The 57671-nt window shown below is 43.0% G+C and carries 51 protein-coding genes (2 of these 51 cut by a window edge); 20 read left to right on the plus strand and 31 right to left on the minus strand.

Features of this window, described 5'->3' with window-relative positions; all coding sequences use genetic code 11:
- Positions 1-1615: the 3' end of a family 78 glycoside hydrolase catalytic domain gene (locus PQG45_RS09190; protein WP_316070729.1), read on the plus strand. Its footprint begins 1880 nt before the window's first position; the window shows 1615 of its 3495 coding nt (coding positions 1881-3495); its start codon lies off the left edge, out of view; the stop codon is at positions 1613-1615.
- A gap of 82 nt (positions 1616-1697) precedes the next feature.
- Here PQG45_RS09190 and PQG45_RS09195 read toward each other — a convergent pair whose 3' ends face one another.
- Both PQG45_RS09195 and PQG45_RS09200 read right to left on the minus strand, forming a co-directional pair.
- On the minus strand, positions 1698-2144 hold the full coding sequence (locus PQG45_RS09195; RefSeq protein WP_316070730.1) for a hypothetical protein: 447 nt from the start codon (positions 2142-2144) through the stop codon (positions 1698-1700).
- Positions 2145-2151: 7 nt separating this feature from the next.
- Complete coding sequence (locus PQG45_RS09200) at positions 2152-2514, minus strand: Dabb family protein (protein ID WP_315574360.1); 363 nt, start codon at positions 2512-2514, stop codon at positions 2152-2154.
- Positions 2515-2556: 42 nt separating this feature from the next.
- Between PQG45_RS09200 and PQG45_RS09205 the strand changes: the two genes are divergently transcribed.
- Positions 2557-4410, plus strand: coding sequence for a sialate O-acetylesterase (locus tag PQG45_RS09205; RefSeq protein ID WP_315574362.1), 1854 nt, complete (start codon positions 2557-2559; stop codon positions 4408-4410).
- Here the strand turns inward: PQG45_RS09205 and PQG45_RS09210 are convergent.
- Complete coding sequence (locus PQG45_RS09210) at positions 4403-5257, minus strand: AraC family transcriptional regulator (RefSeq protein ID WP_315574364.1); 855 nt, start codon at positions 5255-5257, stop codon at positions 4403-4405. The two genes, PQG45_RS09205 and PQG45_RS09210, sit on opposite strands and share 8 nt — an antisense overlap.
- A 122-nt stretch (positions 5258-5379) precedes the next feature.
- On the opposite strand from PQG45_RS09210, the gene PQG45_RS09215 reads away from it, so the two are divergent.
- Positions 5380-6336: a phytanoyl-CoA dioxygenase family protein gene (locus PQG45_RS09215; protein WP_315574366.1), complete on the plus strand. Its 957-nt coding sequence runs from the start codon at positions 5380-5382 to the stop codon at positions 6334-6336.
- Positions 6337-6501: 165 nt separating this feature from the next.
- Complete coding sequence (locus PQG45_RS09220) at positions 6502-7263, plus strand: hypothetical protein (protein ID WP_315574368.1); 762 nt, start codon at positions 6502-6504, stop codon at positions 7261-7263.
- Positions 7264-7293: 30 nt separating this feature from the next.
- Here the strand turns inward: PQG45_RS09220 and PQG45_RS09225 are convergent, their stop codons facing one another.
- Together PQG45_RS09225 and PQG45_RS09230 are read right to left on the minus strand one after the other, a co-directional pair.
- Positions 7294-8931 (minus strand): carboxylesterase/lipase family protein, encoded by a 1638-nt coding sequence (locus PQG45_RS09225; protein WP_315574370.1) that lies wholly within the window; start codon positions 8929-8931, stop codon positions 7294-7296.
- A 14-nt stretch (positions 8932-8945) separates the two neighbouring features.
- A complete protein-coding gene (locus tag PQG45_RS09230) occupies positions 8946-11684 on the minus strand; it encodes a DUF7133 domain-containing protein (protein WP_316070731.1) in 2739 nt (912 codons plus the stop codon).
- A gap of 181 nt (positions 11685-11865) precedes the next feature.
- Between PQG45_RS09230 and PQG45_RS09235 the strand changes: the two genes are divergently transcribed.
- Together PQG45_RS09235 and PQG45_RS09240 are read left to right on the plus strand one after the other, a co-directional pair.
- Positions 11866-13062 carry a multidrug effflux MFS transporter gene (locus PQG45_RS09235; RefSeq protein ID WP_316070732.1) on the plus strand — a complete coding sequence of 399 codons (1197 nt, stop codon included), beginning with the start codon at positions 11866-11868 and terminating at the stop codon, positions 13060-13062.
- Between the two features lie 206 nt (positions 13063-13268).
- Complete coding sequence (locus tag PQG45_RS09240; RefSeq protein WP_316070733.1) at positions 13269-15878, plus strand: TonB-dependent receptor domain-containing protein; 2610 nt, start codon at positions 13269-13271, stop codon at positions 15876-15878.
- Between the two features lie 53 nt (positions 15879-15931).
- Here PQG45_RS09240 and PQG45_RS09245 read toward each other — a convergent pair whose 3' ends face one another.
- A complete protein-coding gene (locus tag PQG45_RS09245) occupies positions 15932-16603 on the minus strand; it encodes a TetR/AcrR family transcriptional regulator (protein ID WP_316070734.1) in 672 nt (223 codons plus the stop codon).
- A gap of 130 nt (positions 16604-16733) precedes the next feature.
- Between PQG45_RS09245 and PQG45_RS09250 the strand changes: the two genes are divergently transcribed.
- Genes PQG45_RS09250 through PQG45_RS09260 form a run of 3 tightly spaced genes read left to right on the plus strand, consistent with a single transcriptional unit; the run spans position 16734 to position 21055 of the window.
- Positions 16734-18377 carry a peptidase domain-containing ABC transporter gene (locus tag PQG45_RS09250; protein ID WP_315574379.1) on the plus strand — a complete coding sequence of 548 codons (1644 nt, stop codon included), beginning with the start codon at positions 16734-16736 and terminating at the stop codon, positions 18375-18377.
- Complete coding sequence (locus tag PQG45_RS09255; RefSeq protein ID WP_316070735.1) at positions 18364-19677, plus strand: HlyD family secretion protein; 1314 nt, start codon at positions 18364-18366, stop codon at positions 19675-19677. The genes PQG45_RS09250 and PQG45_RS09255 overlap by 14 nt, the downstream gene beginning before the upstream one ends.
- Positions 19667-21055, plus strand: a complete 1389-nt coding sequence (locus tag PQG45_RS09260; RefSeq protein WP_316070736.1) for a TolC family protein — start codon at positions 19667-19669, stop codon at positions 21053-21055. Before PQG45_RS09255 ends, PQG45_RS09260 begins: the two co-directional genes overlap by 11 nt.
- On the opposite strand, the gene PQG45_RS09265 is transcribed toward PQG45_RS09260, so the two are convergent.
- Positions 21052-21816 carry a sterol desaturase family protein gene (locus PQG45_RS09265; RefSeq protein WP_316070737.1) on the minus strand — a complete coding sequence of 255 codons (765 nt, stop codon included), beginning with the start codon at positions 21814-21816 and terminating at the stop codon, positions 21052-21054. The two genes, PQG45_RS09260 and PQG45_RS09265, sit on opposite strands and share 4 nt — an antisense overlap.
- Before the next feature lie 22 nt (positions 21817-21838).
- On the minus strand, positions 21839-22906 hold the full coding sequence (locus PQG45_RS09270) for a bile acid:sodium symporter family protein (protein ID WP_315574387.1): 1068 nt from the start codon (positions 22904-22906) through the stop codon (positions 21839-21841).
- Positions 22907-23109: 203 nt separating this feature from the next.
- On the opposite strand from PQG45_RS09270, the gene PQG45_RS09275 reads away from it, so the two are divergent.
- On the plus strand, positions 23110-24180 hold the full coding sequence (locus PQG45_RS09275; RefSeq protein ID WP_315574388.1) for a carboxypeptidase-like regulatory domain-containing protein: 1071 nt from the start codon (positions 23110-23112) through the stop codon (positions 24178-24180).
- A 51-nt stretch (positions 24181-24231) separates the two neighbouring features.
- On the opposite strand, the gene PQG45_RS09280 is transcribed toward PQG45_RS09275, so the two are convergent.
- The 8 genes from PQG45_RS09280 to PQG45_RS09315 form a co-directional block, all read right to left on the minus strand.
- Positions 24232-25518, minus strand: coding sequence for a fibrobacter succinogenes major paralogous domain-containing protein (locus PQG45_RS09280; protein WP_315574390.1), 1287 nt, complete (start codon positions 25516-25518; stop codon positions 24232-24234).
- A 115-nt stretch (positions 25519-25633) separates the two neighbouring features.
- Entirely contained in the window at positions 25634-26740 is a 1107-nt protein-coding gene (locus tag PQG45_RS09285; protein ID WP_315574391.1) for a helix-turn-helix domain-containing protein, read from the minus strand.
- A gap of 63 nt (positions 26741-26803) precedes the next feature.
- Positions 26804-28204, minus strand: a complete 1401-nt coding sequence (locus PQG45_RS09290) for a Gfo/Idh/MocA family protein (protein ID WP_315574392.1) — start codon at positions 28202-28204, stop codon at positions 26804-26806.
- A 26-nt stretch (positions 28205-28230) separates the two neighbouring features.
- On the minus strand, positions 28231-29145 hold the full coding sequence (locus tag PQG45_RS09295) for a TolB family protein (RefSeq protein WP_315574394.1): 915 nt from the start codon (positions 29143-29145) through the stop codon (positions 28231-28233).
- A 162-nt stretch (positions 29146-29307) separates the two neighbouring features.
- A complete protein-coding gene (locus tag PQG45_RS09300) occupies positions 29308-30552 on the minus strand; it encodes a hypothetical protein (RefSeq protein WP_316070738.1) in 1245 nt (414 codons plus the stop codon).
- Positions 30553-30555: 3 nt separating this feature from the next.
- Complete coding sequence (locus tag PQG45_RS09305) at positions 30556-30873, minus strand: winged helix-turn-helix domain-containing protein (protein ID WP_315574397.1); 318 nt, start codon at positions 30871-30873, stop codon at positions 30556-30558.
- Positions 30851-31474 carry a hypothetical protein gene (locus PQG45_RS09310; protein ID WP_315574399.1) on the minus strand — a complete coding sequence of 208 codons (624 nt, stop codon included), beginning with the start codon at positions 31472-31474 and terminating at the stop codon, positions 30851-30853. The genes PQG45_RS09305 and PQG45_RS09310 overlap by 23 nt, the downstream gene beginning before the upstream one ends.
- Positions 31475-31528: 54 nt before the next feature.
- Positions 31529-32425, minus strand: a complete 897-nt coding sequence (locus PQG45_RS09315) for a LysR family transcriptional regulator (protein WP_316070739.1) — start codon at positions 32423-32425, stop codon at positions 31529-31531.
- Between the two features lie 267 nt (positions 32426-32692).
- On the opposite strand from PQG45_RS09315, the gene katG reads away from it, so the two are divergent.
- Positions 32693-34858, plus strand: coding sequence for a catalase/peroxidase HPI (gene katG / locus PQG45_RS09320; protein ID WP_316070783.1), 2166 nt, complete (start codon positions 32693-32695; stop codon positions 34856-34858).
- Between the two features lie 44 nt (positions 34859-34902).
- Here the strand turns inward: katG and PQG45_RS09325 are convergent, their stop codons facing one another.
- The gene (locus PQG45_RS09325; RefSeq protein ID WP_315574403.1) at positions 34903-35394 is read right to left on the minus strand and encodes a helix-turn-helix domain-containing protein; all 492 of its coding nucleotides are present in this window, start codon (positions 35392-35394) and stop codon (positions 34903-34905) included.
- Positions 35395-35453: 59 nt separating this feature from the next.
- A complete protein-coding gene (locus tag PQG45_RS09330) occupies positions 35454-36101 on the minus strand; it encodes a DUF1801 domain-containing protein (protein WP_316070740.1) in 648 nt (215 codons plus the stop codon).
- Positions 36102-36163: 62 nt separating this feature from the next.
- Here PQG45_RS09330 and PQG45_RS09335 point away from each other — a divergent pair, with 62 nt between their 5' ends.
- The 3 genes from PQG45_RS09335 (at position 36164) to PQG45_RS09345 (ending at position 39237) form a co-directional block, all read left to right on the plus strand.
- Positions 36164-38167, plus strand: coding sequence for a glycoside hydrolase family 3 protein (locus PQG45_RS09335; RefSeq protein WP_316070741.1), 2004 nt, complete (start codon positions 36164-36166; stop codon positions 38165-38167).
- 66 nt (positions 38168-38233) lie between these two features.
- Positions 38234-38686, plus strand: a complete 453-nt coding sequence (locus PQG45_RS09340; RefSeq protein ID WP_315574408.1) for a helix-turn-helix domain-containing protein — start codon at positions 38234-38236, stop codon at positions 38684-38686.
- Entirely contained in the window at positions 38686-39237 is a 552-nt protein-coding gene (locus PQG45_RS09345) for a PIN domain-containing protein (RefSeq protein WP_315574410.1), read from the plus strand. Before PQG45_RS09340 ends, PQG45_RS09345 begins: the two co-directional genes overlap by 1 nt.
- Here the strand turns inward: PQG45_RS09345 and PQG45_RS09350 are convergent.
- Positions 39232-39861 carry a hypothetical protein gene (locus PQG45_RS09350; RefSeq protein ID WP_315574412.1) on the minus strand — a complete coding sequence of 210 codons (630 nt, stop codon included), beginning with the start codon at positions 39859-39861 and terminating at the stop codon, positions 39232-39234. The genes PQG45_RS09345 and PQG45_RS09350 overlap by 6 nt on opposite strands.
- A gap of 85 nt (positions 39862-39946) precedes the next feature.
- On the opposite strand from PQG45_RS09350, the gene PQG45_RS09355 reads away from it, so the two are divergent.
- Together PQG45_RS09355 and PQG45_RS09360 are read left to right on the plus strand one after the other, a co-directional pair.
- A complete protein-coding gene (locus PQG45_RS09355; RefSeq protein WP_316070742.1) occupies positions 39947-41410 on the plus strand; it encodes a cryptochrome/deoxyribodipyrimidine photo-lyase family protein in 1464 nt (487 codons plus the stop codon).
- On the plus strand, positions 41407-42843 hold the full coding sequence (locus PQG45_RS09360; protein ID WP_316070743.1) for a cryptochrome/photolyase family protein: 1437 nt from the start codon (positions 41407-41409) through the stop codon (positions 42841-42843). Before PQG45_RS09355 ends, PQG45_RS09360 begins: the two co-directional genes overlap by 4 nt.
- Here the strand turns inward: PQG45_RS09360 and PQG45_RS09365 are convergent.
- The 4 genes from PQG45_RS09365 to PQG45_RS09375 are packed head-to-tail and all read right to left on the minus strand — an operon-like array spanning position 42823 to position 44875.
- On the minus strand, positions 42823-43899 hold the full coding sequence (locus PQG45_RS09365; protein ID WP_316070744.1) for an FAD-binding domain-containing protein: 1077 nt from the start codon (positions 43897-43899) through the stop codon (positions 42823-42825). The genes PQG45_RS09360 and PQG45_RS09365 overlap by 21 nt on opposite strands.
- The gene (locus PQG45_RS09370) at positions 43899-44192 is read right to left on the minus strand and encodes a TIGR03643 family protein (RefSeq protein ID WP_316070745.1); all 294 of its coding nucleotides are present in this window, start codon (positions 44190-44192) and stop codon (positions 43899-43901) included. Before PQG45_RS09370 ends, PQG45_RS09365 begins: the two co-directional genes overlap by 1 nt.
- Positions 44167-44304, minus strand: a complete 138-nt coding sequence (locus PQG45_RS11850) for a DUF2256 domain-containing protein (protein WP_252624661.1) — start codon at positions 44302-44304, stop codon at positions 44167-44169. Before PQG45_RS11850 ends, PQG45_RS09370 begins: the two co-directional genes overlap by 26 nt.
- 55 nt (positions 44305-44359) lie before the next feature.
- A complete protein-coding gene (locus PQG45_RS09375; protein WP_316070746.1) occupies positions 44360-44875 on the minus strand; it encodes a DinB family protein in 516 nt (171 codons plus the stop codon).
- A gap of 87 nt (positions 44876-44962) precedes the next feature.
- Between PQG45_RS09375 and PQG45_RS09380 the strand changes: the two genes are divergently transcribed.
- Positions 44963-45295, plus strand: coding sequence for a winged helix-turn-helix transcriptional regulator (locus PQG45_RS09380; protein WP_316070747.1), 333 nt, complete (start codon positions 44963-44965; stop codon positions 45293-45295).
- A gap of 396 nt (positions 45296-45691) precedes the next feature.
- Here the strand turns inward: PQG45_RS09380 and PQG45_RS09385 are convergent, their stop codons facing one another.
- The 4 genes from PQG45_RS09385 to PQG45_RS09400 form a co-directional block, all read right to left on the minus strand.
- Positions 45692-46477 (minus strand): PhzF family phenazine biosynthesis protein, encoded by a 786-nt coding sequence (locus PQG45_RS09385; protein WP_316070748.1) that lies wholly within the window; start codon positions 46475-46477, stop codon positions 45692-45694.
- A 4-nt stretch (positions 46478-46481) separates the two neighbouring features.
- Positions 46482-46775, minus strand: a complete 294-nt coding sequence (locus PQG45_RS09390; RefSeq protein ID WP_316070750.1) for a helix-turn-helix domain-containing protein — start codon at positions 46773-46775, stop codon at positions 46482-46484.
- A 4-nt stretch (positions 46776-46779) separates the two neighbouring features.
- A complete protein-coding gene (locus tag PQG45_RS09395) occupies positions 46780-47115 on the minus strand; it encodes a type II toxin-antitoxin system RelE/ParE family toxin (RefSeq protein ID WP_316070751.1) in 336 nt (111 codons plus the stop codon).
- 69 nt (positions 47116-47184) lie between these two features.
- A complete protein-coding gene (locus tag PQG45_RS09400) occupies positions 47185-47829 on the minus strand; it encodes a DUF4386 domain-containing protein (RefSeq protein ID WP_316070752.1) in 645 nt (214 codons plus the stop codon).
- Between the two features lie 100 nt (positions 47830-47929).
- Between PQG45_RS09400 and PQG45_RS09405 the strand changes: the two genes are divergently transcribed.
- Positions 47930-49060 (plus strand): Fic family protein, encoded by a 1131-nt coding sequence (locus PQG45_RS09405; RefSeq protein WP_316070753.1) that lies wholly within the window; start codon positions 47930-47932, stop codon positions 49058-49060.
- Between the two features lie 206 nt (positions 49061-49266).
- On the opposite strand, the gene PQG45_RS09410 is transcribed toward PQG45_RS09405, so the two are convergent.
- On the minus strand, positions 49267-50961 hold the full coding sequence (locus PQG45_RS09410; protein ID WP_316070754.1) for an alpha/beta hydrolase-fold protein: 1695 nt from the start codon (positions 50959-50961) through the stop codon (positions 49267-49269).
- Between the two features lie 514 nt (positions 50962-51475).
- On the opposite strand from PQG45_RS09410, the gene PQG45_RS09415 reads away from it, so the two are divergent.
- The gene (locus PQG45_RS09415) at positions 51476-51655 is read left to right on the plus strand and encodes a hypothetical protein (protein WP_315574436.1); all 180 of its coding nucleotides are present in this window, start codon (positions 51476-51478) and stop codon (positions 51653-51655) included.
- A 22-nt stretch (positions 51656-51677) separates the two neighbouring features.
- Here the strand turns inward: PQG45_RS09415 and PQG45_RS09420 are convergent, their stop codons facing one another.
- A complete protein-coding gene (locus tag PQG45_RS09420; RefSeq protein ID WP_316070755.1) occupies positions 51678-52580 on the minus strand; it encodes a magnesium transporter CorA family protein in 903 nt (300 codons plus the stop codon).
- Positions 52581-52739: 159 nt separating this feature from the next.
- Here PQG45_RS09420 and PQG45_RS09425 point away from each other — a divergent pair, with 159 nt between their 5' ends.
- On the plus strand, positions 52740-54962 hold the full coding sequence (locus PQG45_RS09425; protein ID WP_316070756.1) for a xanthine dehydrogenase family protein molybdopterin-binding subunit: 2223 nt from the start codon (positions 52740-52742) through the stop codon (positions 54960-54962).
- Here the strand turns inward: PQG45_RS09425 and PQG45_RS09430 are convergent.
- Positions 54957-55802, minus strand: a complete 846-nt coding sequence (locus PQG45_RS09430; protein WP_315574445.1) for an aldo/keto reductase — start codon at positions 55800-55802, stop codon at positions 54957-54959. The genes PQG45_RS09425 and PQG45_RS09430 overlap by 6 nt on opposite strands.
- Positions 55803-57671: the 3' portion of a xanthine dehydrogenase family protein molybdopterin-binding subunit gene (locus PQG45_RS09435; protein ID WP_316070757.1), read on the minus strand. 372 nt of this gene lie beyond the right edge of the window; 1869 of the gene's 2241 nt are visible here — the last part of the coding sequence; the start codon falls outside the window, past its right edge — the gene reads right to left on this strand; it ends in the stop codon at positions 55803-55805.

Genomic DNA, 57671 nt, shown 5'->3' on the forward strand with positions numbered 1-57671 from the left:
GATCATGTTAGAGAATATTCGCGCCGCATTAGCTCAAGACATCTATGTATTGAAAGGCGGAGATGAATACATTCAGCCGCGTTTTACGTTTCATGGCTATCGCTATTTGGAAATTACGGGTGTTGATCAGGCGCCGGCATTGCCCCAAGTGGCAGGAATCGTGTTATCATCGATTAGCGAAATCAGTTCGTCCTATGAGACTTCGGACCCGATGGTGAATAAATTATGGACCAATATAACCTGGTCGATGCGCGGGAATTTCCTGTCTATCCCAACGGATACTCCAGCTCGAAATGAGCGGATGGGCTGGTCGGGGGACATCAATGTCTTCTCGAAAACCGCTACCTATTTAGCACCTGTCAACAATTTCTTACGTCGGCATTTGCAAGGTATGCGCGATGTGCAGCGGGCCGATGGACGCTTCACGGATGTCGCGCCGATGGGCGGAGGATTTGGGGGAACGCTTTGGGGAAGTGCGGGCATCGTGATTCCCTGGGAGACCTATCAGCAATATGGCGACAAGGCACTATTGTCTGAGCACTACGATGCGATGAAGCGTTATGTGGCTTTTTTAGCGTCCAAACAAACCCCAGAGGGCATTTTGAATGAGGGGCCTTTAGGGGATTGGTTGAGTCCAGAGGGAAATAAGAATGATAATACCGCTTTTTGGATGAGCTACCAGGCCTATAATTATGATATTATGTCAAAGGTGGCGCGCATTTTAGGATTCCCGTCAGATGCCATGAATTTTGATAAAAAATCCGCAGAACGCAAGGCCCTATTTAACTCCATTTACATGGATGCCACGACGCATAAATCGGTGAAGTCGGGCGTAAAAGCTGCAACGATGGGACCCCCAAATGCCGCTGCGGTTGCCGGGAAAACAGACAAAGGGCAGTTGGTCGACACCCAAGCCTCCTATGCCATACCATTAGCCTTGGGCATTTTCAATGCAGCAAATAAACCTTATGCCGTAACAGGATTAGTGGAAACGGTGAAGCGTTCGAACACAGATGATGGCGGTGTGGCCCGACCTGCCTACTCCTTAATGACAGGATTTATCGGCACGGCATCCATTAGTGAGGCCTTGTCGGCAAATGGCCAACATGCCGAAGCCTATCGTTTATTGACGCAAAAGACTTATCCATCCTGGTTGTATTCCGTGGCGAATGGGGCAACAACGATTTGGGAACGCTTGAATTCGTATACGGTGGAGAATGGTTTTGGGGGAAATAATAGTATGAATTCGTTCAACCATTATTCGTTTGGGGCCGTTGCCGGCTGGATGTACAATCATTCGTTGGGGATCCAGCGCGATGTGAACTCCCCAGGATTCAAGCATTTCTATTTACGTCCGATTCCGGACCCAACAGGCGTATTGACCCATGCCAAAGGACATATTTCCAGTATGTATGGAAAAATTTCGAGTGGGTGGTCGGTGAAAGGCGGGCGTGTGACCTATCGATTTGAGGTGCCAGCAAATACTTCGGCACAATTGACATTGCCGGTGAAAGATGGCGCGCGCATCACAGAAGGAACACGAAAGTGGAAAGCGAATGGCGATACGTTTGTGCAAGAATTAGCGAGCGGGAAATATGTATTTGTTGTAGAATAACATCCCCCTTACCTTTGGCAAACCTTGGAGGATTGCCAAAGGTAGTGCGGAGGAGACCAAATTTCGAACAGGAAACTGATAATTACAATTGCTTACCGTAAGGAATATTATTAATGAATAACGAAAGCTCTTTGGCAACCTCTTTCGTGAGAATCCAGCGCTCTTGATTATTCGTTAAAAGGATATGGATATTATCATCGTCTAGATGCTTTCCAATGTAATATTCCTTTCGAACAACGGAATTATACTGCGATTTGTCCGTCAGCGTAGTTTCCAAGGTTTTATTGATTAGATCGTTTTTAAACCGATAAAACTTTGTCTCATCATCTAGAATCAAATGATGCCACAAGTTTCGCGTGCTAATAAATGCCAAATCGACTACATATAGAACAGAATCTGGGGCAATTTGGACTTTGGCATAAGTAACCCGACAATTCGAGTTGATTACCTTCGTTTGAATGATTTCGGGAGTTTGTGCAAAAGAGTGTAAAGCAATAACTACGAAAAGGGCTGTAATAATTTGTTTCATATGATGTTTAGTCGTTCAGTAAATAATCAATCGCACTCACCCCAGCGGTAATGTTGGCACCAACTTTGATATGCGCTTGATGTTCTTTGGACTTCGCATATATCTCTAAGTCGGAAGCCTGATCAAAAGTAAACGCATAAACATGTTGGCGCAATGTCGCGTCTTTTTGATTCACTGCGGTCCCCCACTCATAACCTTTCACAACCGGAATTTTAGTTAAGCCCTGAAAAGAATCGTCGATTTCTTTGATTTGAGCGTCTGATGCATTAGCCGAAAAAGTAATCGTAACTACGTGCTTGAGGCGTTGGGGTTTTGCACCAACTACTAGATTAATTCCAAATAAGAATAGAATGGACAAGTAGAATTTCATAAATTTCCTTTTTAGTTAACGGAGCAAATAAATAACATTTTTATGAAAAATGGGTACATCCTCATTTTAATTCTCACAACGCAACTAGCGTTCGGCCAAATCAAACTCCCTGCTTTAGTTGGCGACAACATGGTCTTGCAACGCGATAAGCCCACGAAAATCTGGGGTTGGGCAAGTCCAGGTGAAAAAATTCGTATTGAATCCCGAAGCAAAGTCATTAAAACGCAAAGTGACAAAACAGGAAAATGGACAGCACAATTACCGGCATTCGCTGCAGGAGGGCCATACGATATTCGCATAAATGATGTCGTGATACACAATGTACTTTGGGGCGATGTGTGGTTGTGCGCGGGGCAGTCCAACATGGTTTTGCCCATGGAGCGCGTCAAAGAATTATACGCCGAGGAAATCGAAAAGGCTCAATATCCACAGATTCGCAATTTTTTCATCCCCACCATTTCAAGCAAGATGCTTGAGAAAACCGATTTACCTAAAAGTGTTTGGCAGGAAACCAACCCCAAAAACGTCCTTAGCATGGGCGCAGTTAGCTATTTCTTTGCCAAAAAACTGTTCGAAAAAAACCACATCCCCATCGGCATCATCAACGCCAGCGTGGGTGGTTCGCCTATTGAATCGTGGTTGAGCCTGGACCAATTAAAACAATTCCCGGCCTACCAACAAGACACCGCGGCTGCACAGCAACCCGCAGCGCTTAGTAAAGCATTGCCCGACAAGGGTTTAACAGAAACCACAAAATGGTATGAAGTAAATTACCAACCGCAGGGCTGGAAGAACTATTTTATTCCAGGGTTTTGGGAAGATCAGGGGCTGCGCGACCTAAATGGTGTCGTTTGGTTTCGGAAGGAAATTGAGCTGACAGCAGAGCAAGTCAATCAATCCGCGAAAATCTTCATGGGTCGGATTGTGGATGCCGATGAAATGTATGTCAACGGAACTCGAATCGGGAATATCACCTATCAATATCCCCCGCGACGCTACGAAGTTAAACCTGGAATCCTCCACGCCGGAAAGAACATTTTAGTCATCCGTGTTACCAACCAAGCCAGTAAAGGTGGATTTGTTCCCGACAAACGCTATGAACTGCAGTTGGGAAATGAGTCTATTACCCTTATCGGACAATGGCAATACAAAGTGGGTTCGGTTTGGAACCCCAATCCCATTGTTTCCACAGCACAAATGTATAGCCCCACGGCCTTATATAATGGCATGATTGCTCCCTTGATTCCGTATGGTTTAAAAGGAATCTTGTGGTATCAAGGGGAGTCAAATACGGGAAAACCCGATGACTACAAAGATCTATTAAAAGCATTGGCCGCGAATTGGCGCGCAAAGTTTCAGCAGGAAGAATTACCCTTTCTTTATGCGCAATTGCCAGGTTTTGGCGACCGACAATTTCTTCCAGTGGAAAGCAACTGGGCGCAATTACGCGAGGCCCAACGAAAGGCCGAAACCGAAATACCAAACAGTCGGATGGTCGTGGCAATTGATTTAGGCGAATGGAATGACATCCACCCCTTGCGTAAAAAACCCTTGGGTGAACGCTTTGCTGATGCGGTGACGAAGGAACCCGCGGGGCCGCAAATTAAAAAAGCAATACGAAAGGAAAACAAAATTGAATTGGAATTTAAGCCCGAAGGTGGTCCCTTGAAAATCGACAAAAGTGATGAAAACGAATTGCAGTATTTCGCCATCGCAGGCAAGGATCGAAAATTTGTTTGGGCCAAAGCCCACATCGAAAATAACAAGCTTATCGTTTCTTCAGAAGAAGTAAAAGAACCCGTTTATGTTCGATATGCCTGGTCGGAAAATCCGGAAGGGAACTTAACGAACGAAACAGGTCTACCTGCTGGACCCTTCGAAATAGAAGCTAACTAATGCGGTGAATTTTTTGATACGCGGACGGCGAAATCCCTTCCTGTTTTTTGAAAACCCGATTAAAATAAGACAAGTTTTCAAAGCCCGATTCGTAGCAACAAGCCGTGATGCTCGTGTCTTGAAGCAACAGTTGTTTCGAATAATTAATTCGATATTGATTCACGAAATCCGTGTAGGTCAACTTGGTCGTTTTCTTGATGTAACGACAAAACGCCGGAACCGACAAACTCAACTCATCAGCAATTTGAGCCGTATTAATTTTGTCAAGAAAATGTTTTTCGACGTATTGGTACACCCGCGCCATGCGCTCTTGTTGTTTCAAAACTTGTTGGCTCGCAATCGGTCGGGCGCGTAATGATACAGCAGATTCGCTTGAAGCTAAGATTTGAAAAATTTGCAATAATTCGATGAATTGATCAAAGTGGTTCAAGGTCGGAATCAATTTCATTCGCTCCCCCACCAGTCGTTTCGTTTCGCCATCAAATGCCAAACCTGAATTAGCCCGTTCCATGAGCGCCTGCACTTCCCCCATTTCAGGAACCTGTGCCATGCGGACTTGAAAATAATCAGGCGGGAACTGTATAACGACCGTTTCCACGCGCGTTTTTGCACCGTAATCAAAATTCAAATGGGGAATATTAGATCCAATCAAAGCTAAATCCGACCCATAATAGGTCGAAACATGATCGCCAATGTGCCGAATTCCCTGTTCCGCTTCGACATAAACCAATTCGATTTCAGGATGAAAATGCCAATAAAAAACCTCGTTGAGCTGCGGCGTCAACAACAAGCGAAACGAACTCTCGGAATCGGGTTGAATCTGCTCTAATTTTAATTTCATTGACATAAAAGTATATATTACTAAAACAATTTAACCAAAAATATCAATACAGTACAAATATTCGTCAATAAGGAATTCATTGGCTATTTAGAAAATGTGGAAATTTGTCAATATAAACCTTAGCAACTATGCAAAACGAGACCATGATTCCGAACAATGCGCATTACGACATTCCAGGGAATCCATCCACGGCAAAGAGTAGCCAATTATCCTTGAACAATCGACCGAATGGAGAAGCCTTGCGCGTACTAAGCGAAGCGGATTGGACATTTTGGAAAACGAATGGTTACATCGTGATTAAGCAGGCCGTTCCCAAAGAACAAGCGCTGGAGACAGCAAAATTCCTTTGGGAGTTTGAGGAGAAAGATGCCAATAATCCAGAGACCTGGTATACCGCCCCGCGTGCTGAAATGAAAATGAAAGAATTGGGAGGAACGGGCATGGTGGAATGTTACAACAATCAACACCTATGGAATAACCGACAAATGCAACGAGTTTATGATGCCTTTGTCGATATTTGGGGGACCGAAAAATTATGGGTGACGATTGATCGCGCGAATCTAAATTTCCCGATCCGACCCGGCCACGAATACAAAGCTTTCATCCACTGGGATTACGATCCGGAAACAAAACCCGTTCAAGTACAGGGCGTACTCGCGCTTGTGGATCAAACCGATGAAAACATGGGTGGCTTTCAATGCATTCCGGAACTATTCAGAGATTACGATACGTGGAAACTTACACAACCCGAAGACCGCGATCGCTTCAAACCGGACACGACAGGCTTCACGCCAACCAAAGTCAAAATGGAGGCTGGTGACTTATTGATTTTTAACAGCTTGCAACCCCACGGCATTCGGGCCAACAACAGCGACAAGGTTCGTTGTGCACAATACATCTCCATGATGCCGGCTGAGGAAGATAATGTATCCCTTCGCGAGTGGCGCGTAAATTCCTGGAAAAACCGCATCGCCCCCGAGGGTTATGCCTTCCCGGGCGATCCACGCAACTGGGAACAAACGAAATACGATACCGCGAAACTCAATCCGCTCGGCGAGAAGATCCTTGGATTAAGCAAATGGTAATACGAATGGCTCAAGAAATCTTGGGCCATTTTTGTTTGGTCTATCGTGCTAAAGAAGGGATAAAAGGCAAAATTTCTATCGGCCATTACCATGGCGAAAACCTAAAAAGATTCCTAAATGCGATTTGATAATTGTACCTTTGCCTCTTCTTCTGAAAACCACCTTATGAAATTTTTATCAACAGTCTGCCTTTTCTTGTTCATACAATTCACAAGTCTGGCAGAAACAGCAACAGATTCTACCAAAAAGGAAATCCAATTCGCAACAACAGCTTTGATTACCAATAACGGAATTTCCGTCGTACCCATTTTCACCTTAGGAAAACCGGCGACGATCATCAATTTTACCGTGGGTAGAAAGTTCACCTTTGAACCTGAATTCCGCGTTTCCTTGGAGGGGAAACCCTGGTCTTTCATTTATTGGTTTCGCTATAAATTGGCTAAAACATCCAAATTCACCTGGAGCATTGGCGCACATCCGGCCATCATTTTTAAAACAATCCCGGTGACGATCAATGGAAATAATGAACAAGTTTTACGCGCCCAGCGCTTTGTCGCGGCTGAAATGGCACAGAATTATCGGTTCAATAAACATGTCAACTTGGGTTTCTATTATTTAGTAGGGGCCGGAAGTGTGGAAAATAAAACGAAGCCTACGAACCTATTGACCTTACGCGGTGGCTACAATAATGTAGACTTAGGGAAAGGGTTTATTGCAGGAGTCAACTCGCAGTTAATCTATCTTTTCACGAATGGCGAAGAGGGTTCGTATGTGAACGCATCAGTTACGCTGACACACAAACAAAGTCCGGTAACACTTTCCTATTTCTATAACAAACCGATCAATACATCGATTACCGGCGGGAAAGACCCAGTTTGGAATGTGGCGGCGACCTATGCATTTAATAAGATGTTTAGCATGAAATAAAAACCCGGTCATTCCACCGGGCTTTTTCACTTAACCTAAGGCTTTTCGAGCCTGGCCATCTGGGTTATTAACGAGTGAGCACTGATCGTCTAAAATCATCGTCTCTCCGTTTGCCTTCGTATAAGGTTTCCAATTCGGTAAGCCTCCACCATTGGGATTGCCCGTTTTGACAAAGTTCAAAAAGGACTTCGCCATTTTGGTTGAAAGTGCCCGAGGGCGTTTGCCTCCACCGGTATGCGTCAACATCAAGTCGGTGTTGTAAAACCAAAAACAGATATCATCGCAATGGAACGCACGCATCCGACCATCGAATAGCGGCGGCTGCCAACCGAACCAAGAAACATACACGGGCGCTTTGCCTTGCGAGAGTTTCGCATCCGCAGCCGCGATGGCACCTTTGCGATTTGAATTTATCATCGCCCAAATTTCAACCGGTTTGGCATTCGGGAAGTTTTGATGGAAGGCCTCCACAATAGCCGCCGACTGATCGCCAAAGCGTGGTTTAATTTTATCAACTACACCCGCAAGTGTTATCAATTCCAAACTCGCATCAGTACGTGAAGGACTAAACTCGTGGAATGTTGTATTAATGATTAACGGGATATCCGCAGAGAAATGATTCGGGTCACTAAAGAAGGGTTGATCATTCATCGTAACGCCATCCGCCACGGGCGAAAATCCACCTCGCGCAATGCCCATTTTCTTAGCTTCTTCATTCATTTTCTCCACCGCGCGAGACGTAATATCAATGTATTGTCGCCAAGGAATTTGTTGGAGCTTTTCAATTTCACCCACATTCAAACCCGCCTCCTCCATCACCTTTACACCCAACTTTTCAGCATATTCTTTATTAACCCCACCCAAGGAAGTTCCAGACAAGGCCACCGCTTTGTGAAACAATCCTTTGGCAGAAGGCATATTCATTAATGTAGTAACCTTCGCTCCACCGCCCGATTGCCCGATGATGGTCACATTAGCAGCATCGCCACCAAAATGTGCAATGTTATTTTTGACCCATTCCAATGCCGCAACCATATCTAAATTCCCCACATTTCCTGAATGCGGATGACCGCCTGCCGCTTTGAGATGCGAATAGCCAAAGGGCCCTAAACGGTGATTAATCGACACAAAAACAACATTGCCCAAACGGGAAATATTTTCGCCATGATAGCCATCTTGTTCAATTGCATTACCATTCGTAAAGCCTCCACCATGTAACCAGACAATCACCGGACGCTTGCTCGAATCAATCGCCGGAGTCCATACATTCAAGCGCAAACAATCTTCCGAAACATCATCGTAATTCCAATGATCAACAAACGAAGCATAAGCATTCGCATAGCGTTTCTCCATGATTTGTGGAGCGGTGTTTCCCCACCAAACGCAAGGTTTAACCTCCGACCAAGCAGTCGGTTTTTGCGGCGGCATAAAGCGGTTTTTACCGCTCGTGTCCGCCCCATACGGTATCCCCAAAAACTGATTAATTCCACGCAAGATAAATCCTCGGACTTTCCCATATTCGGTTTGTGCTACGGCGATTTGATCGCCCACGAATAAGACTTGATCGTCTGTATTCGCCGCCACGGTGCTTGTCATTTGTTTCCCCACGCTGAGCGATGCGGCACCCAATCCCAAGGATTGAATAAAATTTCTGCGATTTGATTTCATAGGATATAGCTTGTTTATTTTAGTCCATAAATTTTTACTTGGCGCATTGACCACGGAATTTCGTCGGCCTCTTTCGTTAGGCCTTCCCCTAATTTCAAACGGACAAACTTCGTTTTGACAGGGTCAAAACTTACGACATTGTCACCCTCTTTTCCTTTCCAATTTGCCACATGTGTACTCCAATTGATCCCATCTATGGATGTCTCCAAATGCATGAGGCGCGGGTATGTGGGAATCATCGTCGGCGCAACTCCTGGCGTAGGCTTCGAGGGACGCTTGAATGTCGTGTTCGACGTAAAGTGAAATTCTGATAACTTGAACGACTGTGGAAATTCAATCTGATACCACATGTCTTTGGCCTGCGTAATTCCCGTAGACCAGCCTTCGTAGTTCGTCGCACTTCGAGGAGACGCGTTACCTCCCACACGTGTAGAAACGGTATTGCTCGCCGCAAATTTCCATGAGGCATCCGTCGGAAATTCCTGCGGAACTTGGCTCATTAAAGATTCAAATTTATACATGGCTTTTTGATTCGACGTTTTGGCGCGAATCGCTGCGACTTGTTGGGGCGTCACAAATGAAGCATCATTCGATAAACCATTACGGATATAGGAAACGACATCGGAGATCCATTGGTCCGACTGCTCTTTCATCGGTTGCATCATGCCTCCCGCGTAATTCTTCCCTTCTACCGCGCCATCTAAACCATGTAACAAAACGCGCACCGCATATTCCGGATGCGACTGAATGCGGAAGCTTCCTGCCAAAGCTGGAGCAAGTAACTTATTATTCCCCATCGATTTCCCCATACCGTCATTGCCATGGCATTGCGAACACAACTCAGCAAATACCAGTTCGCCACGAGCCAAGATTTCCTTTTGATCTTTACTCAATTCTGTTCCATTGAATGGCCCGTTTTGGCGGGGTTTTGGAGGGGTGATGGTTTGTTCACCCACCAACTTCACTCCACCCGTTGGATGTTTCGCTAAGCTCGCTTTAACCTGCGTTTCCAGGTCGGGAGCCTTCACAAACTTTGCGGAGAAAATTGCTTGCATCGCCACCTCAGGATCCTTGTCCAGCATGCTTTTTTGATACGTCGCAGCAAACGATTTATCCCCCGCTTTGTACAAAGTTTCCGAAGCTTTCAAAGCTTGAATGCGGATACGCGGATTCGCATCGACAACCATTTTTTGTACCGTCGGTGCGGTCAATGCACCCAAACCTTCCAGTGTCCAAAGCGCATGAATACGACCATTGATTGTCGAACCTGTTAAGGCCATTTGCTTTAATGCCGGCACGACCGATTTGTCTTTACGTAAGACCAAAACCTGCTGCGCCATATCCTGCCACCAACCATTCGGGTGGTTTAAATAATTAACCAGCGTGGCTGATTTTTCATCGTACATCCGAGCTTGCTTTTTGTCGCGCTCTTGGCCATCATAGGTTATGCGCCAAATACGTCCAAGTCCGACCACTTTGTCCAAACGGTATTGGTCAATCTTCAAACGTAAATAAGAGTCTTTGGGTGTCCATTGTCCTTCCTGAATAATGCCATGGTACATGTCTACGATGTACATTGTTCCGTCGGGCGCGGTGGCCATGTCAACTGGACGGAAAAGCGGATCCGTTGATTTTAAGAATTCTGATTTCTGGTCTTGAAATACGTTGTGTAAAGTTGTTAATCCTTCCTTCACAACGGGATTAATTTGGCGGACGATCCGCGCAACAGGTTCACCGTAAAACAACTGACCACGTAACGAAGTCGGTAAACGATCCCCCCGATAAATATCATTTCCGGCGGAGCCGGTCACCCGATTTAGTGATCCATCAGGTTGGCGGATTTCATCCATCCCACCTTGCATATCCGCAATCTTCACAGCTGCGCCCCATGGAACTTCGAAACCTTTCGCTAACTCATTGGGTACATCATAGTTTCCGTATTGAATGGGAAATTGGAAATAGGATGGGACCCCTGAAGCGCCCCCTTGAAACCATAATTTACCATTATCATCCTGGGTGATTCCCCATTGTGCCCGATTGGCACCTGTCTTCTCGCGAATAATACCATTCGGTGTCTCACGAATACGGAAAGCGTTGACCGTGCTATAAAGCCAATTGTCCATGCCATAAAACAAGAAGGCTTGTTGGTGCTCCACATTCCCCGACCGGCCATATTTCGTCGTAAATAATTCCTTTTTATCAGACTTGCCATCACCATTCGTATCTGTGTATTTATAAATATTATCAGCGTCAGATTCCATTGTCAAGATTGCATCCTTGCCATAGGGTAACACAAAACGAGGAAAGATCAGGTTATCGACAAAAGTCGTTCCCGTCTCATAGACACCGTCGTTATTTTTATCTTCCCAACGAGAAATCCGGCTAATGGGTTCGAGTTCATTTTTGGAATCCGCATCCAGCATATACGAGCGTAATTCGAGAACATACATCCGGCCGTTTCCATCAAAGACAATTTCGCCGGGTTGCTGGATAGCAGGTTCTGTCAGTACCGCCTGAATTTTATACCCAGGAGGCAATTGAAAGCGCTTCGCTTCTTCTTCAATGCTTAGAGGTTTAATGGGATCTTTCGGAGTAAGGTCGATGCCCTTCCAATTTTCATCGTTAGGGTCAACGCCAGCAGGTATGCGAAGGGAATCTTGCGCTAGAGCATTAGGCAAATTAGGTTGCTTTGCGGCACTTAATGCCATAAAAAGACCCATGCCCAATAGGCCAAAAGTTAGAATTCGTTTCATAGGTTTAGAATTGTACTTCAATGTCAGAATGAAAGAACAAATGAATGTCCTGATTTACAACTATTTATAGACAAAAGATGAAAATTTCGAGATAACCTTATTTATACGGCTAATAATTAGGTCCCGTTTTTAATCCCCGCGAAATGGTGGTAATTTTGCAGCTTAGTTAACCTCTACACTTATGACGCAAACATCATCGCGGACAAAAATTATATTAATCCTTGGTATTCTATCGGCCATCGGACCCTTGTCAATTGACATGTACCTACCTGCTTTTAAGAATATTGCTGCTGCACTGAATTGCTCACAGGAGGAAATGGGATATACCTTATCCAGTTTCTTTTTTGGAATTTGTTTAGGCCAATTAATCAGTGGGCCTTTGTTGGATCATTTTGGTCGGAAAAATGTATTATACATCGGACTTTCTATTTATGTATTAAGTTCCATCGCCTGTGCATTTGCCCCATCTGTAGAAGCATTAACGATTTTTCGTTTGTTCCAGGCACTCGGTGGTAGCGTAGGTATGGTTGCTCCAAACGCCGTGATTCGAGAAACGTTCGAAGAAAAAGAACGTCCTAAAATCATGTCCATGATGATTCTAATTTTAGGGGTTTCACCTATTTTGGCTCCGTCCTTAGGAAGTTTATTGTTGACGCTCGCAAGTTGGAAAGCAATTTTCTTAGTCTTAGCCGGCATCCTGTTGGTCATCATCTTCTTGATCAAATCGTGGTTACCGGAAAAAATAAACCATGAAAAAAGAGGGCCATTTAAGATTTCGACGATTATAAAAGCATACCGGGCGCTGTTTAAGGAGAAAGAATATTTGGTATTTGCCTTTACGGGAGCGATTGGTGCGGGAAGTATTTTCACTTATGTGGGTGGGGCTCCTTTGACCTTTTTAACCTATTACAAAGTCAGTGAGTCAACATTTGGATTTCTGTTCGCGATTGTTGCTTCGGGTATCATATCAGCGAGCCAACTTAATCGCATCGTCCTAAAGAAATACACGAGTTTACAAGTATTGCGCGTGACTTTGCCTACGCAGTTGGCCTTAGGTTTACTTTTGTCGCTTTTGGCAAAATTTGATTTGTTGAACATGGAGTTGAACATCTTTCTATTGTTTTTAATCATGGGCTGCCAAGGCTTCAATTTCCCGAACGTCGCGACACTTGCCTTGCGTCCCTTTCACCAAGGTGCGGGAACGGCCTCAGCGATGTTGGGTTCCATCCAAATGGCTTGGGGTGCCGTTTGCTCCGTACTTGTTGGGCTCTTGTTTGATGGAACACCATTCACTATGGCAATCATCATTGTGGGATGTGCGGCACTGGCGAATACGATTCTGTTTATTCTAGGAAGGGGTATTGTAAAAAGTCACTAGTCGCTAGTCACTAGTCGACAGTTGTAATTAACCGAGTAACATGACCACATTTCAACACAATAATACTAGCGACTGACGACTAGCGACTAGTGACTGAACTCAACAATCCCTGCTTTCATCTATACATTCGACCGCTGAGCAGAAAAAATAACAAACTAAAAAACACTAAATGTATCTTTGAGATACAATAATATTCAATCCGCCTAATGAAAAAATTCATTCTGACTACCCTTGTTTCGATTAGCACATGCTTTGCATTCGCGCAAGTTCCAGGAGCTCCGGCCGGAGCCAAAATGCCCGACATGAATCGGGGCCATGTGTATGGAAAAGTTGTTGACGATCAAGGAAAACCGGTTGAATTCGCATCCGTTGTTTTATTGAAAACGACGATTGACCCAGCAACCAAAAAACCGAAAGATATTTTAGTGAAGGCCCAACAAGCCGAACTGAACGGGGACTTTAATTTCAAAGAGATTCCGATCAATGTCAAATTGAAAATCAAAATCAGCTTTGTGGGTTTTACCTCGTACGAGGCGCCCGTGGCTTTCGCGATGCCTCCCATGGGTGGCATGAAACCTGGTCAAGCACCCGATCCCGAAATGATGGCTAAAATGATGGCAGCCTTCGAAAAAGATCTAGGGAACATCAAATTAGCCACAGATTCAAAAGAATTAGATGCCGTTGTGGTGACGGGAACCAAAGCTTTGGTCGAAATGGACATCGACAAAAAATCATTTAACGTAGGTCAAAACATCGTGACTTCTGGGGGTACCGCGATCGATGTGATGCGCAATATTCCATCTGTTCAAGTCGACATCGATGGCAATGTAAAAGTTCGCAACGCGAACCCAATTCTATTCATCGACGGAAGACCTACAACTTTATCCATGGATCAAATCCCTGCTGATATCATCGATAAAGTAGAGGTCATCACAAACCCATCTGCCAAATACGACGCATCTGGAAGTATGGCAGGAATTGTCAACATTGTCTTGAAGAAGAACAAAAAGAATGGCTACAATGGGATGGTGAATGCAGGAGCTAACCGCAGAGGGGGCACCAACTTGATGGGTAATTTCAGCTACCAACAAAACAAATGGAACCTAACGGCGACGATCATGAACATGATGGAGCGCAATGAATCGAATGGATATAGTGATCGCCAGGCAAGCATCGGCGACGTAGCTACATCGATTTACCAGTCATCTGAAAATAAGACAAAAGGATTCATGTTGTTTCCTCGTTTTTCTGCCGATTACGCTTTAACGAACCGTTCGACAATAACCTTAGGTGCTTTCTTTGGAGGCGGAGGCCAGTTCAAGCCTATCGAAACACTTGACATTACGAGTACCGTCAATGGAGTTAAATCATTCAGTAATCGCTATACGGAAAGTAAGCGTGAGTTTAAACCCCAAGGATTCCAGTTGGGCTTCAAACACACCTTCCCGAAAGCAGGAGAAGAGTTAACCATGGACATGAACTTCTTTGGAGGTACGAACAAAAATGAGTCCTTGATTACGACAAATTATTTGAACAACAGTGCCATCACAGGTACGCAGATTCAGAAAAATGCCGGCGAAGGGAATAATAAATTCATCACGGTTCAAACGGATTATGTGAAGCCCATTAAAAACGAAGGTACCATCGAAATGGGTCTTCGCGCACAGATCAATGAATTAGCGAATAAAAATGTAAATACATTAAAGGCCGTTGGCTCAGACGTATACAAAGAAATTACATCCGCTTCGATTAATTACACCAGTACAAATCATGTGTACGCGGCCTATATGTCGGTATCAGGTAAAACACCTGCCTTCTCTTACAAAATTGGATTGCGAGGAGAGAGCTCAAATTATACGGGCGAGTTATTGAATACAAAACAGCAGTTTAGCAATAATTTTCCATTGAGTTTATTTCCATCTATCTTCTTAAAGAAGGATTTATCGAAAACAGATCAATTACAATTGAGCGTAACGCGCCGTGTAAATCGACCTAATTTCTTCCAAATTATTCCATTTGTCGATTACAGCGACAGCTTAAATATTACACGAGGAAATGCGGATTTGGTTCCTGAATTCACGACGTCAGGCGAACTGTCTTACAGCAAGACAAAAGGGTCTGCTACGTTCTTGTTATCGGGGTATTATAAATACACAGACAATTTAATTACGCGGTATTATAGCCAGGAGATTAATCCTGTCAGCGGAAAAATGGATTTGATTAACACGTTTATCAACGCAAACTCCAGTATCAATTATGGTGCTGAGGCGACCTATGTGAACAAGTTTTTTAATTGGTGGGATTTTACGGCCAACTTAAACGTGTACAATTCAAAAATCAACACAAGTAACATTGAAGGAGCCGGTGCAGTGAGCGATGGTATTTGGACGGCATTTGGTAAGATTAATAACAATTTTGTCTTGCCTAAAAAATGGGTGATTCAATTGTCGGGCGATTACCAGGGAAAAACCAATATGCCGGTTAGTCAAAACCAAGGTCAAATGGGCCCTCCAGGTATGCAGGCGCAAAGTTCATCACAAGGCTACGTGGAACCGTACTACGGCATCGACTTGGCAATCAAAAAATCATTCCTGAAAAATGATATGGCATCCTTAACCTTGGCCTTTAATGACATCATGAAGACGCGTGGAAATACCCGTGTGTCGATCGGTGATGGCTTTGTACAAACGAGCTACCGGATTTCAAATCCCCAACAAGTTCGCTTGACCTTGTCGGTTCGCTTTGGAAAATTTGATATGAGCCAAATGAAGCGTAACAATAACAGTGGCGCGGATATGCAACAAATGCAGCAATAAGATTAGGAAAACAATAAAATGAAAACGGCCCAAACGGGTCGTTTTTTTTGTGCCTACGCAAGTGCTTTAAACACCAAATCCTTCAAGTATTGTTCCACGAAACTTGGCTTAGGCAAGTCCTGAACATCCGTGAGTTTTGGAAGATGCGTACTGAAAAATAATTGGGAATGCGCCGTCTCAATTAGCGTTGTGCTCAACGAATGCGGATAGGGATAGTTGGGCTGATAGGCCTTAATTAAATCCGATATACGCGCACACAAATCTTTGTAAGGTTTAAACACCTCATTCTCGTTGATCTCCTTCACCTCTTTCACCAGATAGACTTTGCTACTTTCTGAAATGACGATTTGATGTAAACGATTCTTATTGTAATCCGATTGACCTAAACGCTCCGGCAATTCGTGTGTAAATAATTCTACGACGCGTTCAAGTTTGGCACGTAGGTCTTGAATGGGCTCCAACTGCACCACAACCAAATACTCCATGTAAGACCAATACCAATTCAAAATATAGAGCAATAGTCGGTGCTTATTGGTAAAATAACGGTAGATTGAGGCTTCCGTCGTATTCATTTCAATCGCTAGTTTTTTGAAGGTAAAATGCTCAAATCCTATCTCGTGAATGAGTTCAATGGCGTGCTTGATAATCTGCTTGCCGAGCTCCGTACCTTCCGGATCGCGCAAATAGATATTCTCATTTACCTTAAAACTCAACGAATAATCCATAGCCTGTTAAAATCTACGTTCAAAATTAACCGATATTAACACTATTACAAAATATATTTCGATATTATTTTAGATAGCATTACTATTATTTAAAAAAGTATTTATAATTTTGACCATTAATCTAAAAAACATGACACCTTCCAATCCGTTAAAGCGAATTGCCCAACTTGTCAACGTACATAAAAAGGAGGTCGTTTCCATCTACCTCTTCTCGATGTTGAGTGGTTTGATCAATTTAAGCTTACCCTTAGGCGTTCAAACAATCATCGGATTAGTGATGGGGGCGACCATGGTTAGCTCCATATATGTCCTTATTTTCCTCGTTGTGTTAGGCGTTTTTCTGGTAGGCCTATTGCAAATTAATCAAATGAAAATCATCGAGACGATACAGCAACGCGTCTTTGCAAATTATGCCTATACCTTTGCTGATACCATCCCGCGCATGGACTTGAAAAAAATGGACCACTATTTCATTCCAGAAAAGGTCAACCGTTTTTTTGATACCATTAATATTCAAAAAGGATTTGCCAAACTATTGCTAGACATTCCCATCGCCAGCGTTCAGATAATCTTTGGCATATTACTACTTTCCTTGTACCACCCACTCTTTATTTTATTAGGTATTTTTCTGCTGATTTTGTTGGGTCTAATATTTAATTTGTCGAGCAAAAGAGGTATATCAACGAGTATTGAGGAGTCCAATTATAAATATGAGGTCGTAGGCTTTTTCAATGAGATGGGGCGTACCCTAAAGTCATTCAAATTTAGCCAAGGCTCTGATCTTAATTTGGAGAAAACAAATGCACATACACGGGGATATTTAGAAGCCCGCACCCAACATTTTCACGTGTTATTGTTCCAATACAAAACGCTTATTTTCTTCAAGGTTAGTTTGACAGTGCTCATGCTCACCTTGGGAACCTACTTGTTGATTGACCAGCAATTGAACATTGGCGAATTTATCGCTGCTGAAATCGTTATTTTAATGGTGATTGGTGCGGTGGAGAAACTGATAACCAGCTTAGATAGTGCTTATGATGTTATCACAGGCTTAGAAAAGATTGCGAGTGTCACCGAGAGTCCATTAGAGAAATCAGGGACCATGGAGCTAAACATCCAAAAAGGCTTGGACATCCAACTGTCCAACTTCTCTTTTTCTTTCGATGCAAGTAAGAAAATACTTGAATCCATCAACCTCCACATCAAGCCTGGCCAAAAGGTGAGCATTGATGGCCCGGAAGGTTCAGGTAAGTCGATGTTACTACGTATGTTGACCGGTAATTACCAAGACTTTGAGGGGAGCTTTCAGCTAAATCATTTTCCAATTCAGAACTACGCGTTACAAGATTTAAGGAAAAACACCGGGGTTGTCTTACATGGTCAAGAAATCTTTGGCGGAAGCCTTTGGGAAAATATCAGCTTGGGTCAAAAAGAAATCACAGCTGACCTCATTCTTCAGAAGTCCATGGAACTTGGTTTTGATGATTTCTTAAGTCATTTCCCTGCTGGCTTTGACACCATCATTGAGCCTATAGGGAAGAAAACGCCCCAAACCATCATCAAAAAGGTGCTCTTGCTTCGTGCACTATGTGGACCGAAAAAACTCTTATTGCTTGAGGAGCCATGGGCCGGATTGGAGACGAAAAATAAAGAACAATTGAAGCACTACTTGCTAAATTTACCTGCTGATACAACCGTGATTGTGGTGTCGGATGATGCCGATTTTAATCGATTGACAGACCAACAAATTTATATGCGCCATGGAAAAATTTAATGCGTTTGACCACATCTATGAGGAAGGGAAAAGCACGGCCATTAAGCCCTGGCTGATCTCCTTGTTGGTGTTGACTTTGGCGATAATATTTTTGCCTTGGACACAAAATATCCGAAGCAAAGGAAATGTCACCAGCTTATTCCAAGAACAAAAACCGCAAAAAATCTATAGCCCAATCGCCGGAAAAATTAGTCGGTGGTGGGTGAAAGAGGGTGATACCGTTCAAGCGGGCGACACTTTGGCTAAGATAACCGAGATTAAGGGCGAATACCTGGACCCCAACTTAATCTCCCGTACCCAAGAACAGCTTAATGCTAAAGTTGGGTCCCTTCGTTTTTATGAGCAAAAAGTTCAAGCAACAGAAGATCAAATGAACAACCTACGGCGCTCATTAACTTTAAAGCAAAGCCAGGTTGAGAATAAAATCAAACAGTTGCAGCAAAAGATAACCGGCGAACGCGCGGAGCTTGATGCCACGCAAAATGACTATAACCTTGCCAAAGATCAATTTGAGCGTAACCAGAAAATGTACCGCGAGGGGCTCATCTCGCAGACACAATATCAACAGCGTAATGTGGCCATGCAAAATGCTTTTGCAAAAAAAACAACGGCTGAGAATAAAGTGAATCAAACCTTGCAAGATATTGCCAATGCCCAAATTGAATTACGTGGTGTAGATCAAGAATACCGCGAGAAAATTAATAAAGCAGAAGGCGAGCGTTTCCAAAGTTTGGGCCAAGTAGAAACAAATAAAGGAGACATTGCAAAGCTCGAAAATCAGGTAACAAATTACACCATTCGGAATGGAATGTATTACATCATTGCCCCACAAGCAGGACAAATCATCCAAGCGACCAAATCCGGTTTAGGTGAAATTATTAAGGAGGGTGAAGATTTGCTTACCATCGTACCCAACAATACGAATGTGGCGGTCGAAATTTTTGTACGGCCGGTTGATTTACCCCTCATCGTTCCTGGCGAGGAAGTTCGATTGATTTTTGACGGGTATCCTGTCATCTTATTTGCTGGCGGTTGGCCGAACCAAAGCTTTGGAACATTCCCAGGGAAAATTCGGGCAGTTGAAAACACCATCAATGACCAGGGGCTTTTCCGTGTTATTGTCGAGGAAGATCCTTCGGGGAAACGATGGCCAAAACAATTGCGTATCGGTGCGGGTGCTCAAGGCATCGCCTTGCTAAACGACGTCCCAGTTTGGTATGAATTGTGGCGAAACATCAATGGTTTTCCAGCAGATTATTACAAAGGGAAAAAGGAAAAAAAGGAAAAGAATGAAAAATAAGGTCCTGCTTTTTTTGCTCATTTTCAATGTTAGTTGGGGCCAACAAAAATCCCTTAGCTCAACCGAATATTGGCAAATTGTACAGAATTTTCATCCGATCGTCAAGCAGACGCTGATTGACATAAAGCAATCAAATGCTTCGTTGACGATTGCACGTAGCGCATTTGATCCCGTGCTGCAGCATTATAGCACGCAAAAAACCTTAGATGGCAAAAACTACCTAGATTACCATGCCCCCTCCCTAAGCATTCCCACATGGTATGGAATTGAGTTTAATGCAGGGATTGAAAACATCCAAGGTTCTCGCCTGGACCCTAGTCAGACCGTTGGGCAAACGAGCTACCTCGGCGTTCAAATTCCCTTGGCCAAAAATCTGTTGATGGATAAGCGAAGAGCCGCGCTTCAGCAAGCCAAAATCATGCAAAAAATGGCGATTCAAGATCAGCGCACAGAGCTTAATAACTTGCTGTTGGACGCCATGGAAAGTTACATCACTTGGGTTAGAAGCCACCAAGTTTTACAACTTGTTCAAGCCAATTACTTAAATGCGACGAAGCGCCTTGATTTCGTACGAAAGAGTGTGGAGTTTGGGGATAGACCGGCGGTGGATACGCTGGAGGCCTTAACACAAAAGCAAACATTTGAGAATATGTTAACTGCAAAGGCCGTGGAATTTACGAATGCCCGACTGGGTCTTTCTGCCTTCTTGTGGAATGCGGACAATAGCCCGGTGGACCTATCGGATGATGTCGTTCCGGCGGCCAACGAGGAAATACGTTTACTCGCAAATGCTGACCTCAACTTAACAAGCCTGTTAGATAAGGCTATGCAAAATCATCCGGAAATCAATAATTACCGAAACAAGTTGGATGTATTAGGCATTGAGAAGAAGTTGAAATTCCAAAGTTTACTTCCTAAGCTCGATGTCAGTTACAATCATTTATCGAAGGGCGGACCCTCGCTGTATGGCGCTTCCTTTCTGGAGAATAATTATAAATACGGCATCAAATTTGAGCTACCCCTGCGCCTTTCGGAAGGAAGGGGTGCCTACCAAGCGGCCAAATTAAAGTTGGAAACCGAGCAATTGAATTTAAACCAAAAACAACTTCAGGTCGAGATCAAAGTGCGTAACTACTTCAATCAATTTGAGGCCCTACAAAAACAGATTCGGACACAAGAATCCGCCTACACAAATTACCAATCATTGGTCAAAGCAGAAGAAATGCGATTTGAAAATGGAGAATCGTCGTTGTTCTTAATCAACAGTCGGGAAATGAAATCCCTCGAAGCCGCAGAAAAATTGGCCGACCTGAAAGCCTACCTACAGAAAACGACCTTTGCGTTGCAGGCAAGTGCTGGGGTCTTGTACGAAAATTAAATTTTACGGCTTTTGACCTGATCAAAGGCCTCATCATAATCGCTTCGCATCGTACCCATCACGCGGTCCCAAAATAACAGATAAAGGCCGTAATTGCCTTTGAAATATTTGTGGTGCTGGTTGTGTGCGACGGCGGTATTCACCCAACGACCGATCAGCGTTGTATTAAAACCCTTGGGATAAAGCTCCCAGCCCATGTGTCCATAAATGTTATAGATGATGGAAAATAAGAAGAATATCGGCACGTGTGTAACGTGCATCGGGAGGGTGAAATAAAACAAAATGATGATCCCATTTTCCAGAATTGCTTCTAAAGGGTGAAAGGCATAGGCTGCCCAAGGGGACGGATTCGTCGATTTATGGTGTACCAAATGAAACCATTTGAATAACAGCGGGTGGTGCATCATGCGATGAATCCAATAAAAATACGTGTCATGCGCAACAAACATGATGGGAAACGCCAATAGATAATAGGCCAAGCCATATTGCGAAATATCTGAATAAATGCTCGTATACGGCCTGACCGCGGGATTAAAAACAACCCCGGTAACAATCATAGCAAATATGACCATGCTCGAAAACGAATAGGCCATTTCGCGCAGGTAATCGGTGTTTTTGGGGAAGGCTAATTGGATTTTCTTCTTGGCAATGCGATTGCGTAACAACAAATAACTAATCACAAAAAAGATTCCAGCCAGGATAAAATAGCGGCTACCTACAATCGTTAAAATCTCCAGAAATTTGGGCATTGAAAAATCCATGCTGCAATATTACAACAAAATTCTACTTTTTACGACCCCACCAATTAGCTAAAACAGAAGCAGTTATGTTCTGCATCGAACCAAAGATACCAGGCACCAAACCCATCGTCGCCATGAAACCCATTTTAGCAGCGATTCCCGTGGCTAAGCCTGCATTTTGCAGGCCAACCTCAAAGGCGATCGTCCGCGAATCTTGTTCATTGATTCCCATCCACTTGCTAATCTTATATCCAAAAAAGTAGCCCGAAAGATTATGTACGATTACGATTAGAATCAATAGCCAACCAATCGACAGAAGTGTATCGTGACCCGCAGACACCGTTAATGCGACGATAAAAATAATGGATGCCATGGACAGGATGGGAAGTAAGTCGTCAAGCCATTTCTGCTTCCCGTAAGCATATTTATTATACACCAACCCCGCTAACACAGGGAAGATCACAATTTCCAAAATATGCCAAAACATATCCCAGAAGTTGATGGGTACCAATTGATTTGCCAATAGCTTCATCAATAAAGGCGTGACAAGCGGAGCTAAGAGCGTGGAAATTGCCGTGACGGTCACCGACAAAGCTAAATTCCCTCCGGATATATAGGCCATGACATTAGATGCTACGCCACTGGGCGAACAGCCCACGAGGATAATTCCTGCGGCGATTTCGGGAGGCAGGTCGGTGGTCATCGCCAACCCAAATCCGATACCTGGCATGATTAAGTAATGACAAAAGATCCCTGCTAAGATCGGTTTGGGTGCTTTGACGATCTCAACAAAGCGTGTCAAATTCATGTGAATGCCCATGCCAAACATGGTTATAACGAGCAAGGGAGTAACCAATTTCTTCAGCAAATAACCTTGAAAACTCACTAAATTTTCTGGATAATTCAAGGCGTACGTGGAAGCGGCGAAGATGAAAAGCGTATAGGAGAATCCTTTCAAAATGGGAAAGCCTTGGAAGCCTAGGGCAAGGCAAATGAAACTTAGCATTAAAGCGAGCGCCGTACCGGGAATACCTAAGAAAAAGCAAATGGAAGAAGCAATCGCCGTAAGAAATCCCAAACCCAAACAGGTCTGAAAAATAAATGGTTTCATGTAATTCAGGTTTAGAATACGCTAAAAATAGTAAATTAAATTAGTAGCCTAAAATCACATCCACTAACTTTAAGAAAATAGGCTCTAGGTTGATTTCGATAACGATGTAGCCCATCCTTAAAAACGCCATATGCTATTTCATGTATAAAAAAGTCATTATGACCGCGGCATGTAATGATAAGCATCGAGTGTCCCAAATCCATATGAAATTATTGTTCTGCCTTCTACTATCATGCACGTTATTGGCACAAGAAAAATACCGAATTTCTGGTAATGTACGAGATGCGAAAACAGGGATGGGAATTCCAGGTGTCAATGTTTATTTGGAAGGCTCTACCTTTGGAGCGCAGGCGGATTCACTTGGAAATTTTCATCTGAATCGAATTCCAACGGGTCGATATCGCATAGTAGCCTCTTTTGTTGGATATAAAACCAAGATTCAGCAAGTAGAGTTATGGAAGGCGTCGAAAGCACTCAACATTTCCCTCGAAGAAGATAACCAAACGCTCGACGAAGTTCGCGTGAGTTCATCACGCGACAAAACCTGGGAGAAACATATAAGGACATTTGAAAAAGCCTTTTTGGGAGACTCTTACAACAGCAAAGAGGTTCAAATACGGAATAAAGAAGTGGTGAATTTTGAAGAAGATGATGGCAGACTAATTGCTAAGGCTACTTCTCCATTGATTATTGAAAATCAGAGCTTAGGGTATAAAATCACGTATACCCTTGATCGACTAGAAAAGACGCGAGATTTAACCTCATTCAGGGGTTTAGCACGTTTTGAACTCATACGGCCTTGGACTCTTAGACAACAAAAGCGGTGGGATGAAAACCGGAAAGAAGCATATTTGGGATCGCTCTCACATTTTTTGCAGGCGCTCATGGAAAATGATTTAGAATCTGCAGGATTTAATGCCTATTTACTTAAACCTGGCATTCAAAATACGTCGGAAGGTAGACGTGGTTTCTTTTTTGATATATCAACCACCCGTCACTTCCCATTTCAGTCTGCTGAATTAATCAAGCCCTACCCCGGCAGCGAATTATTTTATTTAGATACCCAAAATGCGATCGAATTGGTGTATAACCAACGGCGCGTGCTCCGACCCGTATTTCCAGATGCTCCATACCCCTATACGATTTTAATCCCCAAAGGGCTCGTATTGCTTAGCCCCTCAGGAAACTTAATGGATCCATTTTCGCTTGAAATGCGGGGCGATATGGGACGCATCGGGATGGCGGAATTATTACCTCTTGATTATACCCCATAAAAAAGGGCGCCCTTACGAGCGCCCCTTAATTCATTAAAACTAGGTATATTATTAATCCTTACGGCAGCGAACAGAAAAACCGTGAAGTCCACCTTCGATTACATCGGGATATACACCTACATCATTGGATTCAGCATTTAAATAGATGTAATACTTTACATCATCACCCGCTGCAGGTTTAGTCCAAAAGTATGACTCCTCATTTGACTTAATAGGATCAAATTGACCACGAATAATACCTCCTGCTGGATAGGCTGAAAAGCCACTAGTATTTGTTCCTTTGTTGATTGAAGATGAATAGCGCCAACTTGTAGCCACCTTAAGTTTAGGGGCTCCACCGGGACCGACAGCCGTAATGGTTTCCATCCATTCCACCTTCGTAGGTATATGCCAGCCCTTAGGCGCTAAGCCCCTTGGATCCTCAATAGCATATTTGTTATACAATTTACCCCAAATCGTAGTATTAATATCTGATTGAAAATTATAATAGCACCAAGCTCCTGTAGTAGCGGCTTTCCACGCTTCCAACGATTTAATTTCGGGAATAACATCCCCGTTTCGGTACTTTGTCACATCCAAATTATTTAACATCCACGTTTTACCGCTGATGGTTACTTCGGGGATAGAAAAAGATAAGGTAGAGAAAGTAGCAACTGCCTCAGGACCATTTCCGTTTATATTGTATTGGAAAGCTTTATACGTATAAGCCGTACTTGGTTTCAAATTTCGGTCAATGTAATGTTTAACACCAAATGGATCTACATCCGCAATTTGAACATAAGCAGCATCGGACTCAGAAGCTAATTTACGAAATATCTTGATGCCTAATGTGGGCTCAGTAAGACTTGTCGATGATGCAACAAATAAAATCGCGATTGCCTCTTCAGTCCTATTATAAAGTTCTAAAGGCCCTGGACTTGCTGGTAAAACAATTGACTTAGTTGTTGCAGAAGCTGTCCGAAAAGTTGATACCGCATCTGCAAACCAGTGTTGAACCTTGTACGTGTATTGCACATTAGGTGTCAATGTACTGTCAACATAAGAATAAGTAGCAGAATAATCATTTGCGTTTTTGCCCGGAAAAGGTAAATTAATAACTGGTCGGTAAACAGTATCAATAGAGGACTTTCTCCAAATTCTCGTCCCATTATATCCTAAGGTCGCTTGATTGGAGCAATCACTACCACCCCATTGAACCGTAATTTTTGTTGCCGAATTAGCCGTCGCTAAGACGGAGCTTGGACCGCATGGAGTATTAACAGAAGGAGTTTTTTCTTCACAACTAATCAGAAAAAGCATTGCGCAAAACATGCACAAACTAAGGAACCGTTGAAACATTATCATATTTTTTGAGTGAAATTATCTCTCAAAATTATTCCTGTAGGCTTCGAGGAGCAAGCCTGAGGTGTCTCATGATTTGGCGACGTGTCTAAATTTTATAGACAGCTCATAATCATTTACTTAGCGCATGAATCAGGTCTATTGGAGTTCCACCATGAAACTTCTTAAATGGTTTATAAAGTGCCGTTCGTGAATTAAATCCAGATTCCTTGGCCAATGCCTCAATGGAATAATAGGCATAGTTGGGGTCTTTAGCTAGGGAGACAAAATACTCTATCCGCTTTTGGTTGATTAATTGGCTAAAGCTCATTTGGTAACGCTGAATAATTTGCTCGTTGAATTGATCAAATTCAACAATCCCGTATTGTTTACAAAAGTGATCGATGGTTGCTCCCGAATTCAAATAGTACATGTCCTGAAAAAATGGAACAAAGAAATTTGCATCCGTTAATTGCAAATCAATTGCTCGCATGTAACGTTTAAAATCCAACTTACTCACATTGTGATTATTCAAAAATTCCGGGCGATATAAAACGAGCAAGAATGTTGATAAACAAAAGAAGACATATACGCACAAGCTAAATTCGAAAAAATAAGGTGTCTTAAATACCCATATTGCTACGATATTGTTACAAAATATTACGACCGTTGCAACGGTAATCATAATCGTTAGCCAACGCTTTAAACGCATCCAATACAAATTTCGTACTGCTTGAATCGAGAAAATTACACGCGCCAGTTTAATAATCGAAATCAATAAAATAATCCGCTGTCCATATCGCCCTAATTGCACGAATGAAAAAGAGTCTGGCCCCCGCAACATGAAGATGGACCGTCGGTCGAATACCACGCCATCCAAATCCAATAAAACAGAATAATTATAGCAGTTCAGCAAAAAGATTAAGGCACTTGACCACCAAACCCATCGAGATATCCGACCTACGGTTAAAATCGACAAGGTAAATAATCCTGTCACCCAAATACCAAAATTGATAATGGGAGACCATGCCACGAGGACTTGAAAAGAAACCTCAAGCCACAGTAAACAGTCTAAAAAAAGCAAAGAAAATAAAAATAATGAAAAGAAGATTTTAATGTGGCGAGGACGCTTGAAACGAATCAAAAAGTCCCCCAGGGCCAAAAATCCCACAACAATCGAAACAAAATTGAATAATGAAATCATCTCACTCCAGGAAATCTGGATTAGATTAAACAACATAAGCGCATAATTTAGAAACGAAAACAAGTTAACAAAAAAGGCGCTCGAATGAGCACCCTTCCTTTATTTTAGTTTCATGCTTTCTGGATCCCATTGGATAATCTTCTTGCTGAAATAACTTTCATTGCAAGCTAAAGCTGGCGCTGCCGCTCTAAATCCAAATGTGGCATCCTCCACAACTTGTTTCCCCGTGCGAATGGCATCAAAGAAGTTCGTAAAGTGATCCACATGCTCATCATAACCTGCTGGCGCTCTGAAAACCACGTCCTCCTTGATGGGGCGTTTGCGCTGAGCCTCCGACCATTTGGCATTGTAATCCTTCGTCATCTCATCTTGCATGTTTTTCGAGAAGGTAAATACGGAATCATATCCACCAAAACCCGGTGCCTCCGGCATAATGCTATGCTTCACGGAAATTGTATTCCCCTTTACATCCATCACCCCTTCTGAACCAATCAAACGAATCACTTCTTGTCCACCCGTTCCACTCACAAAGTTTACTTGCAAGGTTAATTGGAAGGCAGGATGCTGCCCCGTGTTGCCGTATTGCATGACGCCCGACATCACGTCTGGCAAGTTCCGACCGTCATTCCAATGGCTGAATTGCCCCGTAGAGAAAATCGTTTCCGGGCCATTCGAATTTGTCATGAAGTGAGTGCCGCTCAATAAGTGAATAAATAAATCCCCTGCAACACCGGTACCCACTTCTTTAAATGCACGCCACCAGAAAAATTTCTTCGCATCAAATTCCATTTTGGCTGTCGCCTCAATGAAACGATTCCAATCACATGTAGAAGCATCCGCATCCTTCGGGATGGTATATTCCCATGCGCCAATCGAACTTTGACGATCATATACGGCATTCACCATATTCAGTTTCCCGATTTCGCCGTTGGCCAACATCTCCTTAGCCTTCGCCAAACCGATGCTGCTTACGCGCTGGGAACCTACTTGTAACACTTTGTTATATTTCTTCTGTGCTTGAATCACGCGATGGCCTTCATCAATTTTATAAACCATCGGTTTCTCCACATACACGTGCTTGCCTTTGGCTAGCGCGTCGATTGTGATGCGCGCATGCCAAACGTCATGTGTAGCAATAATCACCGCATCGATATCCGGTCGGTCTAATAAGTCTTTGTAATTGCGGGTAGTGTATAAATCCTTGCCATAAATTTCTTTGGCGTTTTCGATACGACCCGTGTATAAATCACAAATTCCGGCTAATTCGACACCGGGAACTTTTAGGGCAGATGCCAAATCGAAGTGGCCTTGGACACCAAAACCAATGACACCTAGGCGAATTTTATCACCAACAGAAATCGGTTTTTCGTAGCGTAAAATACGTTCTTCTGCTTTTTGCTGTGCAGCGAATGATTGCAAAGGCGCCGCAGCGGCTACCATACTTGTGGCACCAATCTGCTGCAGGAATCGTCTGCGTGATGCGGAACTGTTATCTTTCATAAATAGGTTATTTTTCAGGCACTAATTTACAAATCTTCTAATGCGTATCGCACATAGGCGAATTTTTTTCCGTCAGGGCTCCACGAGGGAACGTTGATGGTGCCCTGTCCGCCGTAAAACGCTTCCGTCAGATCCTTGATTTTTTTCGTTTTCAAATCCAACAAACGCAATTTGATTTGTCGGCCAAAGGGATGCGCCTGCGCCTGATCCTCCAAATAGGTGATGATCGTTGCCACTTTATTATTCGGTGCGATGTGCGCAAACCAATTGGAATAGTTGTCGAAGGTCATCTGCTCCGGATCAGCTCCATCCGCCTTCATGCGCCAAATCTGCATCATACCTGAACGATACGAATTGATGTAGATGTATTTTCCATCGGGCGAATATTCCGGACCATCGTCTAGGCCATCTGTACTCGTAAGGCGAATCTCATCTCCACCGTTTGTCGACATAGCATAGACATCATAATTCCCGTTTCGCGCGGCGCAATAGACCATCGTTTTCCCATCGGGAGATACGCCATGCCAATAGGAAGGGGTCAAGGGTGTAAGTTGGACCGGTGTTCCACCTTCCGCAGCCACTTGATAAATAAAGGATGTGTGTTCTTTTATGTCGGCTTTTGCACTCGAAATATATAAGGTCTTTCCATCAAACGAAAAGCCGTGATCGTTGTTCGCCTTCTGCACGGTTCCTGTATTCAACTCGCCTAATTTCTCACCTTGAGGGCTGATTTTTTCGAGTTTTCCGTAGGCATTGATAAGAAGAAATTTCCCATCGCGCGACCAATTGGGCGCCTCAAAATGTCGTTTTTCTTCCAAAATTTTCTCGGATTTTCCCGACTTGAGGTCGTAGATGTACAACGAGCTGATGACTTTTTTGCCCGCGGGGACTTGTGCCGAAAGCGAGCTGGCGATGAACGCCAGAGCGAGGATTTTTTTCATGGTAGGTTTAGATTGATGTAAGTTTACGTAGAAACGTAGGAAATTCCTATCCTGATTTTCCCTCTTACCTTTCTCCCTTACCTTTGGCAATCCTTCAAGGTTTGCCAAAGGTAGTTCGGGGAAAGCCGAAAATTCGTTAAGAACTTGATAATCTAAATCAGTTTAATGGAAAGAAAATACAAGTGGAAAAACAAAACTCACAATGGCCGCCCACAAGGCATAAAAAGGCAAAAAACGTGTCATGCTAGCTTCTACATCCTTTAGACCTTTGACTCCTTTCCACAAGCCCAATAACTCCCGTGTAACGAAAACCAAGTTTACAAGTACAAGTACATTACTTCCTAATACCGCGAATCGGTTTGGTGTTATTCCCAATTCGAACAATCGAAAGGCAATGGCAGACAAGGCAATTCCATTATTGATAATTGCTAAAAAGGCTAAAATAATGAGCGAGAGCCTTTGGAAATGAGAAGCGGCATCCTTCGTCGACTCACTCACGGAAAACAACAACAAAGCCATCACGCCGATCAAAATCCCATTGAAAATCAACAAAAACTCCCGATCGTTATACGGATCCTTCCCCGAGTAAATAAATGTCAGGAGGAAAATAATCAACATCAACGAAACCAAAGGAGTAAAAATCCGCGCAATGACAGGGGAGATTTTGCTAACAAGTGTTGGATTTTGTTGGACCAATAAAGTCGCCAACAAAGGCACGGTAGGCAAGGCAGAAAGCACCAAATAGCGGAAATAAAAATCTTCAATTTTGATGCCAATCAACCCAAATAAATTAATCGTTAATGCAGTGAAAAGGCCTCCAGCCAACAAAATTACAGCACTCATCACCAATAAATCTCCATGAAATCGCAAGAAATTAATACGTTTTTCGGTCTGCGATAACTGAGCGCCGCTATAGATATATCCCACCAGCAACCAGATCAAAATAGGCAAATGAATACAGCTTAGCAGCAAGGTGTCACTCATTGGGCCGACAGGTAATAGATTAATAAAAACAACCGAAAAAAGCAAGATACCCAAGGGCGGCAAGATCGACTTCAGAGACAAGTCCTGTTTGAACGCAAAAAAAGCAGCAATGCCAGGCATGGCGATAAAGGCCATATTACGTGGAAAATAGAAGTCGTGTGAGATGGAAAACAAATCCGGCATTTGCATCAAAAAGGCAACGATAAGTGCAGATATGGCCACAAAAATCCAATCCTTCGACGTGCCCCAAGTGATTTCATTTGGGGTATTTCGTAATCGTTCATGCCAAATTTGAGCCGTTAATTCCGTCTGAATTTCAGGATAAACCACGTGAAATGCATCCGCAAATTCCACAGGATTCGAACGGTATAAATTCTCCAAGTAAGCCGGTTGGCCCACATTATCTTTAATGAGATTTTCCATAAGTTATGATTGCATTTGTTTGATCAGTTTTTCCAAGGTCAGTAAATGAGCCGTAAAAGCTTTTCGACCTAACTCGGTTGCCGCATATTGCGTATTGGGCTTTCGTCCAATGAACTGTTTGCGGACTTCGACGTAGCCCAACTTTTCCAGTGCTTGCATGTGACTAGCCAAGTTGCCATCGCTGAGTTGCAAGGATTCTTTTAGGCGCGCAAAGTCCACTTCTTCCTCTACAGCCAGCAAAGACATCATACCCAAGCGGACCCGACTTTCAAAAGCCTTATTGAGATTTTCGAGAAAATTAGGCACGTTCGTAGTTGACATAAATGATAAATCCGTAAACAATATGTGCCAACCCAAAACCCAAAGCCCAAATCAATAAGCCATAAGCCAAAAAGTAGGTAGCTAAAAGTCCCAGACAAATAAAGACGATCCCAACCGTGCGAACAGCATCCAAGGTATACTTACTCGCATTTAGTAAGCCCATTCCATAAAATAAGAGTGTAACAGGTGCCGCGATTGCCACCAATCCTTGTTGGATTAGCAAGCCAGAAAAAATGCCCCCCGCAATAACCGGTATAGCTAAACTCACCAAAAGGCGTTTGGCTGCATGATCCCAGGCTGGTTTTCCCGACTGGCGAGCATTGCGCATCGCAAAGTACATGCCTATGCCAATACAAATCACGAATAAGCCTAGCAATGCCAACAAGACAAAAACTTGAGAAGAAGATCGCCAAATCCGTTCCAAAGCTTCCGCTTCAACTGGCGAAATACCTGTTAACTGGTAGATTAAATACACACTAAAGAGCGCGAGTATACCCGCAATAATCCCAGATAAACCACTGATGGATTTAAAGCGCGTCGCTTGATCCATCATGCTTCGCATTTCTTGAATCGCGGCTAATTGTTCTTCGTGTTTTTCCATAATAAAAAGTACTTTGTGCTACAAAGCTAACATGAAAAAACATAAATCCAAGAATTATTTCAGATGATCAGTCACTATTTCTGTGATTTCGCTTTGCAAGCGACGAATGATATTCCATTTGGCATAAGGGCGGTAATAACATATACTCACTTCTCTTTTCAATGAGCCATCATGAATATCCACTAATTGGCACATCCTTGTCTCGCTTAATTGCCTTGCATACAAAGAGGGTAGCAAAGTCATTCCTTGAAATGTATCCACCAGATTCAACAAAGTATCAAACGTATTTGACTCGACTGACAAATTCACTGGCAAGGATTTATTCTTTTTTAAATCACACAATTGAATGATTTGATCCCGCAAACAATGCCCCTCTTGTAGTAAAAACATCCGCTGTTGGTTTAATTCCGACTTTGAAATCGACTTCTTACCTGAAGGCAAATACCCATACAAGCGTAAATCCTCCATATACAACAAAGAAGTCTCCAAATCCGTTGCAGCAATGGGCGTACTCAAAATACCCACATCCAATTTTCCTTCCCGCAAGTCTTTAACCAGTTGATTCGTCGTTACCTCATGTATTTCCAAATGCAGCGTTGGATACTTATCCACCAACTTCTTCATAATCAATGGCAAAACAGAACTGGCAATCGTTGGGATAATCCCCAACTTAACCTTCCCCTCAATTTTCTGATTAATGGCCTTGGAAGAAGAAAGCAGTGCATTGGCATGTGCAACGACTTGTTGGGCCTGAACCAAAATCTCCCGTCCATTCTCCGTCGTTGCAATTGGGTTTGCTTTCCGGTCAAAAATCACCACATCAAGCTGCTCCTCCAGTTTTTTCACCATCGCACTCAAAGTCGCCTGCGTAACATGACAATAATCCGCTGCTTTGGAGAAGCTTTTAAATTGGTCAACCGCCAATATGTATTCTAATTGCTGTATATTCATCGTTATAGATTTTATCTATGTCAAATATAGAAAATTTCAGTTTTCTCTATAAATTATTTGCCACTAATTTGGCACCACTAAAAATCAAGAATCATGAAAAAACTACTATTAATCAGCGCAATTGCGGCCTCTGTGACCGTGAAAGCTCAGGATTATTCTGCTAAGCCGGCAGCAGCAGCAAATCCACATGCGGCAGCTGCCGCAAACCCGCACGCAGCAGCAGGAGCTAATCCGCACGCTGCTGCAGGTGCTAACCCACACGCGGGAATGAATCCGCATACAGGCATGAAACTGCCAGGAACAACGAATAACGACTGGTGGCCAGGCCAATTGAACGTAGGTATGTTACGTCAAAACTCAGAGAAGTCAAATCCGATGGGGGCCGACTTCAATTACATCAAAGCATTTAAGAGCCTTGACTACTTTGCCTTGAAAAAAGACATCGCGGCGGTATTAACCAAATCTCAAGATTGGTGGCCGGCAGATTTTGGCAATTATGGTCCACTATTCGTTCGTATGGCTTGGCACAGTGCCGGAACTTATCGTTCAGGAGATGGTCGTGGTGGTTCACGCGCAGGCCAACAGCGTTTTGCGCCATTGAATTCATGGCCAGATAACACAAACCTTGATAAAGCGCGTCGCTTATTGTGGCCAATCAAACAAAAATACGGCGATAAAATTTCATGGGCTGACTTAATGGTGTTAACCGGTAACGTTGCTTTGGAAAACATGGGCTTTAAAACCTTTGGTTTTGCAGGTGGTCGTACAGATGTTTGGGAGCCAGAAACCAACGTATATTGGGGATCTGAGAAGAAATGGTTAGACGACAAAAATCGCTACACAGGTGATCGTAAATTAGAGACGCCTCTAGCGGCTGTTCAAATGGGTTTAATCTATGTGAATCCTGAAGGGCCAAATGGCGTTCCCGATCCAGTAGCATCAGCGAAAGATATTCGCGAAACCTTTGGTCGCATGGCCATGAATGATGAAGAAACCGTTGCCTTAATCGCAGGTGGACACACCTTTGGTAAAACACACGGTGCAGGTCCAGCAACGAACGTTGGCGCAGATCCAGAAGCAGCGGGAATTGAAGAACAAGGTTTGGGCTGGAAAAGCACATACAAATCAGGTAAAGGAAAAGATGCCATTACATCCGGTTTAGAGGTGACTTGGACATCGACTCCAATTCGTTGGGGCATTGGGTACTTGCATTTATTGTTCAACAACGAGTGGACGTTGGAAAAAAGCCCAGCGGGTGCCAACCAATGGATTGCGAAAGATAGTCCAAACATCATCCCCGATGCCTTTGACAAAAATACCTTCCACAAGCCTACCATGTTGACAACGGATATCGCCTTGCGCGCAGATCCGATTTACGAGAAAATCTCTCGTAACTTTTTAGAGAATCCGGAAGTATTTGCGAAAGCTTTTGCCAAAGCTTGGTTCAAATTAACGCACCGCGACATGGGTCCTAGCTCAACGTATTTAGGACCCGAAGTTCCAAAAGAGGAATTAGTATGGCAAGATCCGATTCCAGCATTGAACCACGAAGTGATCAACGCAACGGATATCGCAGCCTTGAAAGTTAAGTTGTTGAATTCCGGATTATCGATTAGCGAATTGGTTTCGACGGCATGGGCGTCAGCGTCTACTTACCGTCACTCAGATCGTCGCGGAGGAGCGAACGGAGCACGTATCCGTTTATTGCCACAACGTAATTGGGAGGTAAATAATCCAAAGCAATTAGAGAAGGTCTTAGCGGTTTTGGAAAAAATACAACAAGAATTCAATGCGAAATCAGGTAAGAAAAAAGTATCTATCGCCGACTTGATCGTCTTAGGAGGATCGGCAGCAGTAGAAACAGCAGCGGCGAATGCAGGCGTGAAAACAACGGTTCCTTTTACACCGGGTCGTATGGATGCTTCACAAGCACAAACGGACATTGCTTCGGTCGACCTATTAGAGCCGATGGGTGATGGTTTCCGCAACTACTTGAAAACGCGTTACAAGCTTTCGACAGAGGAAATCTTCGTGGACAAAGCACAATTATTAACCTTAACTGCCCCAGAAATGACGGTATTAACAGGTGGTATGCGTGTCTTGAACACGAATTACAATGGTTCGAAACACGGCGTATTTACAACGAAAAAAGATGCGTTAACGAACGATTTCTTTGTGAACTTATTGGAAATGGGAACCACTTGGAAACCAACCAACGACACGAAAGAAGAATTCGCAGGAACGAATGCAAAGACGGGTGCTCCGGTTGCGACAGCGACACGTGCCGACTTGATTTTTGGTTCGAACTCAGAGCTTCGTGCACTTGCTGAAGTCTATGCAACGAAGGATTCACAAACGAAATTTGTGAAGGATTTCGTAGCGGCATGGACCAAAGTGATGAACCTAGATCGCTTCGATTTACAATATAAATAACTAGGGTTTGATTGAAAAGCCGGCTCGATTGGGCCGGCTTTTTTTTATTGCTTCGCTTTCAACTTATTGTACTCCTTTTGTTCCAAGGAATCCGCTTCGATCACATAGGCTTTGGCATATTGAATACCTAATCCTAATCCCCAACCCAGCATCGGCCAAACAGGCCAAGGAAGGTGATTCCACCTGATTTCGCTCGGCATGGTAATATACCAGATGATCCAAAGAAAGGGAATCACTAATGCATAAGCGCTAAGGCTTCTTTTAAATTTGGCACGGCTTCTCGCAATCGCCCATAATTGTTGGTCTGTACTTTCCATGATATTTCGTTTTTCGGTTTCGTCATCCGGAGCATACAACAAAGTCAAATTCACCCCTAAGACTTCGCCGATCGCATTCATGGAATACAAGCTCGGCTTTCCTTCGTTTCGCTCCATGCGTTGCACCGTGCGCAGGGCGATCCCTGATTTTTCAGAAAGCTCGATTTGCGTAAAGCCCTTCGAGGTACGGATTTCCTTTAATTGTTCTCCAAAATTCATGGGCCAAAATTGAGGTTTAAAATAGACTATACAAACGCCTTTTGTATGACTTCTTTACGTCATCTCTTAAAGTTTTCAATCGCACGATGCGAGCCGTCGCAACTCGGTTTTCGCTTCGTTAACCCACAAATGCAATCGGTTAATCCGATTCCTTTTAGGATATACTTTTCATTTTTCTCGATGCGAGAAGTACGAGTGGCCGATTGTTTACTATCTGTAAAAAACCGAAGATAGGCGCGCTGCCGACCCGGTGTTAATTTTTCAAAGGCCGCTTTTAGCGCAGGCTTTTTATCCAAGATTGCCGATAATTCTTCTGGATGTGGTATTTCCGCTGGCTTTTCGAGCGTAATTCCTAACCTTTGCGCCTCCATCGCTTCGAAAACATATGCTTTGATCAGATCTTCTTTGGCAATTATTTCCTGAACAGAACCGAACTTCATCCAGCGGCCTAATTGCGTATGCTCGCCGGGTTTGATTAATATTCCCTCCTCATCACGTATGAGTGCTCCATTAAAAAAGTTCAAGGCACAATGCTCTTTTAAACCTGAAATGGCTATCAAATTTTTTGTGCCAAACATATAGACAGGCGTTTGCCATTTATATGTCTCGATTAATAAGCAATCCAATAAAATTCGACGCAAATAGGTCATTTCTTGAGACCATTGGTCGGCACTTTGTAGGAATTCGTCAACATTCGGGTCTTTCATCGTTATTTCTTGATTAGAAATTATAAAGTTTCACCTTTAGCATACAAAGAAAGAAAAAACCTATGAAATCACGTGTGCTTATTGCCTTGCTTTTTGCCTCTAGTTCATTGCTAGCTCAAACGCAGCCGGTCCTTGTCGCCATGAAATCCCCTACGTTGCGTGTAGGAAAATTGTCTTTTAAAGATCTCAACAAAAACAATAATTTGGATAAATACGAAGACTGGCGTTTGCCGGTAGACGTACGTGTAAAGGATTTGGTATCCCAAATGACCCTCGAGGAAAAATTGGGTTTCATGCTCATCAGCACCACCCGCATGGGAGGAGATCAAGTATTTTCAAACGGCGTGCAAGGAGGTGGTCCTAAAACGACTATCACCGAAGGATTTAATGAAGAAGATTTAGTTCAAAATACGAATATGTTTACCCGGAAACCTTTGGCATCCCCAAATATGTCGGCAGCCGGAACAACCAAAGGCGTAACCCAATTCCACTTGCGCCATTTCATTTTACGCGCCAGTGCATCGCCCGAGATTATGGCCAAATGGTCAAACAACCTACAAGAACTCTGCGAAAGTTCACGGCTAGGCATCCCGGCCATCGTTGCCTCTAATCCACGTAACCACGTGACAACGGATGCGTCGGTTGGCCTAAGTGTAGGACTTACCGCATTCTCCAAATGGCCGGGTGAATTAGGCTTAGCTGCCATGCGCGACTTTGATTTAACACGTAAATTTGCCGAAACAGCTGCCAAAGAATGGCGTGCCGTAGGATTGCGTAAGGGATACATGTACATGGCCGACTTAGCCACAGAACCTCGATGGGGTCGTGTCGAAGGAACCTTCGGAGAAGATGCGGATTTAACATCCAATATGATTACCCAAATCGTTTTAGGCTTTCAAGGAAATAAATTGTCAAACACTTCGGTGGCGATGACCACCAAACACTTTCCGGGAGGCGGCCCTCAAGTAGATGGTCAAGATTCACATTTTGATTGGGGGAAATTTGCCCATTACCCAGGCGGGATGTTTGACTACCATGTGAAACCATTTAAGGCCGCAATTGCCGCAGGAACATCAGCCATTATGCCTTACTATTCTGCACCGAAAGGCAAGGAATTTGAGGAGGTTGGATTCTCGTTCAACAAAGCGATGATCGGCGATTTATTGCAAGGTAAATTGGGCTTCCAAGGCATTATTAATTCCGATACGGGACCGATAGAAATGATGCCTTGGGGAGTCGAAAATTTGAGCATTGAGGAACGCTACCAAAAAGCCTTGAATGCTGGAGTTGATATTTTCTCCGGTGCAGCGGATCCTACCACGTTGATTGAAGTAGTTAAAAAAGGCTTAATTAAAGAGGAGCGCATTAACCAATCGGTGGCAAAATTATTAAAAGAGAAATTCGACTTAGGCCTTTTTGAGAATCCCTATGTGAATGTAGAGGAAGCTGTGAAAACGATTGGTAATGCGGAAGCGGTGGCATCGGCTAATTTGGCCTTACGTAAATCAATTGTCTTGTTACGCAACGACGAAAAGCGTCTTCCGCTCGCGAAGAATACCAAAGTATATTTTGAGACTTTTTTCCAATCTGGACGCAATGCGGGGGAAGCGATTAAGGTATCGAAACCCAACTATCCAGGCTTGGAATTTGTGAATACCAAAGAAGAGGCTGATGTCGTTTTACTTTGGTTGGTACCTACCGCTGGTGGCTTATTCAGTTCGCAAGGCTCAAAAATCGACCTTAATTTGTCTAAAAACCGCATTGATGTGAATCACGTCAATGAAATCTTACATGCCAAACCTACGATCGTGGCAATCAACTACTCGAACCCATGGGTCATTGAGGAAATCGATAAAGGAAAAGCTACATCGGTGATTGCGACATTTGGTACCACGCAAGATGCTTTGTTGGATATCGTGACGGGTGCCTATAAGCCAACGGGTAAAATGCCATTTACGACGCCAATTAGCCAAGCAGCTGTAGAGGCCAATAAATCAGACGTTCCAGGGCACATGGAAGGCGGAGGCTACGGATTGTTTGCGTTTGGGCATGGGTTAACGTATTAGAATATCAGTAAGCTGTTTTGTTTATTTCGATTAATTAATTAGTTTTAATCGAAATAAACAAAAATTATGCACGCTTTAGAAAAACTAAGCCTTACGGATCAAAAATTAGCCAAGGCAACTTTTGAGCTAGTTCGAAAGGAGCGTAGAGGTTATCGAACGAAAAGAAAAATTCGCGTAAACCTCCACTTTAAAGAAACTAATACGAGCGCCCAATTGCCCGATCGTGCAATTCCTATAATTGAGGAAATGTTGAAATTAATTGCAGAAGGGAAAGCGTTTACAATTATTCCCTCAGATTCCGCATTAAGTTCTCAAGAGGCTGCTGATTTACTGCAGGTTTCTAGGCCACATGTCGTTCATTTGATGGAAGAGGGGGAAATTCCTTATTTTAAAGTGGGTAGCCACCGGAGGGTATTGCAAGAAGATTTGGTTGCTTACCAAAGGGAATTGAAAAAATCGAGGGAAGCAAATTTAGCACTAATTGCTAGGCAGGCACAGGAAGATTCCTTGGGATATTAATGATAAAGGCGGTCTTAGATGCTTGCGTAATATACCCAGCTCCACTTCGTGATTTGTTACTTAGCCTAGCGGATGTTGGCCTGTTTAAACCATTTTGGTCAGCCAAAATCAATGAAGAATGGATTCGAAACCTTTTAATTAAAAGACCAGAATTATCACTTCCGAAATTAGCCTTGACCATTGAAGCGATGAACAAAGCCTTTCCAGACGCAAATGTATCAAGTGATGCAAATATTATTAGCTCGGTAAGTTTACCTGATCAAGATGACATCCATGTTTTGGCAACAGCGATTTCAAGCGATTCAAGCTACATCATCACATTCAATTTAAAAGACTTTCCAAATGATCAGCTTAGACAATTTTACATCGAGGCAATCAATCCAGATTCTTTTATCTTAAACCTCTTCCGAGAGCAAGAGGCCCTAGCAAATTTCGCTTTAGAAAACCAAATTAAGCGATTGAAACACCCTCCATTATCTAAAACAGAAGTATTAGCTATTTTTGAGAAATTGGGTTTGATTCAAACAAGCCATTATATAAAAGGCCTATAAGTTATATTTCAAGCCCACCGTCCCAATCACCTGCCCGTCTGTAAGCGTATAATTACCAAAGGCTTTGGCCTGAAAATGCTTGTTGATGTCATAAGAGATCGTCTCGGCGACACCCGTTAAATCCCCCACAGTCAAGTAGTAGCCTTGCGTCAAAAAATTCCACTTTTTGTGGTGGTAATTGGTATTTCCAGACACCAAAGTCACCTTGAAATCCGTGTTACGCGCATTCCCGTTTAAGATGAAAGATCCAAGCGTTAACTTTTCGTTGACCGGATAAGACATTGTTAATTCCCGACCAAAGAAACTCGTCACCTCATAATCTTCCGTCATTTGAAACGCCGGAATATGAATACCCACAATCGCCTTGAATTTCTTATCGATAAATCGGTAACGCGTAAACAAAGCCACCGTAGTAGGTGTCATGCTCTTCATCCGCATCATGTACATCAAGGAACCCGTCAATCTTTTTTTCGGATTTGTACTCGCGTTAATGATAATATTGGGCTCTTTCGAGGTAAAAGCAGGAATAAACGAGAACCCACCGGTACTCATTTCAATACTTCCTGTTTGGGCGTTAAGTGAAAAAGCAGCGAGGATAAGGCAGAGGGCCAACAATTGTTTCATTTTGATACATTAGGGGATTAAATCGGTGCAAAAATAGGTATTTCCCTTTCCGAAAACAACCAAGGGCTTTTTCAGTTACCTATGTATGTCCAAATCACCCATCAATATCGTCTGGTTTAAACGTGATCTCCGCTTTACGGATCACGAACCTTTGTATCGGGCTTTGGAGGAAAATATTCCGGTGTTATTGGTCTATTTTTTTGAGCCATCGATGATTGCGTTCCCCGACAGCGATCTACGGCACTGGCGATTTGTACATGAGTCTTTGATGGAAATGCAGGGGCGTTTGGAGGATCGAAACGGGACCCTATATATTTTCCATCATGAAGTACTCCCCGTGTTTCAGGCTTTGGCAGAACAATTTGACATACGCCAAATTTTCTCCCACCAGGAGATTGGGAATGATTTGAGTTTTCAGCGGGACAAAGCGGTATCTGCTTTTTGCGCGCTCGAAAATATTGCCTGGAAAGAAACGCGGACAGGTGGCGTCATTCGTAAATTAAAATCCCGCAAAACGTGGCAACAACGCTGGGAAGAAACGATGAAACACGAACCCTTTTTTGTGCGCGAAGACAATTGGAATTTGTTGCAACTATCGCATGAATTCTACGAGACTTGTAAAGGCCCCGAACTACCTCTTGAATTCAAAACGCGCAATCCTATTTTCCAAGAAGGCGGCGAATACTGGGGTTGGAAATACATGAAAAGTTTCATCGAAACGCGTCATAAAAATTATAGCTTTTCCATCAGCAAACCAGAGGCTAGTCGGCGGGCATGCAGCCGCATCTCCCCCTATTTAGCCTACGGAAATATATCCATGCGCATGGCCTATACCTACACCATGCAGCATTACAAAACCGCTTCGAACAAACGTGCACTCTCCAATTTCACGTCCCGACTGCACTGGCAGGGGCATTTCATGCAGAAGTTTGAGGATGAGTCCAGGATGGAGTTTGAGCCCGTGAATAAAGCCTATCAGGCGCTAGAAAAACCACGCGATGAGTTCTTGATTCAGGCGTGGCAAAACGGCCAAACCGGCGTTCCACTGATCGATGCTTGCATGCGCTGCGTGGTCGCAACGGGCTATTTAAATTTCCGGATGCGCGCCATGGTTGTATCGTTTTTTGTCTTTAACCTTTGGCAAGATTGGCGGGATTTGGCGCATTTTCTTGCACGCCAATTTCTCGATTACGAACCGGGCATTCACTACCCGCAAATTCAAATGCAAGCGGGCGTGACTGGCATCAACACGATCCGGATTTATAACCCGATTAAGAATTCTTATGCACATGATCCTGACGGGGTCTTCATCAAAAAATGGGTACCGGAATTAGCTGCGGTACCATCCACGTTGATTCATGAACCTTGGAAATTAAGTGACATGGAACAGACTTTGTATGGAGTTAAAATAGGCGTGGATTACCCTGCTCCCGTGGTGGATTTAAGTGCGACAAGAAAAACGGCTTCCGACCAAGTTTGGGGATTACGGAAAACGAAAAAGGCCCGACAAGAGGGGGCGCGTATCCTCGAAAAACACGTCAATAAATGAGCGCATTTCTGATCTTTCCACATCAATTGTTTGAAGAAACGCTCACGCAAGAAGCTGAGGTTTTTTACCTTGTCGAATCGGATTTGTTCTTCAAACAATATGATTTTCACAAGCAGAAAATACTCTTCCACCGAGCGAGTATGCAGGCCTTTGCGGACCGCTTGCGCACCGCGGGAAAAAGAGTCGAATACATCGATGCGCAAGATCCGCGCGCTTCAGAAGTCGCTCTGGTTTCTTCCATCGAAGGCGCGATAAGCTTGTTCGACCCGAATGATTATTTGTTGGAGCGACGCCTTCGTCGAGCTGGTGATATCCGCTTATTAGCCAGCCCCAACTTCCTCAATACCGACACCTCACTGCTCGGCAGCCGCAAGCCCTATTACCAAACGGCCTTCTACACCCAGCAGCGAAAAGACCGTGGAATACTACTGGAAGCAGACGGCAAACCGATGGGAGGCCAATGGACCTATGACACGGAAAATCGGAAGAAAATACCGAAAAATACGTTCATTCCGGCACCATTTCCAACTGTTTCAAACGCATATATTAGCGAGGCAATCGACTACGTCGCTAAGCATTTTCCAGACAATCCGGGCTCGAGCGAGATGCCTTTTTCCGGAGCCTATTTTCCAGTGACGCATACAGAAGCTCTAGCAGCACTAGACCAATTTATTCGGGAACGGATTCCGCTTTTTGGCGATTATGAGGATGCGATTAAGGCACAAGAAAAGACCTTATTCCACAGTATTTTAAGTCCGTTAATTAATGTGGGCTTGTTGAATCCTACGCAGGTTATCGAACGTGTCGCGCATTCGAAAGCACCGCTAAATAGTTTGGAGGGATTCATCCGACAGGTAGTCGGATGGCGGGAATTTGTCCAATTGTTATATCGGAAAATCGGGGTCCAACAGCGCACCACGAATTATTGGGGATTTACGCAGGGGATGCCGGCGGCCTTTTACTCCGGAACGACAGGCGTGGAACCCATCGACCAAACAATCCGCAAGCTCTTAAAAACGGGCTATAACCACCACATCGAACGACTGATGGTGCTGGGGAATTTTATGTTATTATGCGAAATCAAGCCCGATGCGGTCTATCGCTGGTTCATGGAAATGTACATCGATGCTTATGACTGGGTGATGGTGCCGAACATATACGGCATGTCGCAATTCAGCGATGGCGGTTTGATGACGACCAAACCTTATATCTGCGGGTCCAATTACATCCTGAAAATGAGCGATTATCCGAAGGGAGAATGGCAGGAAATTTGGGATGGTTTGTTTTGGCGATTCTTGGATAAACAACGTGAGACCTTCCGCAAAAATCCGAGATGGGCGATGCTGATTAGCACTTGGGATAAAATGCCTTTGGAAAAAAAGGAAACCCATTTAAACAACGCTGAAAACTTTCTAGCTCAGCTGTTTGCTTAGTTTATTCCAAAAAGAAAAGAAGCTATTGAATTCCCCTTGTAAACCCGGAGCAAGCGACGGGTGCACCTCTCGTACTCCTTGAAAATGGGCATTGATGGGATGATCTCGGAAAATTCCTTTGACAGGAAGCGACGCATATTCTCCATAATACACCTGCAAACCTGGTATGTTTTCGGCGAGTGAAAGAATGAAATCGATCGTTTTGGGCGCCATCGGGTGCTTCGCAAAATGACTCGGTTCCAAGATCAAAATCCGGTTACCTGCCTCGCCCTCGTGAAAGGTCGGATCCAACGTATAATGGGTGTAGATGAAGGTGGGAATTCCATCAATTAATTCGAGCGGCTTCGTCGTAGGCGGGGTAAATGGAAGCGATGCTTCGACCGAGCTTTGTAGATGTTGGGGGACCGATTGCGCAGGCAAATCCTCGTATTCGAAATCTAAATATGTTCCTCTTTGCTGGCTACCCGTGTAGCGATTAATATTTTCTTGGTTCGCATAATACAGCTTATTGCTGAAGGTCCCGACGCACCATTGCCAACTCAGCGCATTACTCGCCAAATCACCATCCAACAAATGATAATACATCCATTGGGCGGGTTCCAACCAATGGTATTTGGCCACATTACAAATCGTTCCGGCGAGGTACATCCGCAGGTGATTGTGTAGGTAACCTGTTTCTGGGAAGTTCTTTAAAGCCCCATCTAAAGCTTGAATTCCAGTAGTAGATTCGAGCAACGCTTTAGGAACTCCAAAGCGCTCGATGCCCGCTTGCGGATGGCGAATGTCTTCAAAAATAGCATCGCCTTTTTGAAACCACGTGCGCGTATAAAACTCGCGCCAGGCTAATTCTTGGATGAATTTTTCCGCTTGTTCCAAACCAATTCCACGGTTTTTCAATCGTTGAACGACTTGTGGAACCGTGATAAATCCGCGGGATAAATAGGGGGATAAATAAGACACGCCACCGGTGATAAAATTACGTGAACGTGCATATTTCGCTACGTCAAATCGGTCGATTTGCGCATGTACTTCTTCGAATTTTGTCGAAAACTTCATTAGCGCTTGCTGATTTTATTCATGCTGATGCTGCGCTGCAAGGTGCATTTAAATCGAGGGTCCACAGCCACGCGTTTTTGTAGGTGTTTGGTACCGCGGCCACTCATCCGTTTTCGCCACATGCGGAAACTAGAATCCTTGCTATTCAAGCGCATGAATTCGATGACCTCCTTTTCCTTTAGGCCAAACTGAAATTCGATCGCCTCAAAAGGCGTGCGATCTTCCCAGGCCATTTGAATGATCCGGTCAATGTCCTCGTCGGTAAACTTATTTGCTACGTCTGCACTTTTCACCACAATAGATAATTTGGTCCCAATTCTTCTCCCACTTCTTGCGCCAGGCAAAAGGGCGATTGCAAACGGGGCAGGTTTTGGAGGGTAAATGTTGTTTTTTAACGCCTTGCATAAAAAAAGGGCTTGCCTGTAATAGACAAACCCTTTTCTAGAAAGAATGTTTCAGGCTAGAACAACTTCTCTGCGGGAGGAGTCGCACCCGCTAAGCGAATGTAAACGGTTGTTTGGCCGCGGTGATGCGTTTGGTGTTCGAAAGCTTTGTCGATGACTTGTCCGCGTGTTACGTCGAAACGGTTGAATAATTTAATCATCTCAGCCCATTTCGCATCTGGGTAATTTTTGATGGCATTGATGGCAAAATCATATGAAGCTAAGACTTTCTCCGTAACGCTCGCTTTTGCGACATCATTCGACTTTTCTAGATCTTTTACGGTTGGAGTAACTTCCGTAGCGGTTCCAACAATACCGTAATTGGCATCCGCAATGTGAAGCATTTGACCAGCGAAAGAACGCATTTCTTTGGTTGGCTTTAAGGCATAACCCGTTTCGGGCATTGCATCTAAATACTCTTGCGTATAGGCACGAGCGCGTTCCCAGTCTTTCAAAAGGTTCGCTTTAGGAGTTTGAGCAGTTAAGCTGGTGGCCATGGCAAGGATGGCAAAAAAGGCGAGTAGTTTTTTCATGTTCATTTATTTTTTTCAAAGCTAAGGAATATTGGTATACATTTGTAACTAGAAATCAATTAGTAGTAACCTGTAAGTAACCAGTATATGCGTTTTATCGATAATCCATTCCAATGTCCCGTTACGCGTACCATGTCAATTATCGGCGGAAAATGGAAACCCATCATATTGAATTGTATTGCGGATAAGACAATCCGTTTTGGCAAATTAAATCAATTGATGCCTGCGATTTCAAATAAAGTGCTTTCCAAAGAATTGAAAGATCTAGAAACGTTAGGACTGATCGAACGCATGGAGTATGATGAATTACCACCACGGGTGGAATACAAATTAACAGCAGCAGGTCTCAGTTTAATGCCGGTTTTAATGGAAGTTGCCAACTGGGGTAATTCACACTTTGCGAAGTCGATTGTAAGTTAATTAGACTACTTGATCATATTTGAAAAAAAGAGTTTCAAACATCCATAATTTATAGAAATCATAGTCAAAAAAGATGAAGTCTTAGATGGGACTAAATACTTGGAAAACGAGGACTTCCCAAATCCATTACACCCTGCAATGACCAATAACTTTGGCTTATGCATTATTGAATTGAGGTGCTACTTTAGGGGATTTATTCGTACTACCTGATTTAACATGAGACTCGTAGACCTTAATTTGTTGTCTAACCGCAGGCATCGCTTTCTTCAATTGCTTTTGAAAAAAAACAACTCGTTTTTCAGTATTTGAAAAGTTTTCCTTAATTGAAGAATTATTGAAGTACAAAATTAAAATTTAATTTCTGTATTAAAATCCAATATGCTTATAATTAACCTATTACACTTCAATCTCGCCTCGCAAATACAACACGGCCTCCCCGGCAATCTCTACGCGATCTCCCAGCAATTTGCAAGTTAAGTCTCCCGTTCGTTGGGAGAGTTGGCGGGCCGTTAATTCCGTTTTCCCAAACACCCCAGCCCAATAAGGCGTCAAAGTCGTATGTGCCGAACCAGTCACTGGATCCTCATTTACGCCACAAGCCGGGCCAAAAAAACGCGAAACAAAATCCGTCGTTTCACCGGGAGCGGTGACGATAATTCCTCGAACATCATGGGCTTTTAATGCTTCGAAATCGGGTTGCAAGTTGAGGATATCTGCCTCTGAATCATAGACAAAAAGGTAGTCCGTCTTGCCTTTGAAAACGAGACGCGGCGTCTGAGATAATCCGATGGCATGCACAGCTTGAATAGGCAATTCCGTTAAGGAATCTACGGGAAAATTCAGGGCTAAAACAGAACCGTTTTTTGATACAGTTAAGGGTCCACTACGCGGAGAAATAAAGTTGATTTGGTCTTTAGCATAAGCCAATTCATGGAACAAGACATAGGCACTTGCCAAGGTTGCGTGTCCACACAAATCCACTTCGACCGTGGGCGTAAACCATCGGATTTCAACTTCATTCCCATTCGGAACGATGAAAGCCGTTTCGGCTAAATTATTCTCCTGCGCGATGTTCTGCATCACGGCATCCGGAAGCCAAACATCCAAAGGACAAACCGCTGCGGGATTGCCTTTGAAACGTTCGTTGGTGAATGCGTCAACTTGGTAAATTGGTATTTTCATGGAATTACTCGCTGATATTTAAATCAAGTTTTTTGCCTAGGCCAAATTCAATAAGTCGATAAAATGTAGACAATTGAATATCCGTTTTACCGTTTTCAATGCGCGAAATAAAACTCTTGTTGGCGCCTATTTTATCAGCTAATTGATCCTGCGTCATGTGCGCCTTTTTTCGTTCCTCTTTGATTAATTCACCAATCAAAAAAGCTTTGGCGCGCACTTCAAAATCCGCTCGTTTCGAAGAACCTTCAGGTCCGTAACGATCCGTGTAATGTTCATCAAGGCTAATTAGCTTTTTCATATAATCAAAGATTAAAATATGCTTCTTTCAATTTTTTGGCTAGTTCAATTTCTCGAACAGCTGTTTTTTGAGATTTCTTCTGATATCCGTTCAATAAAACAACCAACTTTCCATGATCAAAAAAACAAAAGATTCGAAAAATATTACCAGCATAACTCACTCGAATTTCATATAAATCCTCGTGCCCGCTTAAATGCTTTAAGAATTTATCGGGAACCCGCTCCGTATGAGTTAAGACAAATAAAACATAATCGATTTTCTCCTTTACCTTCTCGGTCTGACTTTCAAAAAATGTTGAAAAATACGTGCCAAAGAAAATAACTTCTCGAACAGGTTTCATGGTTAGGAATCCACAAAGTTAACTTAAAATACAACTTTTCCGTTTGGTTCAGAAAATTATTTCATCGTTTCAGTCGGCCAACTTAAACCCCTTCACCGTCAAATAAATCCCCAATGAAAATTCCCACAGCGCAATCGGAACGGCAGATAGACCCGCCAAAGGTGCGCGCTGATCAAAAAGACCATACAAAACTGCGACATCCCCGGCGACCAAAGTAAAGGCGCCGACGATCCCGATGATGGGCAAAATGCGAGGAACGAGACGTGTTTGGTAGAGCAGTGTTCCTAAAAGCAAGGCATTGACAGCGGGAATGAAACTTTGGCTAATCAAAAACAAACGGTCATAGAGCATCACGAATCCACGGGACAATACTTGTACGTCTGCGCCTAAAGAACGCAAATTCAAGACCGTCAATAAACTCGATACCCCTGCAAATATCAAGGTTGCTTCCAATATCCGAGCGGCTACAAAACCCAGAGCTAAAGTCTCATTTTGCTTTTTTAATACCGGGTAAAAAACCAATGCCGTCCCGATACAAGCCAAAGCCATGACCAATTCCAAAATTCCCCCCAACACCACATCACTCGTTGGCGCAGCACTTAATATAAAATTCGGTTGGTGAATTTCGTGGTAAAGCGATAAAGTGGGGATGGAAATAAAGGTGAGCAGGTAAAGAATACCGGCGGTCAGGGAAGTTTTGCGCGATGCTGTCATGGAAGCAAGTAAGTCAATTTTACTTTAGCAAAACTGATTATTATTTGAACGGCAAGCCTTTACTTTGATATAAACCAAGGTATTGATTATTTGGGTTATATTGAATCAACACAACCCAAATAATCAACATTTTGGGTTATATTTAGAAATGGAAATGACAAAAATCCCTTTTTTGCCTTTGGATCGGGATATAGAAACCAAAGCTGTTTTGCGTAAATCCGCCTTAGCTCATCAGGCTTTGGCAGAGTTTAAAGGCGTCATAAGTAGCCTACCGAACGAACATATTCTGTTACAAACCTTAGCCCTACGGGAAGCAAGAGAAAGCTCTGCCATTGAGAATATCATCAGTACGTTTGATGAAATTTACAGAAGTAATTTTCAAAACCAACAGTTTACCAGCGCCGCGGCTAAAGAGGTTCATCAGTATGCAAAAGCATTAATTGAAGGTTTCGAACTCGTTAAAACAAATGGATTATTAACAATTAACTTTATCCTACAAGTTCAAGAAGTCGTTGAACAAAACAATGCTGGTTTTAGAAAGCTCCCCGGCACAAAATTGTTAAATGATCAAACTGGTGAAGTTATTTATACTCCACCGCAAGACTATAGTACCATAATCGAGTTGATGAAGAATTTAGAGTTATTTATGAATGATGATTCGATGATGGATATAGATCCGTTAATAAAGATGGCTATTATTCATTATCAATTTGAAAGTATTCACCCCTTTTATGACGGTAATGGTCGAACGGGACGCATCATTAATGTATTGTATTTGGTCCAAAAAGGACTCTTAACTTTGCCTATTCTTTACCTAAGTAGCTACATCATTACACACAAAAACGACTATTACCGTTTACTTCAAGAAATTCGTACAAAAGGATCATGGGAAGAATGGTTACTATTTGTATTAAATGGGGTTGAAAAAACAGCAAAGGAGGGGATAATATTAATCCAAGCGCTCCGGTTTTTAATGCAAGAACAAAAAAATCAAATTAGAACATTTGCCCCCAAAATATACAGCCAAGATCTGATTAATAGTCTTTTCAAATACCCTTACACTAAAATTGAATACATACAGCAAGACTTAGGTGTAAGTAGAAATACCTCCATTCGCTATTTAGAAGAATTAGTCAACGCGAAAATCTTAGTAAAACATAAAATAGGACGAGAGAATTTTTATGAGCACAAAAAATTGTTTACCCTGTTAAGTGGCCAAAAAAATGCCTAATCTAGGCCTTCAAATCCGTCGAGCTAACGTGACCGATCTCGCTGCTTTACAGGCCATCGGCCGACAAACCTTTGTGGAAACAAATCTGCAAAAAATCTGAGGAAAATTTGGAGAAAACCTATTTCAAGTGGGCGTTGATGAGCAGCGGGATGTTTTGGTGAAGTTCAAAATTTAACTACATGATTTTAATCCATAAATTAAACATTCTAACGTTTCGTTGATAACATATCCAAGTCTTCTAATTTGAAAATTCTATTCTCTTTAAAATTCTTTCTACAGAATTGTAAAAAAGATTTTGATTTTGACTTTTGGGTATTGGATTCAATCAAAACTTTTGCACAATAATATGAGAATTCCAGTTTATATTCTTCCGAATTTTCATACATATGATTTATCAATCTGAATAATGTATCTGGTGATTTCTTAACTTGAAGTAAATAATTTGAATACAAAGGGAAATCCGCATATAAATGGTAATAATCTTCTTCAATCTCGGTTTTCGAGATTATTTCAATCATTTTATCTGAAGTTTCATAATCTTTACATTGCAACGATAACCAAAAAATTAAATGATTTGGGATTTTATCATTTTGATTATTTGAATATTCTATGACCTTTCTAAATAACTCAATGTTATTTCTCTTTACTAACTTCTCGGCAAAATTGAACAAATCTGAACTACTTACATCGATTGATAATCCGTATTTTTTATTCTCCTCCTTATACTCTTCACAATATTTTGATATGGAAAAGTCGGGTAATGAAGATTTATAATTAAAGTTTGTAAAGTTTTTGTAGTGACGAAAAAGAAATTTAACAGATGATGAGGTGGCAAGTGCTGGTAGTTGATTATGTGAACCTTCAAATGATTCAACTTTTAAATTCGAATTACTTATTTCGTTATTTTTAATTTTATCATTTAGTTTTTCTCCTAATTCATTAAAACCATCATCTAAGGTTCCATAACCTAAAAAAACATTTTCTTTTGAAGTTTTGACGTAATCAAAAATCATATTTTTAAAATATTCAGATTCTGAATTGACTGATAATGCCACAATATTTTTAAAAGGATTATTGTTAAAAAATGGGAGATTTAGAACAAGATGTCCTGTGTTTGAATGACCAACAATACTATTGTGTTCTGAAGTTTGATATTGTGAATTTATCATAGGAACAAGTTCGTTGAACAGATAATTTTTCAATTTTTCAGAACCCTTTAAATATAATGACTTATCGGTAGAATAGTCAAACTTTGGTTCTGTTTCATATCCTCTATTGTTGTGAAATACTCCTACAATAATAATTTCGGGAATGTTATCTCTTCCATAATCGGTGCCAGACTCACCAATAAATTTTTCTGAAAGTAATTCAATACTTAATAAAAATGGTTTTAATAAGGTGTTGGCATCTAAAACGTAAACAACTGGGTATTTCTTGAGTGGATTATAGTTATTTGGTAATTTGATTCCAATCGTTCGGGTTTCATTGAATGTTGGTGAGAAATTGTTCGTTATTTTAAAGTCAAAATTAAAACTTCCTACATCTTGTTTTGAATCCTTCCAACTCAATATTTTATAAGAGTAGATGGTTGATGTGTTACCCGTAATCTTAAGATTAGATTTTACTTCCCAATAATTTGAGGTATAACCTTCTGTTTCCCAACTTCCACGAGTAAACTTAAATTCCGAAGGATATGATAAATCCAGAGAAATCTCCCTTTCAAATTCTGAAACCCTATTCAGTTTAATCTTATCAGGCTTCCAATTACCTAAATTTTCTTGATTTCCAGTGATAAACACTTCATCGGTTTTATTTGGAACGGTAACCTTTATTTTACTTAATTCCTGACTAAACGAGGAAAAGGTAATCAAAACTAAAATTGAAGAGATTAATAATTTCATAAAAGTGATTTATTAGTCATTTTGATATCATCATTCCAAATATACATCTTTTTTCTTACGGGCTATTTACAAGAATGAACAGGCTAAATCATATGAGACTATAAGCTTTTTTGTTAATTAAAAAGCCTGAATAATGCTCGTTTATTTAAATTAGCTCTTGATATAAATTGACGATACGTAGTTGATCGACTTAACCTAAATATCTCAGCTTTATCTGGTATTAGTAGTAATTAAAAGCATTTTGAATTTTAGAAAATGAAACTACTATACAATTCCTTTAGCTAAACTCCGTTGAACTCGCCATTCAACGCATTTTCATTCGAGTCAAAGAAGGTGGTCATCATATACCTACTGATACCATTAAGCGACGATATAAAGCAGGAATCAAGAATTTATTCCAAATCTACTTGCCCATCGTAGACAATTTCATGATATTTGACTCGACCAATTCGATACCATTACCCATTGCACATAAATTCATCGATGAATCCATCATCATAAACCACCCATTGAAATGGCATCAACTCAAGCAAAACCAATAGGCCAAAAAGAGGACGAATACAATCGTATCGTTACTGCGATGAAAAAAATTCCAGCTCAATTAAAAAAATTGAAAATGGAAAAAGGCACCAATCTCGTCGTTTCCCGCGACAGCAAAATCCAACACATTAAGCCCGAAGACATCAAGCTTTAAGCCTGTCCAAAACTTGACTCCTTTATAACCACTTCTTCCGCCTAAACCACACATAAATCAAACCGCTGAGCAGCATCATAAACCCGAGTAATGCCGGATAACCCCAGCGTTCTCTTAGCTCTGGCATGTAATCAAAATTCATCCCATAAATCCCCGCCACAAAGGTTAATGGCATAAAAAATACGGAGAAAATCGTCAAGACCTTAATCACATCATTCGTCTTCTGCGCGGAAATCGACAAGTAAAAATTCACCAAATTGGATACATCTTCATGAATCTGATCATAGATGTTCAACAACTTTAAATGCAAATCGCGTGTGTCCTGCAAGTCATCCGATTCGGAATCTGGTAATTTAATGGAACTAACCGCCTCCTGACTAAACAATAATAGCTTTTTACTCATTAGCGATTTGCGTTTGATTTGGTATAATTCAGACAGCATCTCAGGAGTCAAATTCTGCGAAAACACTTTGCTTTCAAAATCATCTAGCTCGTTCGATAAGCGCACCGCCGGTGTTTCATAGGAATGTAAAATATGCCAAAGCATTTTGGCAACAATGGATTCCACTCGCTTAAAATCGCCCTTGTCAAAAAGCTTTTCCTTGACCTCGTCCATAAATGCATGAGGCAAACGATGCACGGTAATTAATAACCCGGGGCGGTAAAAAAAGGCAATTTTAGTCGAGATTGATTGAATAGAAACCGATTGTCCAGCCCTAATTGGAATGAGCACCCTCGTAATGATAAAGTGTGTTCCATCTATATCCTCGTGTTTAGGAAGGTGGTCTGGTTGCAGACAAGCAAAAGTCGCGTATTTATTCAAGCCATATACCTGACTGATTTCCTCTAATTCGGAGGATGTGGGTGCCGTGAGGTCAACCCATTCAAGCTTTTGGTTAGGACATGTTGATTTTACGATTGCCATAATAGTCTAGAGAAAATCAAAAATAGAAATTAATGCCTCGTATTCTAAATTAAAAGGAAGATTTACTCATATCCGTAATTTTGGTAGTAATACCCGTAAAATATATTTCGCTTTCTCGCATTTGTTGGTTTAATTAGGTCTTCCGTTTGAACCTAAACCATGAAAAATTCATCCTCCCTCAACCGTAGAGCCTTCCTGAAATCCTCAGCCCTAAGCGGTGGCGGACTCTTGATTAGCTTCTCCTTTTTTTCAAAGGCGAGTGCGCAAACCGCTCCAGGAACACAGCCGATTGAACTGAATGGTTTTGTCAAAATTTTACCAGATAATCGCATCCAAATCATGTCCCCCAATCCCGAAGGCGGACAGGGCGTGAAGACTTCCATGCCAATGATTGTAGCGGAGGAATTGGATGTAGATTGGAAACAAGTGGAGGTAATACAAGCTGATTTAGATACCAAACATTTCACCCGCCAGTTCATCGGTGGTAGCCAAGCCATACATCAAGGTTGGAAGCCTTTGCGAACCGCAGGGGCGACAGCGCGCCAACTTCTTCGCGAGGCAGCGGCATTGCAATGGAATGTTCCCACTTCGGAAATTAGCACAGAGGCAGGCGTTTTATCGCATTCCGCATCAGGGAAAAGCGCAACCTATGGCCAAATGGCCCAATTCGCATCAACAATTACGTTACCTACCCAAGTTGCTTTGAAAGCTGTCAAAGATTTCAAGATCATCGGGAAATCAAAACAACAAGTAGACATCCGAAAAATCGTGACGGGTCAACCACTTTTTGGCATCGACACGCGAGTTCCCGGCATGCTGATTGCGATGGTCACGCACCCTCCAGCTTTTGGCATGACATTGAAGTCTTTTGATGCCACACGCGCCTTGAAAATGCCCGGAATTAAAGCTGTTTTCCCGATTAAACTGTATAACGAAGGCTACGAAAAAACCTTCTTTGATACCACTACTTTCCCGGAAGTCGTCGCTATCGTAGGTCGAAATACCTGGGAAGTCATGCAGGCCAAAAAAGTCCTTCAAGTCACCTGGAAACCGATCGAAACCTATACCCAAAAAAGGGATATGCTCGGTCGGAAAATCACGGAAACCGTTCCAGCCGGCCTCGAGAGCAGCACCGGGCATCAAGCACAAATGGCGGCTAAAAAAGAGGTGCCTGGCATCGTCCGCCGAAAGGACGGCGACATTGAATCGGCCTTCAAACAAGCCACCAAAATCATTGAACGCACCTATTATGGCCCATATCTAGCCCATAATTGCATGGAGCCCATGAACTTTTTCGCACATGTCACAAAAGACAAAGCGAGCCTTGCGGGTCCTTTGCAAAAGCCGGAATTCAGCGAGCAAACACTTTCAGCTCGCATCGGTATTCCTTTGGAAAACATCGACATTAAAATGACGCGCTTAGGCGGTGGTTTCGGACGGCGATCTTATTCACACTGGTTGATTGAGGCCGCATTAATATCCCAACAAGTTCAAGCGCCTATCAAATTAATTTATTCCCGCGAAGACGATATGACAGCGGGGATTTACCGTTCGACTTACACTGCGACGTATCGCGCCGCGTTAGATGCGAATAATCAGGTCATTGGTTTTCACGTAAAAGCGGGTGGCATTCCTGAATCCCCGCTATACCCAAACCGATTCCCTGCAGGGGCGGTGGACAATTATTTAGCCGAAGACTGGACCATTGATAGCAATATCACCGTGGGTTCTTTCCGGGCACCGCGTTCTAATTTTATGGCCGCGGCGGAGCAATCTTTCTTAGATGAATTAGCGGAATTTGCGGGTAAAGATCCCATTGATTTCCGACTGGAATTACTACAACGCGCAAAGGACAAACCCGTTGGCAAAAATAACGAATACGAACCGGAACGCTATGCAGAGGTCTTACGTTTAGTACGCGAAAAGTCGAATTGGGATGCTTTGAAATCCACAAAAAAACTCGGGGTATCCGCCTATTTCTGCCACGATTCCTATGCCGCGCACGTGCTTGAACTCGAAATGAAAAACGGCACGCCGGTCGTTCAAAACGTCTGTTGTGCGATTGATTGTGGAATTGTCATCAACCCAGATGGGGCGAAAAATTTGTCGGAAGGCGGAATTGTCGATGGTATCGGCGCGGCGATGTTTGGCAAAATGACGATTGAAAATGGGGTGCCACAGAGTTCGAACTTTGATACCTACCGCATGATTCGCCACAATGAAGCCCCTAAGAAAATCGATGTGCATTTTGTGAAGAATGAGATAGACCCTACCGGCATGGGCGAACCCGCTTATCCCCCTGTTTATGGCGCTTTAGCGAATGCGCTGTACAAGGCCACCGGCAAAAGACATTACCGGCAGCCTTTTTCAGATAATTTATAATTTACGCTGCCCTAGCCACTTCACCATCACGGGATCTCGGTGATCAAAAAAGCTAGACGTCATCGTATCGAGCGTTTGGATTTGAGCCATGTCAGACTCGCTTAATTGAAAGTCAAAAATGGCGAAATTTTCGACCATGCGCTCCCGATTCACCGTTTTGGGAATCGCGACAACACCACGCTGAACTATCCAGCGCAGAATGACCTGGGCAATGGATTTACTGTGTTTTTGAGCGATAGCCCCTAAGAGTTCGTTGCTAAACATCCCATTCTTGCCTTCCGCAAAAGGCCCCCAAGATTCGATCTGAATGTTGTTTTCTTGTAAGAAGGCTTGGTTCGCGATTTGCTGTTGGAATGGATGTGTTTCCACCTGATTCACTGCCGGCACAATCTCGGTATGAACCATTAAATCCATCACACGATCCGGCTGAAAATTACTAATTCCAATCGCTTTTATGCGACCATCTTTATACAATTTTTCCAACGCGCGCCACTCCCCAAAAACATCCCCATAAGGCTGATGAATCAGATACAAATCCAGGTAATCGAGGCCTAATTTTTGCACGGATTGCTCAAAGGCCTCCATCGTTCCTTCGTAACCTTGACCTTGAATCCATAATTTGGTCGTGATAAACAAGTCCTTGCGGGCTACACCCGAAGCGGCCAGTGCACGACCTACCGCCTCCTCGTTTCCGTAGGAGGCCGCCGTATCGATGGACCGATAACCCACAGAAATCGCCTCTAAAACTGCCTTTTCACAAGCCGCCGCATCTGGAATCTGAAATACACCAAAGCCCAAAATGGGCATCTTCACTCCATTATTTAAGGTAACAAACTCCATTTACGCTTTTAACTGGGGCTGAAAAGGCTGTTGGTAAAAACGTTTCCCCGTCGCCTTATACAGTGCATTCGCCATCGCACCAAAAATCGGTGGGAACGGCGGCTCGCCTAATCCCGTCGGGTCAATCTCATTCTTCACAAAATGCACATCGATTTTCTTCGGTGCTTCGTTGTGACGAATCATGCGATACGTATCGAAATTTCGCTGATCAGTGCGACCATCTGTTAAAGTTAATTGACCAAACAAGGCATTTCCTATCCCGTCGATCGCCGCACCTTCTGCCATGTTTTTCGCTCCTTCCGGATTCACGACTACGCCGCAATCCAAAGCTGTTGTTACTTGGTCAACCGTCACTTGGTCGCCTTTCACCTGTAAATCGATAACCTGTGCCGCATAGGAATTGTGGCAGAAATACGCCGAAACCCCGCGCTTTTTACCTGCGTTCTCCGGTTTTCCCCAGCCCGATTTTTCGCGCACTAATTCCAACACGCCCATGTAGCGGCTCGCATCGTAATCGTTGGTTTTTCCTACCGGGTTATCTTTGGCCCGCTGCAATAATTCCAAACGGAATGCAATCGGATCCTTGCCCATGTACTCCGAAATTTCATCCAAGAACGACTGTTCTGCCGCGGCGTTAAAATTCGAACGAGGGGCACGGAAAGCGCCGATCGTAATGTTCGATGGAATCACAAAACTCTCCGCTAAGTAATTATCAATCGCTCCTGCCGGAAAACGATTGGCATGTAAAGGGGATTCTGGAACGCCGCCACCTTTGGCATGAAAAGCAATCAGCTTCTTATTTTCATCGAAAGCCGCGCGGTAGGTCAACTGGTAGGACGGTCGGTAAATACCCGCACTCACATCATCCTCGCGCGAGTAAATTAATTTAACGGGTGCGTTCGCTTGCTTGGAAATCAAGGCCGCCTCGATCATGTAGTGGCCATACGCGCGCCGACCGAAACCCCCGCCCATCCGTACTAATTCAATCGATATATTTTCTTTAGGGATACCTAAACGAGCCACGATCGATGGCATAATCCAATCTGGGATTTGGATAGGCGCAACGAAACGAACTTTGTCGCCCACATAATGCGCAAACGTATTCGTCGGTTCCATGATATTATGTGCCAAAAACGGCGCGGTATAAGTCCGCTCAATCACGTGTTTCGCCTCCGCGAAAGCCTTTTCTGGATCACCATCTTTTCGCTCAATGACACCCGCCTTTTTGCTCATTTCGAGCATTTGAGCATAATGTTTTGTCGTACTTTCTAGTCCGGATGGAACCGTCGTTTCGCGATTGTTTTGACCCATCTCCTTTCTTTCTGGCGCTACTTCCCATACGGCTTTGATTTTCTTGCGTGCATTCATCACATCCCAGGTGGACTTGCCCACGACAGCAATTACCTCGTTGAACGAACGCGTATCAAAACCTGCAAATTTGTGATCATCATTAAAGACTTTGATCGGGAAAATATCCACGATTCCCGGCATCTTCTTCGCTGCGGTTGCATCGAAGGATTTCAATCGCATACCAAAAGCCGGTGGACGTTCAGTCATCGCAATTAACATCCCCGCCTCGCGGTAATCCATCCCGAACAAGGGTTTTCCTTGTGCAATTTTGGGTGCTACAACATTCTTTTGTGGGGTTCCAATTAAGTGGAACGATTGATTTCCTTTCAAGACAATGTCTTTCGGCACCGGTAATTTCGCCGCAGCAGCAGCAAAAGTTCCGTAGGTTTCTGACTTGCCACTGAATGCGTGCGTGATCATTCCATTCGCTGTTGTCAATTCCGAAACGGGTAGGTTCCAGGCCTGACTCGCAGCCGTCAAAATCATTTGTCGGGCCGCAGCCCCCACCGTCCGCAAGGG

It is taken from the genome of Aquirufa regiilacus (assembly GCF_032470275.1).
Lineage (GTDB): Bacteria > Bacteroidota > Bacteroidia > Cytophagales > Spirosomataceae > Aquirufa > Aquirufa regiilacus.

Excerpts from the sequence above, each read along its gene's own strand:
- PQG45_RS09195 (WP_316070730.1), bottom strand. The coding sequence starts at position 2,144 with ATGAAACAAATTATTACAGCCCTTTTCGTAGTTATTGCTTTACACTCT.
- PQG45_RS09200 (WP_315574360.1), bottom strand. The coding sequence starts at position 2,514 with ATGAAATTCTACTTGTCCATTCTATTCTTATTTGGAATTAATCTAGTA.
- PQG45_RS09205 (WP_315574362.1), top strand. The coding sequence starts at position 2,557 with ATGAAAAATGGGTACATCCTCATTTTAATTCTCACAACGCAACTAGCG.
- PQG45_RS09210 (WP_315574364.1), bottom strand. The coding sequence starts at position 5,257 with ATGTCAATGAAATTAAAATTAGAGCAGATTCAACCCGATTCCGAGAGT.
- PQG45_RS09215 (WP_315574366.1), top strand. The coding sequence starts at position 5,380 with ATGCAAAACGAGACCATGATTCCGAACAATGCGCATTACGACATTCCA.
- PQG45_RS09220 (WP_315574368.1), top strand. The coding sequence starts at position 6,502 with ATGAAATTTTTATCAACAGTCTGCCTTTTCTTGTTCATACAATTCACA.
- PQG45_RS09225 (WP_315574370.1), bottom strand. The coding sequence starts at position 8,931 with ATGAAATCAAATCGCAGAAATTTTATTCAATCCTTGGGATTGGGTGCC.
- PQG45_RS09230 (WP_316070731.1), bottom strand. The coding sequence starts at position 11,684 with ATGAAACGAATTCTAACTTTTGGCCTATTGGGCATGGGTCTTTTTATG.
- PQG45_RS09235 (WP_316070732.1), top strand. The coding sequence starts at position 11,866 with ATGACGCAAACATCATCGCGGACAAAAATTATATTAATCCTTGGTATT.
- PQG45_RS09240 (WP_316070733.1), top strand. The coding sequence starts at position 13,269 with ATGAAAAAATTCATTCTGACTACCCTTGTTTCGATTAGCACATGCTTT.
- PQG45_RS09245 (WP_316070734.1), bottom strand. The coding sequence starts at position 16,603 with ATGGATTATTCGTTGAGTTTTAAGGTAAATGAGAATATCTATTTGCGC.
- PQG45_RS09250 (WP_315574379.1), top strand. The coding sequence starts at position 16,734 with ATGACACCTTCCAATCCGTTAAAGCGAATTGCCCAACTTGTCAACGTA.
- PQG45_RS09255 (WP_316070735.1), top strand. The coding sequence starts at position 18,364 with ATGGAAAAATTTAATGCGTTTGACCACATCTATGAGGAAGGGAAAAGC.
- PQG45_RS09260 (WP_316070736.1), top strand. The coding sequence starts at position 19,667 with ATGAAAAATAAGGTCCTGCTTTTTTTGCTCATTTTCAATGTTAGTTGG.
- PQG45_RS09265 (WP_316070737.1), bottom strand. The coding sequence starts at position 21,816 with ATGGATTTTTCAATGCCCAAATTTCTGGAGATTTTAACGATTGTAGGT.
- PQG45_RS09270 (WP_315574387.1), bottom strand. The coding sequence starts at position 22,906 with ATGAAACCATTTATTTTTCAGACCTGTTTGGGTTTGGGATTTCTTACG.
- PQG45_RS09275 (WP_315574388.1), top strand. The coding sequence starts at position 23,110 with ATGAAATTATTGTTCTGCCTTCTACTATCATGCACGTTATTGGCACAA.
- PQG45_RS09280 (WP_315574390.1), bottom strand. The coding sequence starts at position 25,518 with ATGTTTCAACGGTTCCTTAGTTTGTGCATGTTTTGCGCAATGCTTTTT.
- PQG45_RS09285 (WP_315574391.1), bottom strand. The coding sequence starts at position 26,740 with ATGTTGTTTAATCTAATCCAGATTTCCTGGAGTGAGATGATTTCATTA.
- PQG45_RS09290 (WP_315574392.1), bottom strand. The coding sequence starts at position 28,204 with ATGAAAGATAACAGTTCCGCATCACGCAGACGATTCCTGCAGCAGATT.
- PQG45_RS09295 (WP_315574394.1), bottom strand. The coding sequence starts at position 29,145 with ATGAAAAAAATCCTCGCTCTGGCGTTCATCGCCAGCTCGCTTTCGGCA.
- PQG45_RS09300 (WP_316070738.1), bottom strand. The coding sequence starts at position 30,552 with ATGGAAAATCTCATTAAAGATAATGTGGGCCAACCGGCTTACTTGGAG.
- PQG45_RS09305 (WP_315574397.1), bottom strand. The coding sequence starts at position 30,873 with ATGTCAACTACGAACGTGCCTAATTTTCTCGAAAATCTCAATAAGGCT.
- PQG45_RS09310 (WP_315574399.1), bottom strand. The coding sequence starts at position 31,474 with ATGGAAAAACACGAAGAACAATTAGCCGCGATTCAAGAAATGCGAAGC.
- PQG45_RS09315 (WP_316070739.1), bottom strand. The coding sequence starts at position 32,425 with ATGAATATACAGCAATTAGAATACATATTGGCGGTTGACCAATTTAAA.
- katG (WP_316070783.1), top strand. The coding sequence starts at position 32,693 with ATGAATCCGCATACAGGCATGAAACTGCCAGGAACAACGAATAACGAC.
- PQG45_RS09325 (WP_315574403.1), bottom strand. The coding sequence starts at position 35,394 with ATGAATTTTGGAGAACAATTAAAGGAAATCCGTACCTCGAAGGGCTTT.
- PQG45_RS09330 (WP_316070740.1), bottom strand. The coding sequence starts at position 36,101 with ATGAAAGACCCGAATGTTGACGAATTCCTACAAAGTGCCGACCAATGG.
- PQG45_RS09335 (WP_316070741.1), top strand. The coding sequence starts at position 36,164 with ATGAAATCACGTGTGCTTATTGCCTTGCTTTTTGCCTCTAGTTCATTG.
- PQG45_RS09340 (WP_315574408.1), top strand. The coding sequence starts at position 38,234 with ATGCACGCTTTAGAAAAACTAAGCCTTACGGATCAAAAATTAGCCAAG.
- PQG45_RS09345 (WP_315574410.1), top strand. The coding sequence starts at position 38,686 with ATGATAAAGGCGGTCTTAGATGCTTGCGTAATATACCCAGCTCCACTT.
- PQG45_RS09350 (WP_315574412.1), bottom strand. The coding sequence starts at position 39,861 with ATGAAACAATTGTTGGCCCTCTGCCTTATCCTCGCTGCTTTTTCACTT.
- PQG45_RS09355 (WP_316070742.1), top strand. The coding sequence starts at position 39,947 with ATGTCCAAATCACCCATCAATATCGTCTGGTTTAAACGTGATCTCCGC.
- PQG45_RS09360 (WP_316070743.1), top strand. The coding sequence starts at position 41,407 with ATGAGCGCATTTCTGATCTTTCCACATCAATTGTTTGAAGAAACGCTC.
- PQG45_RS09365 (WP_316070744.1), bottom strand. The coding sequence starts at position 43,899 with ATGAAGTTTTCGACAAAATTCGAAGAAGTACATGCGCAAATCGACCGA.
- PQG45_RS11850 (WP_252624661.1), bottom strand. The coding sequence starts at position 44,304 with ATGCAAGGCGTTAAAAAACAACATTTACCCTCCAAAACCTGCCCCGTT.
- PQG45_RS09375 (WP_316070746.1), bottom strand. The coding sequence starts at position 44,875 with ATGAAAAAACTACTCGCCTTTTTTGCCATCCTTGCCATGGCCACCAGC.
- PQG45_RS09380 (WP_316070747.1), top strand. The coding sequence starts at position 44,963 with ATGCGTTTTATCGATAATCCATTCCAATGTCCCGTTACGCGTACCATG.
- PQG45_RS09385 (WP_316070748.1), bottom strand. The coding sequence starts at position 46,477 with ATGAAAATACCAATTTACCAAGTTGACGCATTCACCAACGAACGTTTC.
- PQG45_RS09390 (WP_316070750.1), bottom strand. The coding sequence starts at position 46,775 with ATGAAAAAGCTAATTAGCCTTGATGAACATTACACGGATCGTTACGGA.
- PQG45_RS09395 (WP_316070751.1), bottom strand. The coding sequence starts at position 47,115 with ATGAAACCTGTTCGAGAAGTTATTTTCTTTGGCACGTATTTTTCAACA.
- PQG45_RS09400 (WP_316070752.1), bottom strand. The coding sequence starts at position 47,829 with ATGACAGCATCGCGCAAAACTTCCCTGACCGCCGGTATTCTTTACCTG.
- PQG45_RS09410 (WP_316070754.1), bottom strand. The coding sequence starts at position 50,961 with ATGAAATTATTAATCTCTTCAATTTTAGTTTTGATTACCTTTTCCTCG.
- PQG45_RS09415 (WP_315574436.1), top strand. The coding sequence starts at position 51,476 with ATGGCATCAACTCAAGCAAAACCAATAGGCCAAAAAGAGGACGAATAC.
- PQG45_RS09420 (WP_316070755.1), bottom strand. The coding sequence starts at position 52,580 with ATGGCAATCGTAAAATCAACATGTCCTAACCAAAAGCTTGAATGGGTT.
- PQG45_RS09425 (WP_316070756.1), top strand. The coding sequence starts at position 52,740 with ATGAAAAATTCATCCTCCCTCAACCGTAGAGCCTTCCTGAAATCCTCA.
- PQG45_RS09430 (WP_315574445.1), bottom strand. The coding sequence starts at position 55,802 with ATGGAGTTTGTTACCTTAAATAATGGAGTGAAGATGCCCATTTTGGGC.